Annotated in this window: 51 protein-coding genes, 2 pseudogenes and 1 riboswitch (2 of these 54 only partly in view); of the genes and pseudogenes, 14 read left to right on the top strand and 39 right to left on the bottom strand. The window is 45.6% G+C overall.

The features are described from left to right. The 9 genes and pseudogenes from NST34_RS02320 to NST34_RS02280 all read right to left on the bottom strand — a co-directional run. Window positions 1–608: the beginning of a response regulator gene (locus NST34_RS02320; RefSeq protein ID WP_341127050.1), read on the bottom strand. 955 nt of this gene lie to the left of the window's left edge; only the first 608 of its 1,563 coding nucleotides appear in the window; the start codon lies at window positions 606–608; the stop codon falls past the left edge of the window. Beyond that, window positions 605–2,506 carry a cache domain-containing sensor histidine kinase gene (locus NST34_RS02315; protein ID WP_256716359.1) on the bottom strand — a complete coding sequence of 634 codons (1,902 nt, stop codon included), beginning with the start codon at window positions 2,504–2,506 and terminating at the stop codon, window positions 605–607. Before NST34_RS02315 ends, NST34_RS02320 begins: the two co-directional genes overlap by 4 nt. A 127-nt stretch (window positions 2,507–2,633) precedes the next feature. Beyond that, a pseudogene (locus NST34_RS02310) lies at window positions 2,634–4,334 on the bottom strand (extracellular solute-binding protein). Window positions 4,335–4,444: 110 nt separating this feature from the next. Further along, window positions 4,445–5,335: a carbohydrate ABC transporter permease gene (locus tag NST34_RS02305; RefSeq protein ID WP_076285202.1), complete on the bottom strand. Its 891-nt coding sequence runs from the start codon at window positions 5,333–5,335 to the stop codon at window positions 4,445–4,447. Between the two features lie 18 nt (window positions 5,336–5,353). Next, window positions 5,354–6,340 (bottom strand): ABC transporter permease, encoded by a 987-nt coding sequence (locus NST34_RS02300; RefSeq protein ID WP_081382970.1) that lies wholly within the window; start codon window positions 6,338–6,340, stop codon window positions 5,354–5,356. A 217-nt stretch (window positions 6,341–6,557) separates the two neighbouring features. Further along, complete coding sequence (locus tag NST34_RS02295; RefSeq protein WP_341127049.1) at window positions 6,558–9,785, bottom strand: cellobiose phosphorylase; 3,228 nt, start codon at window positions 9,783–9,785, stop codon at window positions 6,558–6,560. Window positions 9,786–9,813: 28 nt separating this feature from the next. Beyond that, window positions 9,814–11,151 (bottom strand): glycoside hydrolase family 30 protein, encoded by a 1,338-nt coding sequence (locus tag NST34_RS02290; RefSeq protein ID WP_339244500.1) that lies wholly within the window; start codon window positions 11,149–11,151, stop codon window positions 9,814–9,816. 305 nt (window positions 11,152–11,456) lie between these two features. Continuing rightward, a complete protein-coding gene (locus tag NST34_RS02285; RefSeq protein WP_076300118.1) occupies window positions 11,457–12,476 on the bottom strand; it encodes a LacI family DNA-binding transcriptional regulator in 1,020 nt (339 codons plus the stop codon). Window positions 12,477–12,528: 52 nt separating this feature from the next. Further along, window positions 12,529–13,011: a hypothetical protein gene (locus NST34_RS02280; protein WP_341127048.1), complete on the bottom strand. Its 483-nt coding sequence runs from the start codon at window positions 13,009–13,011 to the stop codon at window positions 12,529–12,531. A gap of 381 nt (window positions 13,012–13,392) precedes the next feature. Here NST34_RS02280 and NST34_RS02275 point away from each other — a divergent pair, with 381 nt between their 5' ends. Next, entirely contained in the window at window positions 13,393–14,118 is a 726-nt protein-coding gene (locus NST34_RS02275; RefSeq protein WP_341127047.1) for an HNH endonuclease, read from the top strand. A 103-nt stretch (window positions 14,119–14,221) separates the two neighbouring features. On the opposite strand, the gene NST34_RS02270 is transcribed toward NST34_RS02275, so the two are convergent. Further along, window positions 14,222–14,419 (bottom strand): YwbE family protein, encoded by a 198-nt coding sequence (locus NST34_RS02270; protein ID WP_042184438.1) that lies wholly within the window; start codon window positions 14,417–14,419, stop codon window positions 14,222–14,224. 61 nt (window positions 14,420–14,480) lie between these two features. Here NST34_RS02270 and NST34_RS02265 point away from each other — a divergent pair, with 61 nt between their 5' ends. Then, window positions 14,481–14,783 (top strand): hypothetical protein, encoded by a 303-nt coding sequence (locus NST34_RS02265; RefSeq protein WP_042184436.1) that lies wholly within the window; start codon window positions 14,481–14,483, stop codon window positions 14,781–14,783. 28 nt (window positions 14,784–14,811) lie between these two features. Here NST34_RS02265 and sdaAA read toward each other — a convergent pair whose 3' ends face one another. The 3 genes from sdaAA to NST34_RS02250 form a co-directional block, all read right to left on the bottom strand. Then, window positions 14,812–15,690 (bottom strand): L-serine ammonia-lyase, iron-sulfur-dependent, subunit alpha, encoded by an 879-nt coding sequence (sdaAA, locus tag NST34_RS02260; protein WP_042184434.1) that lies wholly within the window; start codon window positions 15,688–15,690, stop codon window positions 14,812–14,814. Next, window positions 15,687–16,397, bottom strand: coding sequence for an L-serine ammonia-lyase, iron-sulfur-dependent subunit beta (gene sdaAB, locus NST34_RS02255; RefSeq protein ID WP_076285196.1), 711 nt, complete (start codon window positions 16,395–16,397; stop codon window positions 15,687–15,689). The genes sdaAA and sdaAB overlap by 4 nt, the downstream gene beginning before the upstream one ends. A 299-nt stretch (window positions 16,398–16,696) precedes the next feature. Beyond that, window positions 16,697–17,278, bottom strand: coding sequence for a DUF4269 domain-containing protein (locus tag NST34_RS02250; protein ID WP_340973896.1), 582 nt, complete (start codon window positions 17,276–17,278; stop codon window positions 16,697–16,699). A gap of 129 nt (window positions 17,279–17,407) precedes the next feature. Here NST34_RS02250 and NST34_RS02245 point away from each other — a divergent pair. After that, window positions 17,408–18,307 (top strand): annotated as a pseudogene (locus NST34_RS02245) (SDR family oxidoreductase). Between the two features lie 32 nt (window positions 18,308–18,339). Then, entirely contained in the window at window positions 18,340–18,795 is a 456-nt protein-coding gene (locus tag NST34_RS02240; protein ID WP_076300113.1) for a hypothetical protein, read from the top strand. A gap of 7 nt (window positions 18,796–18,802) precedes the next feature. Here the strand turns inward: NST34_RS02240 and NST34_RS02235 are convergent, their stop codons facing one another. The 9 genes from NST34_RS02235 to NST34_RS02195 form a co-directional block, all read right to left on the bottom strand. Beyond that, window positions 18,803–20,443 carry an NAD(P)H-hydrate dehydratase gene (locus NST34_RS02235; protein WP_341127046.1) on the bottom strand — a complete coding sequence of 547 codons (1,641 nt, stop codon included), beginning with the start codon at window positions 20,441–20,443 and terminating at the stop codon, window positions 18,803–18,805. Window positions 20,444–20,489: 46 nt separating this feature from the next. After that, on the bottom strand, window positions 20,490–21,122 hold the full coding sequence (locus NST34_RS02230) for an NAD(P)-dependent oxidoreductase (protein WP_340973890.1): 633 nt from the start codon (window positions 21,120–21,122) through the stop codon (window positions 20,490–20,492). Window positions 21,123–21,339: 217 nt separating this feature from the next. Then, window positions 21,340–21,753, bottom strand: a complete 414-nt coding sequence (locus tag NST34_RS02225) for a GNAT family N-acetyltransferase (protein WP_341127045.1) — start codon at window positions 21,751–21,753, stop codon at window positions 21,340–21,342. Window positions 21,754–21,997: 244 nt separating this feature from the next. Then, window positions 21,998–23,137, bottom strand: a complete 1,140-nt coding sequence (locus NST34_RS02220) for a glycoside hydrolase family 88 protein (RefSeq protein ID WP_405175483.1) — start codon at window positions 23,135–23,137, stop codon at window positions 21,998–22,000. Window positions 23,138–23,179: 42 nt separating this feature from the next. Then, a complete protein-coding gene (locus NST34_RS02215; protein ID WP_341127044.1) occupies window positions 23,180–25,135 on the bottom strand; it encodes an alginate lyase family protein in 1,956 nt (651 codons plus the stop codon). Between the two features lie 79 nt (window positions 25,136–25,214). Further along, window positions 25,215–26,837 (bottom strand): extracellular solute-binding protein, encoded by a 1,623-nt coding sequence (locus NST34_RS02210; RefSeq protein ID WP_341127043.1) that lies wholly within the window; start codon window positions 26,835–26,837, stop codon window positions 25,215–25,217. Window positions 26,838–26,895: 58 nt separating this feature from the next. Continuing rightward, complete coding sequence (locus NST34_RS02205; RefSeq protein ID WP_076285188.1) at window positions 26,896–27,756, bottom strand: carbohydrate ABC transporter permease; 861 nt, start codon at window positions 27,754–27,756, stop codon at window positions 26,896–26,898. A gap of 10 nt (window positions 27,757–27,766) precedes the next feature. Next, window positions 27,767–28,687, bottom strand: a complete 921-nt coding sequence (locus tag NST34_RS02200) for an ABC transporter permease (RefSeq protein WP_256716358.1) — start codon at window positions 28,685–28,687, stop codon at window positions 27,767–27,769. A gap of 281 nt (window positions 28,688–28,968) precedes the next feature. Continuing rightward, the gene (locus NST34_RS02195; RefSeq protein WP_341127042.1) at window positions 28,969–31,233 is read right to left on the bottom strand and encodes a helix-turn-helix domain-containing protein; all 2,265 of its coding nucleotides are present in this window, start codon (window positions 31,231–31,233) and stop codon (window positions 28,969–28,971) included. A 254-nt stretch (window positions 31,234–31,487) separates the two neighbouring features. On the opposite strand from NST34_RS02195, the gene NST34_RS02190 reads away from it, so the two are divergent. Then, window positions 31,488–31,796: a hypothetical protein gene (locus NST34_RS02190; RefSeq protein WP_076285185.1), complete on the top strand. Its 309-nt coding sequence runs from the start codon at window positions 31,488–31,490 to the stop codon at window positions 31,794–31,796. Window positions 31,797–31,903: 107 nt separating this feature from the next. Here the strand turns inward: NST34_RS02190 and NST34_RS02185 are convergent, their stop codons facing one another. From NST34_RS02185 to NST34_RS02165, 5 genes are all read right to left on the bottom strand, one after another. Further along, window positions 31,904–32,128: a YezD family protein gene (locus tag NST34_RS02185; protein ID WP_042184406.1), complete on the bottom strand. Its 225-nt coding sequence runs from the start codon at window positions 32,126–32,128 to the stop codon at window positions 31,904–31,906. Window positions 32,129–32,239: 111 nt separating this feature from the next. Next, window positions 32,240–33,103 (bottom strand): sulfate ABC transporter permease subunit CysW, encoded by an 864-nt coding sequence (gene cysW / locus NST34_RS02180; RefSeq protein ID WP_042184404.1) that lies wholly within the window; start codon window positions 33,101–33,103, stop codon window positions 32,240–32,242. 129 nt (window positions 33,104–33,232) lie between these two features. Continuing rightward, window positions 33,233–33,394, bottom strand: coding sequence for a hypothetical protein (locus NST34_RS02175; protein WP_341127041.1), 162 nt, complete (start codon window positions 33,392–33,394; stop codon window positions 33,233–33,235). A 221-nt stretch (window positions 33,395–33,615) separates the two neighbouring features. Beyond that, window positions 33,616–34,470: a sulfate ABC transporter permease subunit CysT gene (gene cysT / locus NST34_RS02170; protein WP_341127040.1), complete on the bottom strand. Its 855-nt coding sequence runs from the start codon at window positions 34,468–34,470 to the stop codon at window positions 33,616–33,618. A gap of 100 nt (window positions 34,471–34,570) precedes the next feature. Next, window positions 34,571–35,698 carry a sulfate ABC transporter substrate-binding protein gene (locus NST34_RS02165; protein WP_042184400.1) on the bottom strand — a complete coding sequence of 376 codons (1,128 nt, stop codon included), beginning with the start codon at window positions 35,696–35,698 and terminating at the stop codon, window positions 34,571–34,573. Window positions 35,699–36,087: 389 nt separating this feature from the next. On the opposite strand from NST34_RS02165, the gene NST34_RS02160 reads away from it, so the two are divergent. Continuing rightward, window positions 36,088–38,355 (top strand): poly(ethylene terephthalate) hydrolase family protein, encoded by a 2,268-nt coding sequence (locus NST34_RS02160; protein WP_341127039.1) that lies wholly within the window; start codon window positions 36,088–36,090, stop codon window positions 38,353–38,355. 129 nt (window positions 38,356–38,484) lie between these two features. On the opposite strand, the gene NST34_RS02155 is transcribed toward NST34_RS02160, so the two are convergent. Then, window positions 38,485–39,534, bottom strand: coding sequence for a lactonase family protein (locus NST34_RS02155; RefSeq protein WP_076300104.1), 1,050 nt, complete (start codon window positions 39,532–39,534; stop codon window positions 38,485–38,487). A 249-nt stretch (window positions 39,535–39,783) separates the two neighbouring features. Here NST34_RS02155 and NST34_RS02150 point away from each other — a divergent pair, with 249 nt between their 5' ends. From NST34_RS02150 to NST34_RS02140, 3 genes are all read left to right on the top strand, one after another. Next, window positions 39,784–40,044, top strand: coding sequence for a GlsB/YeaQ/YmgE family stress response membrane protein (locus tag NST34_RS02150; protein WP_042184394.1), 261 nt, complete (start codon window positions 39,784–39,786; stop codon window positions 40,042–40,044). Between the two features lie 235 nt (window positions 40,045–40,279). Next, on the top strand, window positions 40,280–40,780 hold the full coding sequence (locus NST34_RS02145; RefSeq protein WP_341127038.1) for a CcdC family protein: 501 nt from the start codon (window positions 40,280–40,282) through the stop codon (window positions 40,778–40,780). A 170-nt stretch (window positions 40,781–40,950) separates the two neighbouring features. Then, window positions 40,951–41,913, top strand: coding sequence for an L-lactate dehydrogenase (locus tag NST34_RS02140; RefSeq protein ID WP_341127037.1), 963 nt, complete (start codon window positions 40,951–40,953; stop codon window positions 41,911–41,913). Window positions 41,914–41,984: 71 nt separating this feature from the next. Here NST34_RS02140 and NST34_RS02135 read toward each other — a convergent pair whose 3' ends face one another. Then, window positions 41,985–44,231 carry a heavy metal translocating P-type ATPase gene (locus NST34_RS02135; RefSeq protein ID WP_341127036.1) on the bottom strand — a complete coding sequence of 749 codons (2,247 nt, stop codon included), beginning with the start codon at window positions 44,229–44,231 and terminating at the stop codon, window positions 41,985–41,987. 232 nt (window positions 44,232–44,463) lie between these two features. Here NST34_RS02135 and NST34_RS02130 point away from each other — a divergent pair, with 232 nt between their 5' ends. Continuing rightward, a complete protein-coding gene (locus NST34_RS02130) occupies window positions 44,464–45,225 on the top strand; it encodes a CPBP family intramembrane glutamic endopeptidase (protein ID WP_341127035.1) in 762 nt (253 codons plus the stop codon). Between the two features lie 55 nt (window positions 45,226–45,280). Here the strand turns inward: NST34_RS02130 and NST34_RS02125 are convergent, their stop codons facing one another. The 4 genes from NST34_RS02125 to NST34_RS02110 all read right to left on the bottom strand — a co-directional run bounded on the left by NST34_RS02125 (window position 45,281) and on the right by NST34_RS02110 (window position 48,117). Beyond that, window positions 45,281–45,646 (bottom strand): ArsR/SmtB family transcription factor, encoded by a 366-nt coding sequence (locus NST34_RS02125; RefSeq protein ID WP_042184384.1) that lies wholly within the window; start codon window positions 45,644–45,646, stop codon window positions 45,281–45,283. Between the two features lie 109 nt (window positions 45,647–45,755). Beyond that, complete coding sequence (locus tag NST34_RS02120) at window positions 45,756–46,490, bottom strand: ABC transporter permease (RefSeq protein WP_076285177.1); 735 nt, start codon at window positions 46,488–46,490, stop codon at window positions 45,756–45,758. A gap of 2 nt (window positions 46,491–46,492) precedes the next feature. Continuing rightward, complete coding sequence (locus tag NST34_RS02115) at window positions 46,493–47,209, bottom strand: ABC transporter permease (protein ID WP_076285176.1); 717 nt, start codon at window positions 47,207–47,209, stop codon at window positions 46,493–46,495. Continuing rightward, window positions 47,206–48,117 carry an ABC transporter ATP-binding protein gene (locus NST34_RS02110; RefSeq protein ID WP_042184378.1) on the bottom strand — a complete coding sequence of 304 codons (912 nt, stop codon included), beginning with the start codon at window positions 48,115–48,117 and terminating at the stop codon, window positions 47,206–47,208. Before NST34_RS02110 ends, NST34_RS02115 begins: the two co-directional genes overlap by 4 nt. A gap of 332 nt (window positions 48,118–48,449) precedes the next feature. Between NST34_RS02110 and NST34_RS32070 the strand changes: the two genes are divergently transcribed. Next, entirely contained in the window at window positions 48,450–48,638 is a 189-nt protein-coding gene (locus NST34_RS32070) for a hypothetical protein (protein ID WP_445667649.1), read from the top strand. Here the strand turns inward: NST34_RS32070 and NST34_RS32065 are convergent. The 6 genes from NST34_RS32065 to NST34_RS02075 all read right to left on the bottom strand — a co-directional run bounded on the left by NST34_RS32065 (window position 48,635) and on the right by NST34_RS02075 (window position 54,170). Beyond that, window positions 48,635–48,763 (bottom strand): hypothetical protein, encoded by a 129-nt coding sequence (locus tag NST34_RS32065; RefSeq protein ID WP_445667648.1) that lies wholly within the window; start codon window positions 48,761–48,763, stop codon window positions 48,635–48,637. The genes NST34_RS32070 and NST34_RS32065 overlap by 4 nt on opposite strands. Window positions 48,764–49,092: 329 nt before the next feature. Continuing rightward, window positions 49,093–50,148 carry a hypothetical protein gene (locus NST34_RS02100; protein WP_341127034.1) on the bottom strand — a complete coding sequence of 352 codons (1,056 nt, stop codon included), beginning with the start codon at window positions 50,146–50,148 and terminating at the stop codon, window positions 49,093–49,095. Beyond that, on the bottom strand, window positions 50,138–50,713 hold the full coding sequence (locus NST34_RS02095; RefSeq protein ID WP_076285175.1) for a sigma-70 family RNA polymerase sigma factor: 576 nt from the start codon (window positions 50,711–50,713) through the stop codon (window positions 50,138–50,140). The genes NST34_RS02100 and NST34_RS02095 overlap by 11 nt, the downstream gene beginning before the upstream one ends. Before the next feature lie 802 nt (window positions 50,714–51,515). After that, window positions 51,516–52,931, bottom strand: a complete 1,416-nt coding sequence (locus NST34_RS02085; RefSeq protein ID WP_076300097.1) for a HAMP domain-containing sensor histidine kinase — start codon at window positions 52,929–52,931, stop codon at window positions 51,516–51,518. Beyond that, on the bottom strand, window positions 52,928–53,602 hold the full coding sequence (locus NST34_RS02080) for a response regulator transcription factor (RefSeq protein ID WP_341127033.1): 675 nt from the start codon (window positions 53,600–53,602) through the stop codon (window positions 52,928–52,930). The genes NST34_RS02085 and NST34_RS02080 overlap by 4 nt, the downstream gene beginning before the upstream one ends. 148 nt (window positions 53,603–53,750) lie before the next feature. Beyond that, entirely contained in the window at window positions 53,751–54,170 is a 420-nt protein-coding gene (locus NST34_RS02075) for a pyridoxamine 5'-phosphate oxidase family protein (protein ID WP_076300096.1), read from the bottom strand. A gap of 161 nt (window positions 54,171–54,331) precedes the next feature. On the opposite strand from NST34_RS02075, the gene NST34_RS02070 reads away from it, so the two are divergent. The 3 genes from NST34_RS02070 to NST34_RS02060 all read left to right on the top strand — a co-directional run. Beyond that, complete coding sequence (locus tag NST34_RS02070) at window positions 54,332–55,546, top strand: MFS transporter (RefSeq protein ID WP_076300095.1); 1,215 nt, start codon at window positions 54,332–54,334, stop codon at window positions 55,544–55,546. A gap of 80 nt (window positions 55,547–55,626) precedes the next feature. After that, a complete protein-coding gene (locus tag NST34_RS02065; protein ID WP_341127032.1) occupies window positions 55,627–57,078 on the top strand; it encodes a hypothetical protein in 1,452 nt (483 codons plus the stop codon). Between the two features lie 149 nt (window positions 57,079–57,227). After that, window positions 57,228–57,338: riboswitch (TPP riboswitch) on the top strand. A 160-nt stretch (window positions 57,339–57,498) separates the two neighbouring features. Beyond that, window positions 57,499–57,671: the 5' end (the start) of an ABC transporter substrate-binding protein gene (locus tag NST34_RS02060; RefSeq protein WP_076300093.1), read on the top strand. The gene runs 877 nt beyond the window's last position; the window shows 173 of its 1,050 coding nt (coding positions 1–173); the start codon lies at window positions 57,499–57,501; its stop codon lies off the right edge, out of view.

The following is a 57,671-nucleotide window of genomic DNA, read 5'->3' as shown; positions in this document are numbered from 1 at the left end:
TCAACCAGCGCCTGAACATCCCCCGGCTTCATTCTTGTTCCATCATTACAATAGTAATTCAACACACCTACTGTAAAAGGAACCTCCAAGTCATCTAGGCTCTCCTGCTGCCCTCGCTCCAACTGAACTTCCTGCTGCATAAGCAACTCGCGTAAACGGCTAGAACGCAGCTCTCGGCGAAAACGTTCTGCTTCCTGTTCCTGCTGCCTTGCGCTGAGATTCTGCTCCTCCTGCTCCTTGTCTATACACTTCAAGATTTCGAATAATTCATCTCTACGAATCGGTTTAAGTAAATAATCCTTCACGCGATAACGGATCGCGCTTTTGGCATATTCAAAATCGTCATACCCACTTAAAATTAACACTGCCGGACTTTTCTCGCCCCCTGTCGCCGAAGACAACCGCTCCAACAACGTAATTCCATCCATTACTGGCATACGAATATCTGTAATAATAATATCTGCACCGTCGGCCTTAAAGATATCTAACCCCTCTGCGCCATTACTCGCCATTGTGATGGTATACATGGACGGAAATTCTCTTTCAATCATAGTTTTGAGACCGTAACGGATATTCTTCTCATCATCAATGATCAGTAGCTTCTTCATAGTTGTTTATCTCCCGTCAAAAGAACTTTCGGCAAGGTCAGACGTACCATTGTCCAACTTCCTGCTTCACTCTGTACTACAAGCCCATATTCATCGCCATAAAAAATTTGCAGACGCTGATGCACATTTCTCAGTCCGATGCCACCTGTTCGGCGGTCAGCCTCCCTCAGTTCAGCAGTGCTCTCACAGCGTTCATCTTTTGCATAAATCGCCTCGTTTAAAGCATGCAGACGCTCTGGTGTCAGCCCCATGCCATTATCACGAAGCTCTATGAAAATATCGCCTTCCGTTTCCGAAATATGAATATGAATGCTCGGGTCCTGTAAATTTTCTTTCTCACCACACCAAGCATGCTTAACACTGTTCTCCACAATAGGCTGCAGTGACATTTTAAGCACCTCCAGCTCCAAATATCGAGGCTCAATATGAAGCACCAGCTTAACCGGATATTCAAAACGAATATTCATCACTTCAATGTAGTTCTCAATATGACGAATTTCATCTCGCAGCTTCACATACTCTCCGGACCATTTGAAATTATAACGCATCATCCCCCCCAGTGAGGTTAATGCATCCGAGATCGTTCGTTGGTTCTCAATTTCAGCCAGCATTTTAATATTTTCCAGCGTATTATACAAAAAATGTGCGTCAATCTGGTTATGCAGCGTACGTAACTCAGCCTCTTTTGACAATGCCTGCTTACTCACTGCTTGAGCCACCAATGTATTGATCGTGTTCATCAGTTTTGAGAAATGATGGGCAAGCTCACCGACTTCCCCTCCACCCCGAATCATAATTCCACTGTAGGCTTCACCTCTGCGCACTTTTTTCATTGTTTCGGTCAATCTACGTAGATTTTTTAGAATAAAGGCATTTGTCACATAAGCAATCAGCGTTAGCAAGGTAATAAACCCGACATTGGCGCCAATGATTAAGTTGCGCGTTCGGGAGATATCCTTCATAACTCCCTCCATGGACACTACATTTAACAAATAAGCATCAATACGTTCTAGCGGAGTGTTAATCAACAAAAACGATCGACCATTCTCCGAGTATTCACTGTCCCATGCTCCAGTTTCCCGAAAATGCTTATACCGTTCTGCAATCATATCGGACATCTTCAGATTATCCTGCAAAAAAGAATGGTCCGGTCTGGTGAAAACCTGCAGCTCACTATCCACAAGGAACATCTGGGTCTGATTATCCCGGACGTCTGTATACGTCTTGGGTGTAAAACGACTCAGCAGCATATCCACCTGCACCATACCGATATGATTGTCTGCTGGACGACTCTTCTCACGCAACAACGAAACCTTTGGCAGACTTTCCGCCGGTGCTTCCAAGTATCTCTGCATCAGATCAGGATCACTTTTCTGAAAAGACCAGTATTCCTGTCCCTTCAATTGAAGCGCTTTCTGAAACCATGGCTTGGAAGAAACCCGCTCTTCCCGAAAGATAATCGGCCAAATTTCATGCACTTTATTGCTTTTCGAATACAGCCTCAAATGCTCAATATTCGGATTATTAAATTGAATACGAGTCATATTCACATAGGCATTTGTATTGAAATTAATCAAATCTACTAGCTGGGGTTCAGTTTCATTCGCAAGGAATTCTTCTACATCGGTATCAGAATAAGCCATCTGCGCCGCACGTTCCATCGCCTCAATTTGATTATAGATATGTAATTTTTCCATTTGCAGCAAATAATTATTTTTCTCGACGGCATCTCTGAGATAGGTGTTATTGATAGACTCATAGAAGTAGACGGATACCAGCAAGCACGGGCCTAAAATAATAAAAACATAGGCTGCAATTAAACGACTCTGGAGAGATCTTCTTCCCCACCAATAACTAAAAGAATGCCATAATGCTCTAGCTCGCTCACGCCTGTTCACACTATACACTTCTGTTCTGTCCACCTCGCTAAATAGTGAATATTTAACCTATTTAATATCTATACCATATTATAGATTGAAAATAACCCAATCGCCCGCATTAGCGGGCGATTGGGTCTTGTTTATTTTATTTTTTTGCGAGTTTTTGCTTATTCTCTTCATATTTTGTTTGTTGGAAGGCTTGCACTTTAGCCAGCCCCAGATCCTCTTGCTTCTTGATGTAATCTGTCCAGATGGAATCAAATTCAGCATCGGATGGAGCCATCAAAAGCTTCGGTAGCGTTTTGCTGCGCAAATCTTTGATTTTAGATAAGATGACGCCCTCAGGGGAGCTTGCCAACGGATCGATTTGATCAAACTCGGAAATACTCTTTGTTTTTCCGCGAGTCCAGTCTTCAAGCTGTTTGAAAGGCTCTACAGCTTTTGGTGTCCATTGAGCTGTAATATTGGTATTCATCAGCATCCAGAACGTAAAGGAAGAACCATATTGCTTGTCGAATGCCGCACGGTCTTTATTCATCAGATCAAAGACTTCTGGTTTAAATTGGTCTTTGCCGTCAATGGTATCATAGCTGACGCCTTTTTCGCCAAGATAGAGGTCTTTATTACCTTCTTCACTGTTCAGGTAACTGAGGAATTTAATGGCGCGTGCTTTATCTTTAACATCTTTGGAGATCAGCGTTACTGTCCAGCCAGAAATAGCAGGGCCGTTCAGAGTAGGCGTATCCAGGTTGGTATTAGCCGGACCATCAACTGCGATATAAATTTAGTTCGGTTCTTGCTGGTACAGAGTTCCCAGTTGGGTTCCAAAGTCAGTACGTTGGTACAGCATCGCGAAGTAACGGCCTTGAGCGATTTTTTCTTCCATTTGAGGACGTTTGTCAATAAAGATATCTTTAGAAAGCAAGCCGTCTTGGTTCGCTTGACGCAAAGTTTTCATCCAGCGGATATATTCAGGGTCAGTCTCACGATTATATAACTTGCCGTCTTTTTCTCTTGGAATAGCTAAGAAGTTCTGAATGTATTGTTCCAGAGAATCGTTACCGGTTGCGGTAAATTCGTGCAGACCGAGCGGAATTATCGGTTGACCATCGATTGCAGGGAATTTCTCTTTAGCGGCCTTCAGCGCTGCCACGAATCCTTCCGGTGTGCGCATATCAGGACTGCCAATCGCTTCATAAATATCTTTGCGGACTACGAAGGTTTGGTTGGATACATAAGTGTCGCCATATTTCTCGTAATCTTTAGGAGAGGAAGAAGCATTCGGATAACCGTATACATTGCCGTCAGCTTGTGTGTACCAGCCCAGTTTGTCAGGGTCGGATACTTTGAAGAAGTAAGGATCATATTCTTCGGCCAGTTTGTTAAGAGGAAGCACGAGATTGCCTTCAATCATTTTCTTAACGGCATCTTCATACCATCCCAGTGTAATGAAGTCCGGCAGTTTACCGGAAGCAATCAGTGTGTTCAGCTTTTCATTTTCATTACCGGCTGGAACGATAAAGTTAATGTCAACACCGGTTTTCTTAGTGATATATTGGGAAGTTGGATCCACACCCCATTTATTAGGGAACCAGGCAAAGTTCAGGTACCAGTCAAACGTAATTGGTGATGTGTCGGATTTCCAACCCGGCTCATCAGCGGACAGTGCTGTAGCTTCTGGCGCTGTTGTAGCTGTTGCCTCTGCTGTGTTACCTTCAGTCTTCGTTGCGGTATTACCTTTGTTTGCGGCGTTCCCATTATTGCCGGAACAGCCCGCTACGGACAGAACCATGATTGTTGCCATAAGCAGCAGCATTATTTTCTTTGGCTTTCTTTTCATGTCCATGCTTGTTTACCCCTTTTCTGAGATTGATTAATAATTATAATTTGCAACTCCAAGACTGCGGGAGCAGTCTGGAGGAGATACCACTAGTTCGGATGAACTGCGACCGGCACTTAGCCCTTGATGGAGCCAATCATCATCCCTTTGACGAAATAACGTTGCAGGAACGGGTAAGCAAAGACAATCGGAAGTGTTGTAACCACCATGGTAGCCAGCTTGATGGACTGCGAGGTCACCGTCCTAGTCACGGCGCTTCCCTGTACGGCAGTCATCATCAAATTGGAACTAGACTGAGCAACAACCCGGTACAGGAATGTTTGAATCGGTTGCATGCTTTCATTGTTCATATAAATCATTCCGGTAAAATAATCATTCCATTGGTAAACGCCATGGAATAGCGCAATGGTAGCCAGTACGGGCAAGGATACCGGTAGGACAACCCGCAGGAAGATGGACCAGTCATTAGCTCCGTCAATACGCGCCGCTTCCTCGAGACCATCAGGAATATCCCGGAAGAAGGTCATGAAGATGATTAGATCGAAGAAGCTGAACATGACCGGAATAATATAGACCAGGAAATTTTCTAGCAGATGAAGATCTCTGATGAGTAGGTACGTCGGAATAAGTCCTCCTGCGAAGATCATGGTTATCGTGCCTAACAGGATGTAGAATTTGCCCCCAATCAGTTCCCTGCGGGAAAACGCATAAGCAACCATCGCTGTAAAGAACACATGCAGACCTACGCCGAGAAGTGTTTTGGCTACGGTAAGCCACATCGCCCTCATAATACCCGGGCTATTGAATACAGCACTAAAGTTCTCCAATGAAAACTTGCGCGGAAACCAGTAAATCCCACCCAGCATAGCATCTTTTCCGTCATTAAAAGCATTAATCAGCACGTACCAGATCGGATACAGCGTAACGAAGCAAATACAAAGCATTCCAATATTGTTGACTATATCAAAGACGACTTCGCCCTTGGTTCTGCGATTCAGTGTAATCATATACAGGTCCTCCTTGGCCTAAAACAACGAGGTATCGTTGAGTTTTTTGGATACTTGGTTGGCAATCAGCAACAGAATGAGCGAGATAACCGATTTGAACATCCCAATTGCTGTTGAATACGAGAAGCGGGCTGAAAGCAGACCGGTATAGTAAACATAATAGTCAATCACATTGCTCGCGCTGTCATTCAGCGAATTGCGCAGTACCAGAATCTGGTCAAAATTGGAGTTCAGTACACCGCTGACTGCCAGAATAAACAAGATGCTGATCGTTCCTTTAATGGTCGGTACGGTAACATACCACATTTTCTGGAATCTTCCGGCACCATCGATGGTGGCCGCTTCATACATTTCGGGAGATATGCTGGTAATGGCAGCCAGATAGATGATCGCTGACCAGCCCAGCTCCTTCCATAAATCCGAGGTAATAATAATAGTCCAAAAATATTTTGGTTCAGCCAGGAACGAAATTGGCTGGTCGATCACATGCAGCGCCATCAGAATATTGTTGATGATGCCTATATCTGCCAGCCAAGTGGCAAGAATCCCGCCAAGGACGACCCAGGACAAAAAGTGGGGCAGATACGATATCGTCTGAATACTCTTCTTAAAGCGAACGGATCGGATTTCATTCAGAAAGAGAGCGAATATGATTGGCAGCGGAAAGATCAATAGTTTGATTAAGCTGATGCCCAGCGTATTCTTCATTACATACACAAAATTATCGTCCGCCAGGAACTCTTTGAAATTCGCGAGACCGACCCAAGGAGCTTCTGAGATTGGCTTGACGATGTTGTACTCCTTGAAGGCGATAATAATGCCATACATCGGAATGTAGTTAAAAATAATCATCCATACTACACCGAGCAGTGCCATTGTCTGCAAATGACGTTGGGTAATGAACTTCTTCCAAAGCGGGGTACGATTTACTTTACCGGTTTCGAAATTGCCCGAAAATTGAGGCTTCATCGCTGGGCTTAATTCCCCATTTGTTTTTTTCTCCATCATATGGACCTCCAGAATCTCTATATCCGCTCTTGTATAAAGCGCTTACAAATATTATATATTCATTGTATTTGCTTTTGCCTGTCTCCGTAAGGTATTGAATTTCGGATTATAGGTTCCATTTTTCGGGTTCAAGCTAAAACGCCTTCGGTATCCTGTAAGGACTTTCTTATATTTGGAGAAAAAATAAGGGAGGGCCTAGGCCCTCCCTTATTTTCTATGCCATTATTGCTTGGATTTGCTTGATCTCTCCACGCCGCAGAGCCTCTGCCTCTTCCCCACGAACGAGCGCTCCGGAAATTTCCGTCACCGTTCCATTCTGGTAGACTAGCGTCATGCTCTGAATAACAACCTTCTTCTCACCAAATGTATTCTCACATTGTGGGTTCGAATAAGTTACTTCCGTGCCACCTAGAAATGTGAAAGAGAGATTGCCTTGTTCATCAAATAGCCAGCCTGGTAGAACCGGATCCAAAGATAATGTAAGCTGTCCATCTTCTACTCTGAAAACATGGCTTCCGGCCATCATCGTTCTCCACATACTCAAGAACTCAGCAGTCGACCCACTTAATCTTGCAACGAACCCTCTACCATGATTGTTCGGATCAGGATTACCTCCGGTAGCGATAAAGGATGAATTTTCAAGCGTGCTGCGTCCATAGACAGCCGGATCTAGGAACGGAACTAGCGAGGTCTTCAGTTCTCCGTAGAACTCCTCATAAAGCCCGCCCTTCAACAGCTCAAGCAAATATTTGTAGGACATATGCAGGAAGTTGGACTCCCGCTCTAGCCAGCCTGGCGTAAAGGCTCTCATTCGTCCGATCTCATGAGACTCACCCTCTAGACTAACCGAAGTTTGATACATCGACGTAGTCGGATCATATAGCTCTGTTTGCTTAATCAAATTATAGATTTCTTTGGCTTGCACCGGATCTTTCAGCGTCTTCAACAGGCGAGTAGGCCCCTCAAGGAAGTATGGCAATGCATAGACCTCAAACTCCTCTACCACAGCTTTTGGCAGGCCGTATCCGCTAAGTACTGGTTGACCTTCAGCATCTGTTACCTGCTGGAATTTCTTCGCCTCAAAGCGGAAATAGGTTGGGGTAAGTCCGTTACCAAGTTCTACTGCCTTGTTAATTCCCTCGTCGATTTTGACCAAGAACTTGGAGAGGGCCTCACGAATGTATTCTAAGGTTACTTCAGACTCAGTTCCAGTAATACCGAAACGGATACGTGCTCTATAAGCCTCACGCGCCGAAGCTACAGTATCCCAATAATTAAATTGTTCCAAATCTCCCGACAGAACCGCCGTGACCGCATGATATACCTCTTCAAGCAACTGTGCAATTTCTTCTGGCAGGTCTACAGCTCCTTGGACGCTTTCTTTGCTGTTCAGAGCATCTAACAAAAAGACTACGGTACGTTTCAGCTCAAAAGTCTCACTCATTCCGGAGCCGAACAATCCAGGCAGTCCATTCATAGCATCGTTCCAGCCCGGCTTATTGCCTTCCATTTCTACACCCATACCATAAGGATCAAGCGTAGCAAATTTATTCAAGGCAAGAGACAACATCTTCACGAACAGATTGGTGTGGTAAATGGCGCCGTGACCGCCTTCAGTACGCAGCCAATGGGTATCTCCAGCTTTCCATTTCAGCTTGTGCAGCTTCTCCTCATCCTCAAGGAGTGCACCATATTGCCGGGCCTTTCCGTCACTGATTACATATTTCTCACTGCGTGGCAGCACATACGCTGGGCTGTCATAGAACGCATAGGTGTTATCCCCAAATAGAAGCTCCTGCTTTTTGTCAGGGAAGATATCCAAGTAACCTACTACCAGATCCATATTATATGTCCAGTGATCCGACCAGAAGCCTTCGCCAAAAGCTGCCTCAATGTTTTGTTGTGACAGGGCAAGTAATCCCGACAAAAATTGTTGCTCGCTTACCTTTAAGGTAACATTATGATCCGCAATATAGTTTACTAAGCTACCTGGTGTGAACCGAGTGCTACACAGCTTTACAAGCTCAGCTTGATGATCTGCCGCAGCTTCTCCAATCCACTCCGCAGCTTGTGCCTTACTATCCGGTTTCACTTCAAAGGTTGTTCCTTGCACGCTCAGTGGATTGTAACCATCCGCCTGAATCAAGCTATAGAACATTTTGATGTTAAAGCTACCCACCTTCGGATTAAAAAACACATCATTCCGACGATTCTGATTCATATCACGGAAGTTTCCGTTCCCCTGTGAATAATATTCTGGGGCGAGTGAGAAGAAATTGTAGTCACGCTCCAAGTCACCGTGCTTACGCGAGTATAAGTGAACTACAAAGCCATCACCACCATTGTCAAAGACAAAAGGATAGCCTCCACGCAGGAAGTTATCGAGATAGGATTGACGGCAATACGCATCAAACACAGCCGATGAAGTGTGAGTAGCAATGTCTTCCGTTAATTCCTCCGTCAGACCTGCGGCCTCTTGAGATTTAGACAGGATATATTCATCGCGGCATAACTGCTCCGCCTTCTTATTGATTTTGTCGATGTCATTTACATGTCCAACCAGTGTATTCAGGATCAGATTGCTACCTGGCGCTAAACGTCTTGCCACTCCGCTAAAACCGCACGGAACCTTGTTGACCGGGTATTGCGGAAGCTCGCCCAGTTCGGCAAGGGTTAATCCCGCAAAGCGGTCTGGATACGTAAGCGAGGTATTGCCACCAAAGACTAGCTCGAAATCGACGATTGGCGAGACTTTTTCTCCTTCTCCAGTGAACGACAGGTAGAAATGGCCATTGGTAATTTCGCTAACCTGTGCATCATCATTGGTGCTGGAACGCAGCTTGTAGAAAGGAATACCATTCTCTAAGTTGTATACGTCCATCCAGCTGCGCAGCAGATTCCCTATTTCCTTGTATCCACTGTTTTCTACGCCGTAAGGCAATATTTCAGGCAAACCGTCCATCAGCTCTAGCTCGATCTCTTTACCGCCGATGTTCTCAATCTCTACCCGACGTACCAATGCTGCATAATCGTCATTAGGCAAATTAAAATAGTGTACGGTCGTCTTCAGACCATGTGCGGCATGGCTTTCTTCAATGGTAAGCCCATTAGGCAAAATGGTCATGAGGCGCTTTGCAGCAGGATCTGGACGCGCAGATTGAAACGGTTCATAAATCTCTTGCTCGCCTTTAATTTTGATAAAGGTTCTGAAACCGGTCGTCCCTACGTTCTTATAAGAGATATTTGCAGGAGAGAATTCCATGATTGGCGAATTCTTATCGCGTACCCCGAAGCTGCAAATGGCCTGCCCCCGATTCACATAAAAAGTCCACATCGGAATTCCCTTCAGTCCGGCAAGACCCGGTAAGAAACTGGAAAAAGGCTTTCCTTCATCAAATTGCTCCATTACAAATGTACCTGATTCGAAATAATAGTTGCTCATACTTATGTCCTCCTAGGTTGTAGATTATTTATGAAATCAAATGCGTTACGATGGAATGAGGCGATAGCTCGCAGCTTGCAATCTCTTCGCCTAGACCTAGCGTTACACTGTGCACTTCTTCACTTTCATTCATCAGTACGACAGCAATACTACCGTCGGGATTGCGGAATGCTGTGGTTAAGATACCTTCCGCTTCAGAGGTAAATCCGATCCGTACCGCACCTGGCACAATGAATTTACTGAAATGCCCAATGTAATAATAGGAGCTGTTATAGTGCACTTCATCCGTTGTAGTATCTGCAATAATCGGCGCATCGCAGAGATTGCCTACATGGTTAGGACCTCCAGTCTCATCCAGTACCAGGTTCCAATCCAGGTATCCTTCTGTCCACGCATTGAGATCTCCAATCATGTTTCTGCCGTAACGTTCGCCTGTAAACCATTCTCCCAGCTTAACGCCGCCCTCTTGGCAGCCCTCTGTGAACAACAAATGCTTGTCAGGAAATAAATCATGTACCTTTTCTACTTTGTCGAACTCCTCGCCTCCGTACCAGTGAATACCTGTACCCCACACATACTTTGCAGCTTCAGGATCAGATAATACTGCCGAAGCACGCTCGACCATAATATCGCGGTTATGATCCCAGATTACAATGTTCACATCTGAATGGCCGGTCTGATGCATCACCGGTCCAAGATAATTTTTAACAAAATCCCGTTCCTCTTCCGCACTATAAATACATGAATCCCAGATCTGAACGGCAGCCGGCTCATTTTGCACGGAAACTGCCCAAATCGGTACTCCCTCTTTTCCATAAGCTTCAATGAATTTCGTATAGTAGCGTGCCCAAACTTCTGCGTATTCCGGCTTCAGTGATCCACCGTTATTCATTTCCCCATTTGTTTTCATCCATGCCGGAGGGCTCCAAGGAGAAGCTAGCATCGTGAATGCACCGCCTCTTACTTCCATGGCGTCTTTTATCAGCGGAAGTACCCACTTATGGTCATGTGAGATATCAAAAGTAGCTAGCTCTGTGTCATGATCAGCAACATAAGTATAATTGCCGAGGGCAAAATCACAGCTGTGAATATGAACACGCCCCATGCTATAACCTAATCCCTCTACTGGATGGAAGTACCGATGAATAACCTCTGCTCGTTTCTCGGAGCTCAGACGTGACAACGTATAAGCAGCAGCTTCAGTGAAAGCGCCGCCAAATCCAATCATCTTTTGAAACTCCTGCTCTGGCTTAATCTCCACATCGGCAGACCCAGATCCTACTCTTGCGCTAAAAACAATTGCATCTTTTGGAGTTAAGCGTTCCCCTGTATCTTTTGCAGTTACCACAGTTTGAACTTTTGCCATTTCATCCATCTCCTCTGAATTGTTTTCTTACCAAAGCACTAGTCTTTACTGGATCATCTTCCGATGTTATAGATTCGGAACAATGAGCCATCAAATCGAAACAATCGAAACCGGTTTCGATTGTTTCGAAAAAAAATGATCTTCCAAATCAATTGAAAGAGCATTTATAACAATGGGTCTATTATAGCTCCATCTCACTAAATAAGATGTGCCAAATACCACTATCTCATCTCATAAGAACAATTGAAAGCTATACTGTCTTTTACTTTAGCAGGACTCTTTTCAGTTCGTCAAGATTTATCAGACTACTTTCCGCTAATCGGAGGTGCACAGGATTCCCGTTCAACCACTTCCACCGGAACTAAAATCGCTTCCTTATCTAATACTTTACCTTCAATTGAGGTTAAAAGAATGTCCGCCGCTTGGCTTCCAAGAAGCTCCGTATCCTGACGCACCGTTGTCAATGCAGGTGTAACGTACTCGGCAAGATCAATGTCATCGTAACCCATAACTGAAATATCCATCGGTACGGAAAGTCCACTATCTTTAGCGGCCATAATAGCCCCTAAGGCTAGTAAGTCACCGGAAGCAAAGACGGCGGTTGGACGTTCAGGGAGCTTAAGAAGCTCCAGCATCGCGTTATAGCCGCTTTCTCGAGAATAAAAGGCTCCGTTTACAACATAGGACTTAGGTACTTTAAACCCTCGCTGCATCATAGCGGTCTTGTAACCCAACTCCCGCATTTTACCTGGAAATGTATTCATGCCTCCGGAAATATGGGCAATCTTGCGATGCCCCAAAGAGGCTAGATACTCCACTGCCAGCTGGGCTCCAGAAGTATTATCTGAGCATACCGTATGCGTCTCAGAAGTCTCAAAATCCATAATAACGGTAGGAATATCACTCTCAAGCAGTTCACGGAAATACGGATCCTCATAATCGGACAAGAAGACAACAACGCCGTCTACGCCACGAATCCTGCAATTCTCTAAATAACCGCTTTGCTTACCACCGACATCTTTGGAGATAAACATGAGGGCATAACCCTTTTCAACAGCAACCTTCTTAAAGCTTTCGATCACAGCGCTGAAAAAAGGATGGCGAATACCAAATCCCGTATTCTCTACGAACAGCACGCCGATGGTCCACGATTTCTTAGTGGTCAATGTACGGGCATGTGAATTTGGCAAATACCCCATTTCTTGGGCAACCCGGAATATTTCCTGACGAGTTTTCTCACGTACATCGGAATAATTATTAAACGCCTTAGAAACCGTTGTTGGAGAGTAACCGGTTCTTTTGGCAATATCGTATATCGTTGTCAAATCGGCTCGCTCCTTGCCCTGACAAATGAAATGCCTTTTGTTCACTGCAATTTTAACGTCTTTCCGTACCGCCGTCCAGCGAAAAGTAACTTTGTACAGAGGGGAGTAGTGTAACGGTCTGAATCAACAGCCCTAGACTCATATAGATCAGATGTATCATTGCAACACTATTCAGCATGTACGTCTGCACCGTTATCCAAATGATTTGCCCAAACCCGATATACAGAGACAAAGCCCAGAAGCTATATAATTTCTTGAACGGATTTAATCGTTCCACCAAGTGCCATTGAGGTCTCTTAATCAGACCATAAACAATGAGCAGAGGCAGTAAACCAAATACGATAAATAACAGAATACCCGGGAATAAAAAATCTGAGAATGGCGATCTTTCCAGCATAGAAGTCGGCATTTTCATTAGATCGCCGCTAGGATCTATTACAAGAGCACCGCCCCCTCCTAACGCTCCAACCCCCAAAAAAATAAGAAGAATATAAAGCCATGTTACTGTACCCGGCCTTCCCTTCGTTAATTCCATTTCACTACCCCATTTCAATATAAGAATTAGAGCAACCTTATTTTGATAACGATTTTACTCTCCTTCTATTTTACAAGTTTTCCCTGTTTACCGCCGAGATGCATATCACAAACTTAGCAGTGATTTCGCTTTTTTTACGTACGATGTGAACAGCAGCGCTTTACGTTATACTAAGTTTAGAAGCTAACCTTTCACCTGACGGATCTCATAAATAGAAACCATTGAATCACAAGTACAAACGCTTTCGTCGTCCCTATAAGGGCGGTAAGCGTTTAGCGAGAAATTTAAGACATAAAGTATGGTGTGAAACCTATAGTTTCTTATATTTAAAAAAACAAGGAGACAGGACATGCGTACACATGCGCTGCACCTAACATACTTATGAATGATACCGACCTTCTATCTACCAAACAGTGTGCTTATTGCCACAAACAGAAGCCGCTCTCTGAGTTTCGCAGACGTACAGGCAAACGTTCCAAGGGGCAGTCACGCCGTGGTGCCTGCCGTGAATGTAGGAAACAACGGGAAACACTAAATATAAAACTCACAGCAAACCCCTTACTGGTGAAGCTTGATACGATCCAAACCCATCAGCACACTCTATTGGAGCGTCCCAAAGAGGGAAAGCCGTCTTCCGCTGCTGCTTCTTCAGGACAATCTAATCCGAACCGACGCGTACGAGGTTTGGAACAGCGAAGAAAAAGGCCGCATGCTCAAGGCACAAAGCTAAATCCCGAAGATCCAACCCAATTGATTCCTTCTACCAAAGGGATGATTCTAATGCGCGGTCATAGCGACAAGGGACGGCGCTGGCATCAGGAGATTGATCTAGAGCTTGCAATTACCCTGGTCAGGGAACATGCCGCTATCGTTGTAAACCGTCGAACGATTCGACGATTGTATAGTAATAAGGATTTTCGCGCTTATATACTAGCCAGAGACAATTACACCTGCTACTTCTGCGGCGCTTATGGGGACACCATTGATCATTTACTACCTCGTGCTAAAGGTGGTCATACAACCCCAGATAATTGCGTCTGCGCTTGCACGTTATGTAATCAGACTAAAGCTGATAAATCTGTTGAGGATTTTATGGGCCGAATATAACAACTTAAACCAAAAAGCCCTAATTCGTAGGTTGTTCTGTTTCCGTGAACAGAACAGCCTCCGAGATTAGGGTCGCTTTTTAATATGGAGAAGTGTAGTTTATTTAGTTGCCTGTAATATTCTTAACTCGTCCTACCTGTCCGCTAGTCAATCTGACCTTAATGCCATGCGGATGCCGAGGCGAGTTCGTGAGAATATCTTTCACCGTACCGTGTGTTAGCTTGCCTGTAGGCTGATCCTGTTTAAGTACAATATCCACTTCAAGCCCAGGACGAATATCCGCTCTTACTTGTCCGTTCATAATGTAATCCCCTTTCATGGGTTATAATGTTGTCAACTACAATAGATAAGGATGAGACGTTATGGCCTTCGGCATCAATAGAGAAGAATTATCCCGGTGGAAAAAAGCGGTCTCCGCAGGAGAGATCGCCTTCTTGACTCATTATTGGCTGGATCCACGCTTTCCCGGCATCACTACCGTCACCAAGGTGGGCTGTAGTGATCTTACCACACTGAAACACTGGTGCGAGGAGAATGGATTGCCTGCCCAATATATTCATAATCGTTCATCGTTTCCCCACTTTGACCTCATTGGACCTAGGCAGGCAGAAATCCTTCGACAAGAAGGTCAATGGGATCAACTGGAACGTTTCAAACTGCTCTAAATACAAATTGTGATTTGAGACGTATTAATTACTTCTTTTTGCGTAAATCCTGCATGATTTTACGGCCGGTAGGTGTCTGTGCTAAACCGCCCCCTGCAGTCTCGCGGTGTTTCTCTGGCATAGCTGATCCTACCTCGAGCATGACCTTGATAACTTCATCTGAAGGAATCACACTACGAACACCAGCCAGTGCCATATCTGCGGCGGCAAGTGCGGTAACTGCACCGAATCCGTTTCTAACAATACAAGGAATCTCTACAAGTCCGCCAACCGGATCACAAATCAGGCCTAAAGTGTTCTTAAGTGCTAACCCGACAGCATGCACTGCTTGCGCAGGCGTTCCGCCGCGTAGCTCGGTTAACGCGCCTGCTGCCATCCCAATGGCAGAACCTACCTCAGCTTGACAGCCACCTTCCGCACCCGATACAAAGGAGTTATTGGCGATGACATAACCGATGGCCCCGGCTGCGAACAATCCGGATACCATGTAGTCATCATCCCAGCCAAACCGTTCCTGACAGCTGAGAAATACACCCGGAATAATCCCGCATGAACCAGCAGTAGGCGTCGCAATGATCCGGCCCATAGAAGCATTCACTTCGGATACAGCCAGCGCGTAAGCCATAGCTTGACCTGCAGGTCCACCTAGGCATGGCTCATCAGCCGCGTTGTATGCTCCTACCCGCTGGGCATCCATGCCTGTAAGGCCGCTGCGCGAAGTTGTATCTTCATGCATCCCGCGATGAACAGCCTCTTTCATCACGCCATAATATTCACGCATCGTGGAAAATTCATGATCACTGGAACGTCCAGATTCCGCGCTTTGCTCTTCGAGCATAAGTGCTCCAATCGTGAGACCACGTTCCTCACACAATACAGCCAGCTCGCTAAGTGTTTGAAAATTCATGTTAAACTTTCCTTCCCCTTCTCATCTTGCTTACCTTCGTTTAAATTAACCAACTTCACGGATTTCACAGCAGTGAGCGCTTTAAGCGCTTCAATAAGCTCCGGTGTAGCCGCTTCATCCAGCTCCAGCACCGTTAAGGCTGCACCACTACGATTCTTGCGATCCAGAGACATATGCCCTATATTAAACTGTCCGTTACGCATCACTTCCGTAACACTCGCCAGAACACCTAAATAATCCATATGATTAATCAGAACCGTCGGATAGATCCCCGTAAGCTTCACTCCAAAACCGTCGATATCAACAATCTCGATGTTTCCGCCACCAATAGATGTCCCTGTTAGTGTCAGTTCGCTTCCTGTTTCTTGTCCGATGAGATGCAGCTTAACGGTGTTCGGATGTGGGAACAGACCTGTTCCTTGCTTAAAAGAAACTTCCATCCCGGCTTCGACCGCCAGTTCTAGGGAATCTGGAAGCCGATGATCGTCGGTAGTGAAATCAAGTAACCCTCCAACAATCGCTCGATCTGTGCCATGTCCCTGATAAGTTGCTGCAAAAGAACCAAAAAACGTTACTTCAGCCACACGCGGTACTTCACCCAACACCTGCCTTGCAGCCCTCCCGATCCGTGCCGCCCCAGCGGTATGTGAGCTTGAAGGACCGACCATCGCCGGACCAATAATTGAAAATACATCCTTAAAACGCATAAAAGACCTCCTGCCTGCAAGAATAGGCAATTATCGTACTCCTATATAGTATACTGCACTAGCAGTCGGAGTTCACCGTGACATTTGCTGTGATATCCAAATGCCTGACTTTGCGTATTCAAAGGCTAGTATTTCTATTTCATGTCCTGAGTATCACAAGATATCCTGGGAGCACAGCATAATTCCACCTCTATACTGCCAGCCCATCCCTTCCCAGAACCTCTTCCATGTTCATTGGTTTCAATAACTATCAGGTGGCACTTGGTAATACCGGCTGCGCGGAGATTCTCAAGACAAGATCATACTTGTTCCCTCGCTTGAACAGAATGGCATAAAGCATGAAGAGCGCTCCGAGGAAGCTTTTCCAGCTCCAGCAGCGCTTCGTAAGGATCGCCCTCTAATCCCATAGCTTTCGCAAAGGCAGGCTCTGTCTTCCATCCGCTTGATTTTAAAAGAATGATCCGTTCGCGAAAATCATCATCCATCTGAGCTAAAATTTCAGCTTCAACGATCATATGCAAATAACCATTCTGGAGCTCCGTTCGCCTCGGCTGTCCAAACAGTTCGATAGGCCAGCCCTTTACCATAAAGTTAATTTTCGTTCGAGGAATCCCTTGAACCACTCGTGATTCGCTAACAAACCCCTCCATGGCTCCAAAATATCGAACAACTAGCGCCTTAAAATCCGCAGGATCATGAACCTCACATATGATATCCAAATCGCTGCCCTCCACTTGAATTCCAAGCGGTATTGTCCCAACCAACAAAGGGTTATAGTCCTTTAGCAAATTCATAATATCGAGCTCTAAAAGAAGGTTATAGACCTCTTTCTGAACCGCGGTTCCATGAATCAAATCATCGATATTTCGCCAATCATTCATTTTGGACAAGCGCCTCCTCCGACTCGGGTTTATAAACGCATATGTATGTATTGATGACAGCGCACGCTTTTCTGGGCGCATGCATAGAAATATACGGAAGGTAGAACGCAAGGAGGTTATTTCAAAAAAATGAATCCCATCTACACCTATTATGGGGAGCGGACAGTATGTAAAGAGCAGCCTATTGCTTTTCCTCCACAGCATCAAGATCGTCAGCCGGGCCTGGAGAGTCTGATGAATCCTCGTCCCATCAGTGAAAACCCGCAAATTATCGGCAGTGGAAAACTGAAGGGAAAGGTTGCACTCATTACCGGAGGCGACAGCGGGATTGGTAAAGCCGCAGCCATTGCTTTTGCAAAAGAAGGTGCAGACATTGCTATAGCTTATTTATACGAAGCCTCAGATGCGGAAGTCACTCAAAAGCGGATCGAAGAATTAGGGTAACGCTGTCTAAGGATTGAAGTTGATTTACGCCATAAGGAGAATTGCTTCAGGGCTGTGGAGCATACGATCCGCACCTTAGGCAAGCTGGACATTCTGGTCAATAATCACGGGGTCCAATATCCACAAAAAAGTATTTTGGATATAACAGAAGAGCAATTGTACCAGACGTTCCAGACGAATATCTTTCCATTCTTTTACCTCACTCAGGCCGCACTTCCACATCTTAAAAAAGGTGCATCCATCATTAATACCGCTTCCATTACTGCCTATCAAGGAAATAAAGAGCTCATAGATTATTCCTCCACCAAAGGGGCGGTAGTCTCTTTTACCCGCTCTTTAGCCTTATCTCTCGTCGACGCTGGCGTCCGAGTCAACAGTGTAGCTCCCGGTCCGGTATGGACCCCACTGATTCCCTCAAGCTACTCTGCAGAGGAAGTTAGTATCTTTGGTACAGATACACCCTTTAAACGTGCTGCACAGCCTTATGAGCTAGCAGGAGCATGTCTCTTTTTAGCGGGCCCTGATTCTTCATATGTTACCGGGACATGTATACATGTCAACGGTGGAGATATGGTCACCAGCTGATACACAACTCACCACGAGAGGAATGTATACCTATGAATAAGATGCCCGATTATGATATTCCTTCTGTCCGTTTAACAAGCGGCATGTATGCCTTAACAAAATTAGCCTGCGCAGGGCTAACGTACGTCCTTATCTCCTTACTTATGCTTGGGTTTCCACAACATAACGGCATACCAGAGGGTTGGCCACTTTCGATCCCCTATGCGATTTACGCTTATGGACTGCCAGCCGCACTAGTAGCCGATGTTCTGCTGCGCCTCCTGCGTACCACATCCCACATCGTTTCCCTTGTTGTATACGTAGCCGCAGGTTTCGGTGCAGGTCTATGGCTGGCAGCAGAACAAGGTGCAGAGCTACTGCTGTGGGGCCTGGCTGGAATTTTGGGACTGCTGCTGCTACGAGTGACGCAACTGGGTGTAGAGCGTTCCCCTCTGTTACTGCCTGTGTTTGCACTATTTCTACCGCTGCTCTGCTTGCTGCTGTTATAAGCTGCACTCAGAGTGCTTCTATGATATCACCGGCAATAATAGCCGCTGGATTATTCCGCTGACGGGCGGCTCTCTCCCCTGCTAATCCGTGTAGATATACACCAAAAGCTGCTGCCTGCGCCTCATTCAGTCCCTGAGCCAGCAGGCTGGAAATGATGCCCGTTAGCACATCACCGGCTCCACCAGTACCCATGCCGGGATGGCCTGTGGTGTTTACATAAGCTTGCCCTTCAGGCGTTGCTATAACCGTATGTGCTCCTTTTAATACAAGCGTAACCTCATGCTCTTTCGCATATCCCATAGCCAGACTGATGCGGTCCCGTTGTACCTCAGCTGTTGTTATACTAGCAAGACGGGCCATCTCACCTGGATGAGGCGTCAGAATCACCGGATGGCGTCTACTTGCCCAGCTCTTGTAATCAGCGTCAGCTAATATATTTAAAGCATCCGCATCGATCACCAGCGGACAATCCGTCCCTTCCCAGAGATTGCGAAGCCATTCTGTATCAGCCTCGAATCGACCAAGACCGGGACCAATGGCAAGAACATCTCGTTCTTTACTTAGCTTCAGTAGCTCTGAAACGCTCCCTGCTTGCCAGGTTCCATCTTCATTGCCCCCAACATCGGCTAACATGAGTTCAGGGGCAGAACCGATGATACAGGGCAGCAGCTTCTGAGGAAGCGCCCATGTCACTAATCCGCAGCCTGCCCGGAGCGCAGCACGGGCAGAGAGCAGTCCGGCGCCGCTCATTCTTAAGGTGCCGGCAGCAAGAAGGACATGCCCATAAGTACCCTTATGGCCTTCAGGCGAACGCCGGCGGGCCATATCTACGCCCAGATGGGCATGCAGCACTTCCGGTGTCAGCAGGTGAACCTGCACACCGCTTTCAGGGGCCAAAGAAGACGGAATGCCGATGGCCCGGACCTTCACATGCCCCGCGGCGCCTGCACCGGGGTATTGCAGGAGGCCTCGCTTGAGAAACGCGAGGCAAACCGTCACTGACGCATGAATGCAAGGCTCATGCGTCTCACCGGTGTCCGCGTTCAGACCACTCGGGATGTCCGCGGACACGATCACTTTGCCGCTGCTATTCGCTGCGGCAATCAGCTCCGCATAGGCACCGCGAGGGGCTCCCGCGGCGCCGGTGCCGAGCAGCGCATCCAAGATGCCGCTGCACTCGGCAAGGTCCAGCCGATCCCTGCCGTATACCACGGCAGGAAGGCCCATAGCTGCAGCCGCATCGCGCTGCAGGGCGTCCTCGCCGGAGAGCGACTCCGGCGGCACCGCATAAACGAGCGTGACGGCGATGCCGATCTCGCGAAGATACCGTGCGGCGGCGAGGCCATCGCCGCCGTTGTTGCCTTTGCCGACGAGGATGAACCATCGCTCGGTGGCGGCATTGTCCAAGGTCAGCGCATGATCTGCGCTGACCTGAAATGCCACGCCAGCCAGCGCGGCATCCTTCCCGACGTCTTCCCATCCAGCTGCATTTCTGCAGCCCTCTCCACCTCTCCGCCGGCACAGCGCAACGATCTCCTCTGCGATCACTCTTCCCGCATTCTCCATCAGCGCAATAGCTGGAATCCCCAGCCGCTGGATTGTTTCTCCGTCCAGCCGCCGCATTTGCTCAGCAGTTACCAGATACATGGTTCGGCCCCTTTCCGCTACACTTCAATCCACAACTAGCTTGATATCAATAAGCTACAGTAAATCTCGTCCGGCTAAAATTCCCTTCCTCCAGCTCGTCCACCATAGCTACAGCAAAATCCTCTACACTGATTATACTTTCGCCATTCTCATCAAAAACGAGACGGTCGAGTCCAATGCGGAATTGGCCTGTACGTCGACCTGAATGAACTACCGCAGCAGGACTGGCATACGTATAGTCCAGTTCTGTGTTTTTGTAAATTTCATAAGCTTCCGCATGTGCCTCTGCCAGTGGTCTAATCTGAGCAGGGAAATCTGCCGTATCCATCAACAGCTCTCCTGATTCAGTCTTCAAACTCCCTGCACCACCCACAACTAACAGTCGATTTAGCCCAGCTTCTTGCATTCCCTCTACAATTGCCTTAGCTGCTGTTAGCAAATCCTTCTCTTGGCCGAGTGCTGGACCGTATGCACTGATTACCTCTTCATGTCCACGGACCGCAGCTGCAACTGAAGCAGGATCTAGAACATCTACAGTCGTGATATGCAAACGTTCATGTTCAAGAGTTACTGATTCTGGATTCCGTACCGCAGCTGTTACCTCATGTTTTCTTTTTAAAGCCTCCTGTACAATCGCCTTTCCAATCGTTCCTGATGCACCCAATACTACAACATCCATCTGTTTTTTCCTCACTTTTTCCGGGTAAGGCCAGCGTGCGGCCTTCCTGCTTATTTATATTTTTCAATACTCGTCTCAATAGCCTTTCCCTTACAACCTTTAATCATTATTTATCCCCTGAGGTCCATTTGAAATCAAAACGCATCCGTTAACTTCCAAACGAAAAACCCCTTCACCAATACAAGGGGCACTCTCTACTAAGTAGCATGTCCTCACATTAAGGGCGCAAAAACATTCCCTGAGAACGTGGCATGACCGATTCAAAGCCATATTGTGCATATAATTTAGAGGCTTCCCCATCTGCAATCAAACTTACATAAGCCTTCTCCGGTACAGTATGAAGGAACTCTCTGATTTCTCGCATAATCAATTTCCCTAAACCCCGTCCTTGATGTGAAGGCTTAACCGCGATATCCGCAACCTGAAAAAAGCATCCCCCATCGCCAATCACCCTGCCCATCCCGACCAAGGAATCCTCCTCATACAAAGTTACCGCAAAAATAGAACGAGGTAACCCTATTGCAGCACCTTCCGCGCTCATTGCACTCAATCCAGCCTCTTTTCTCAGCGCTAAATACTGTTCCACTGAAGGACATTCATGACGTATATCCAGCTTTCCTGTTGTCCCCATACCGTTCCCCTCCTAGCATCTTACAATAAAATAGAATTAGCGCCGTTCAGCATTGCTGTTCCAACTATATACGACTCAATGGTGCACAGGCAAGACTCGCCTCCGTCGAATATACAAAAGCCGCCTGGCACATAGGCTAGGCGGCTTTTTTTATCAACGATTTTCATTATTATGAAGTATTATCTTCTTATTAAATAGGCGATTACTCCCAATAATCTGGTTAACTGATCTGGTATATCGTTTACTACCACAAGAACAAGTCGTTCCCCTTTAACTTAAAAATAGCTTCCATAAAGTAATAATCGCCATAAATGATTGAAACATGAATGTCTTTATGATGATACGCTGCTGAACCGCCCATTAAAAGATGATCAAAATCTTTCGTCCAGTCGCAGCGAGTAGCGTCCACTGTTTTCAGGAGCTTCAGCGCAGCGTTCAGATAGACCTCCTTTTCGAGCTCGCCAACAACTTGGGCGATCTCGATCAGTCCGCAAGCTGCGATCACCGCTGCCGTGGAGTCTTCGTAAGCGGGCTCCTTCGGTTGCCGGAAATCGATTGGAATAACCCCGTTATCCGGAATATTAGCCATAAAATAATGCGCCACCCGTTTGGCCGCCTGCAAATACTCCGGCTTTCCCGTATGCGTATAACTGATCATAAAGCCGTATAAAGCCCAGGTCTGCCCACGTGTCCAGGACGAGCCATCCTCGTAGCCTTGGCCGCCGTAAGTTCGGACCACGCCTCCATGGAACGGATCGAACTCCACGATATGATTCACGGAACCGTCCGGCCTGATAAAAGCTTCTAGAGCAGTGTCCGCATGCCTCATTGCGATTTGCGCATATCGCGGATCTTTAGTCTCTTCGCTCGCCCAATAGAGAAGCGGGAGATTCATCATGCAGTCCACGATCGCCCACCCTCTTGTATCTTCGCTGGCCGTATCATCGTTCCAAGCGCGGATAAATCCGCCTGCCAGATTAAATCGTCCAGCAAGTAAGTTGGCGGCATGCATTGCCCTCTTACGAGATTCCGGATTTCCGGTAACTTTATAATTGGCCAAGCTCGTAGGCAACCACATAAATCCGACATCATGATGCAGACCGTAGAATTGATGGAAGCAGGCATCCAATGCATCCTCCGTGAAATTGGCGATTTCCTTGTACTTCTGAGCACCGGTTTCATGGTGCATGAGCCACATCATACCTCCCCAAAATCCATTCGTCCACCAGTTGATATCTTTTTCGATCTGATTGTCGTGCGTGCCATTTCTTGTCGTGTATGGAATTTTGTTTCTTGATCGTTCACATACGGCGTCCATTTTGTCCGTTAGTTTAGAAATGACATTATCTACCCAAATTTGATCATCAGCCTGAAGGTTCAACAATCTGCTCACTCCTATTTTTAACTTTCTAAGGGTCCCCCCTTTTCAAGCCCGTTTGCTTATGTGCATATCTCTTTCGTTTATCGAAACCAAGTACTGATCTCCAAGCTCGAAGCTAAATACACCTTCCTCTTCTTCAATAATCTGAACGTCAGGCTGTTGCCCCCCTTGAAAAGGAATAAGCACGGTCAAGAAAGTCATAGTACCGCTGTATCTATCCTGAAAGCGGACCCTTGTCGAAGGCCTTGAGAGATCGGTCTCATCGGATAATCTTCCCTCCAAGAGATTCAATTCTCCCGTATGGCTTGTCGCTATCGCCAGATTCGCAATATCACTTGTCGCGACCACACCGTTCTTGTTCTCCTCCACCTCGACAAAATCTAGATGGAAATAGCGCTGAACGCTATGGTCATTCAGCCCTTCTACCCGATCGGCAATAAGCACGAATCGATTATCCACTAGCGAAATATGCCGGTAATGAACAACCGGATCGTAGTTGGTATGACAAGCACTGGCGAGCCGGTAGAAGCCTCTATCTTCTACATTGTAGATTCCACCGGGCTTTTGCGGCCCGAATTTAAACGGAGAAATATACTCGAAATGATCTCGCTCATCGATCAGCAGTGTGGAGTGATAATTTGAGCTCTTAAACTGTTTGCGGTCTTCATCATCCCGATAACAAAAAAATCCGGGATCGCAAATCATGTCTTTTCCAAGCGCCGTAAAATCAAAGCTCATCAAATCGATATGGGCATGGGCATTCTGTATTGGGCTTTTACATGTAAATAAAAAGCTAAGAGCCTTCGAATCCCAGCCGCTGCGGATAATCGCTTGATCTAGCGTACGATTCCAGAATGTCGTCTGCTTATCTAATACAAATTGTCTGCCCTGCAGAGAATGCAGCTCTTCCACGAATTGGCGAACATCGAGTGCTCTCCATACATGCTTGCTTGCTTCCCGTACCACCTCAGTCACATCGATCAAGTTCGTTGCTAGCCCCAGCCAGGAAACATCATCCAACGCAAAATACCCATAAACACCGGACATTACAGCAAGCGGGTTCGCATAGGAATCACCTACAGGTACACATTTCCCGGTTGGTCTTAACGAGTAAATGGAGTAATCCAGATTTTTTCTAAACCGTTCCATGTACGCTGGGGAGAACTGAAACTGGAAACGCTTAGCCAGAACCACAGCCAGCCCAAACCAGAACATACAGCCATTATGATACGATGGGCAGCCCTCGATTTGACCGCCGTCCTCTGTCAGTTGCGCCATGCTGCACTTTTCGATGCCCTCGATCGCAAAAGCCTTCCATTCCTCAGCTTCTTTCAGCTCGGGAAAGTAAAGGGCAGTCGTCAGAAGGCCCAAACATTCCATTAAATAATGGTTATGATCTGCTTTAGGCCACAGCTGAGGCGACACGTTACGCAAAGCTTTTACTTGCTTGTAAATGACCGTTAAATACTGCTCTAATACTACCTCCGTAAACAGCTCCGAGCGGCCTAGATGCTCCAAGACAAGCGGCCAAATTTTGTAGCCCCGGATACCAATCTCCAAAACCCTCAGCGGATGGCATTCCGTAAAATAGCCAATCGGCTTATCCAGTAAGTCCTCAGGAATAGTGACCGTTTCGATCCAGTCCAGCATTTCGTCGATGACCTTTAGTCCATATTTCGCGTCCTTGGTGAGCGAGTAGGCTTCCAGTAAATCCTGCCAATGAGTCATGCGGTTCAGCTGCCATAAATATTCATTGTCATTATGTCTGCGCTCTAGCCAGCTAGGCGGATTCCCGACAAACTCCCTGACTCCCCCTGTGCCAGGAAGCATGATCATTCCTTGATAGGCGAATTCAGCATTCGCGATCGTCTCACGCACGTGATCAGGCATATGTGCTGCGATATAGGCGGCCTTCTCATCCATCGGCTCCAGCCGCGAACGCAAGTTAGCTAATAGCTCCGTCGTAGTCATCTGCTCTTTCAGCAATGATTGCAGATTCATTTATCCATCTCCGTTATGTTATTTTCGATTATGAATGCTCCCTCCGAAATCATCTAGACTCCGGAAGGAGCGATTCCAACTATTTCATGTAACGGTCGTATGCAACTTGCTCTAACGCAAGCAAATCCTTGATGCCTAAGTCTTCCAATTCCTTGATATACTTACTGAATGTCTCATCGTTGACCGGTTCCACACCTAGCACCCATCTCTGCAGCTTTTCCTCAACATAAGTCAGTACGCCAGCATTTAACTCTTCAAATTCGCTCCGTTCCTCATCCGTATACGAAATCGGCGGATAAGCCTCCATAATATAGCCATTATCAATGTATTCCTTGATGCCTTTCAATGCAGTCGCGTTTGTCCATTGTTCTTCGTAAGCATAGTCTTGATGGAAGGCGAGCTCAATTTGTCCTCCCTCTTCCTGAAGCTGTTGAATCACTGTCTTTTCTTTATTTTCCAATATGGATTCTTTAAACTTCGGCTTGCCGTCCACGAGATCGTAGTGTTTTCCTTCGATACCAAAGTTCATCAATCTCCGGCCCTCCTCTGAGAACCAGAAATCCATATATTTGATCGCTTCGACGGGATGCTTAGTTGCCGCCGAGATTCCCCACCCGCTCGCATGCGTCTGCTTACGGGAGCTCTCTTCGACGACTTTGCCCTCGGTATTCGCTGGAGGCGTCATCGGACCAAAGGAGAAGCCAGAAATCTTAGTCGCAAGAATGTCATTGAAGTTAGCCGTGCTGGCGAACCAGTCGTGCGTTATGCCACCTATATTGTCTCCGAGCAAAATGTCACGCGCTTTCGCTCCGCGGGTGAAGATTTCTTTATCGATTAGGCCTTCCTTGTACCACTTCGCAATATTCTCGATTGCTGTCTTATAGCCCGGCTCATACATGCCGTACTTGACGACACCGTTGTCCGCGTAAAATCCGCGTTTTGCCGCATCGGCCCCGCCCCGCACGCCCCACTGGATCAACAAATCGTAAATCCCATCCAGCTTGGTTCGGCTAAAGTATGGAATTTCATCGTTTACTCCGTTACCGTTCGGATCTTTTTCTTTGAATTCTTTTAATAGTGCATGCAGCTCATCTACCGTTTTCGGCTGCTCAAGTCCCAACTTATCCAGCCAATCCTGGCGTACAAACCAGCCCTTGGCAGCCGGTCCATCTGGAGTAAAGTTTAGAAAATACGTCTTGCCGTTATAAGCCTTCATAAATTTGGCTGCATCTGGATGTTCGGACAAGAACTTTTTAATGTTCGGTGCATGTTCTTCGATCAATCCATCTAGCTCGAGAAAGGCTCCTTCAATCCCAAGGCTGTCGTACTGCTCTTTAATTTGATGATGAACCAGATCCGGAATTTTCCCTGAAGCCATCATTGTATTGAACAGTTCTTTACTATTCGTTGAGGCCTTAGATGCGGTTCCCTTCAGCTTAATATTGGTCATAGCTTCCGCTTCTTTAAAGATAGGCCAGTTATCATCGTATATAAACGTATCTGTGTAGTGCATGTGGATCGTCAGTTCAAGCGGGTCTTTGACGATCAGGTGCCCAGACAACTGGGTTGTGTCTGACTCTTTTGAATCATTCGCCGCACTTCCGCTATTTTGCGGAGCGTTATTATTACTACAGCCTGCCAGCAGCATACCGACTGTCATCATGATTATTGCAGATGATTTCATCCATTTTTTGTTACCCACATTCATGACCTCCCAATATTGGTTTCTTGCTTTCATAATAAAAAGTTGGAAACAGCCACTAGCCTTTGACGGAGCCGATCATGGTTCCTTTGACGAAATATTTCTGAATGAAGGGATAAGCTGCAACAATCGGAATAATGGAAATGATGATAGTCGCATAGATGATCGTTTCCTTTGAATATACCGCCATATTGCCCATCTCGTCATTCACGTTCATCTCAACAATCAGCTTCTTTAGCAGGACTTGTAGCGGCACCTTGCTCTCGTCGCTCAGTAGGATCATCGTCCAGAAATATCCATTCCAGCGGTGCACCGCATAGAACAATCCGATCGTCACAAGAGCGGCTTTGGACAGCGGCAGATACACCTTCCATAAGATCGTCAGATCATTTGCTCCGTCAACCTTCGCCGCTTCCTCGAGTTCCTCCGGAATGCCCTGGAAGAACGTTCTCATGAGGAACACATAGAAGGTCGTAATCGCGAATCCGATAACAATTGTGAACCTGCTATCGAGCATGTTCAAATCTCGGAAATTAAGATACATCGGAATCATGCCCGGTTGGAACCACATCGTCAGCGCGATAAAGAAGCTGATGGCCGTGCGCCCCATAATCCGTTTCTTAGACAAGGCATACGCACCGCAAATGGTGAGAATCAAGTTGGCCATTACGCCGAATATGGTGTAATAGAACGTGTTTAAGTAGGCAATCCAAATTCCCTTTTCCGATAATACCTTTGCATAGGAGTCAAAGTTAATATCTTTCGGCAACAAGATCACTTTGCCGGTAACGACCGCGTCGGAGGAGCTGATGGATGCGGATAAGACATACACAAAAGGGTACAACGCAAGCAAAGCAATAATCCCAAGAAATACGCAGTTAAAGATATAAAACAGCTTTTCGCCTCTGGTTTTTTTCATCTTCCATCACCTACCATAATCCAGTATCCGTTAACTTCTTGCTCATCTTATTGGCAAATACGACGAGAATAAATCCAACGACGGCATTAAACAGTCCCACCGCTGTAGCCAGATCGTAACGTGCATCCTGCAGACCAGCCCGATATACGTAGGTGTTAATAACGTCGGCCGCCTCATAGGTGGCTGGTTGATACAGAAGAATGATCGCCTCATAGCCAACTTCCAGCATGGAACCCACCTTCATGACAAGCATGATTGCGATCGTTGGAATGATGGCGGGAAGTGTGATATGCCACATTTGCTTCCATTTGTTAGCTCCATCGATAACCGCCGCTTCGTACAAGGCCGGATTGACGCCGGACAAAGCGGCTATATAGATGATGGTACCAAATCCCGCTTCCTTCCAAATATCCATGGACCCGATAAAAATAGTTCGGAAATAATCGGGATTGGTCAGAAAGTATTGCTTCTCGCCACCCATCATCTCAATCAGGATATTGATAATACCGTTACTAGGAGCCAAGAAGTTGGTAACAATCCCAGCTACGACAACGACCGAAATAAAATGGGGCAAATACGTAAAGGTCTGCACCGTTGTCTTGAAAATTCCATTCTTCAATTCGTTAAATAACAAAGCGAGGATAATCGGCACAGGAAACGCGAACAGCAATTGATACAAACTGAGTAATACTGTATTTTTTAATAGCCGCCAGAAATATGGACTTTTAAAAAAGCTTTCGAAGTGTTCAAACCCCACCCAGGGACTCGCTTCAATTCCTTTATATACACTGAAATCCTTAAAGGCGATCTGCAGGCCGTACATCGGCTTATACGCAAAGATGATATACCAAGCCAGAAACGGTATCAGGAGCAGGTAAAGATAACGGTCCCTGATCAGGTTGGTTTTTATTTCTTTAAAGTTAAGCAGCACCCTCTTCTCCTCTCGCAACGATGTTTAGCTGATCCCTTCAGGAGCGCTCCTATTTGAAAGGTCAGCGTTGCAATTTAAACTATAGAAACGAATGTAAGCGCTGTCTATCGCCATTATTTCATCTAGCAGCAACTCTTTATGTCTGGGTTCATAATGTGCATTATTTTATGTATCAACAATTTCTCGTTATATAGAGAAATGCCCGTCGAACATACAATAGCCGCCTGGCAATTAAGCTAGGCGGCTTTGTTTTGAATCAACGGTTCTCATTACTTGAAGCCTCATTCCTTCTCGTTAAGCTTCTTTGCGTATTGGCCAGGAGCTAATCCTTCATACTTGCGGAACATGCGAATAAACGTATTCGCATTGTTGCACCCAACCATTAGTGCTAAATCTCCAATTTTGATATCTTTCTGCTGGCGCATAATTTCTTTAGCTTGCTGCACACGATAAAAATTCAAGTAATCTTTAAAGTTTTCTCCGGAATGATTTTTGAACGCGATGCTGACATAACCGGGAGAGAAGTTAAACTCCTCCGCTATCATGCTAAGCGATAAATCCCTATTGTAGTTGTCATGAATATATTCAATCATCCGCTTTACCGTACTGTTATCCATCATTTCATTCTGCTGATCAATCGTATCCATCATGGCGCCAAACAAGGAAGTAATGGCGGAAACCATTAGCTCCTTTGATTCGCCGTGCTGTACGATGTCCAGAGATTCCTTATGAGCTTGAACGAACTCTTCGAAAGGCATATTCAACTGCTGGATAATTCGACTCAGCGTAGCCAACACAAGCAGGCTGAACTGGTCGAGCTGCTGCCTGGTTAACTGCCTTTGCTCCAGATTTTCCGATAGCAGGCGATTTAGCGTATTTAAAGCATTCTCCCGCTTGCCGCGAATCACATAGCTGATCAGCTCTCGTTCCGTATCGATAGGATAATAATAGCTCACCATCTGAACTTGACTGAGTTGTTTATACGTAATGACGGAAGTCTTGTCCACTGCCGATCTCCTCTTCAGAATATCAAGGGCCTGGATAAAGGAGCGGTCAATTTCGCCAGCAGAGGCTACGGGCTGGCCTACTGCTGCAGTCAATCCGTATGCATGTGCGTCCTCGATTTGAGCCATCGCTTTCATGAGCTTCTTCTGAATGGATTCCGTATCGGATTCACTGATTATGAAGACAAATTTGGTGAAATCGTGATCAAGCAACTCACAAGGAAAATGAACTTTCAACTGCTCATGAATAATCAAGGAAGTCTTTAATTTTATCGTAAGAATCGCATCTTTCGAATATTGCTCCTCCAATTCCTTAGCGTTCGAGAATGAAATCACACAAACGCTCAAGTTGCTAGAAAGGCTTTGCAGTTGATGTGCATTTAGCAGGTCATCCACCTTCTCAGGTGGAACGAGTCCATGGAGCAAATCCCGAAGGAACTTGTCTCTCATCGAAAGCTTGTGCTCATGTAGCGCGGATTTCATCTGTTCATTGGCTTTACTTATACTCGTCGCTGTCTCGTTCAAGAAAGCGAATTCGTCTGCTCCCACAGGCTCACCGTAGCTCTTGAACAATCCTACGAGATGACCCACAGGCCGGTACATGCGCCTGGAAACTGTATAGGCGAACGCAAGTCCCACAAAGATAAGAATGGCTAATAAAAGTACAGCCCCTTTTAAATTGGGGGAAAAGGAGTCCACCAAAGAGTAGTTCTGTGTAACATACATATACGACCATTGCGGCATTGTATTCGAGCGGATTAAATGGAAATCGAATTCATCATTGGATAGCTTCTTATAATCCACGGTTGCCTGTTCATCCAGTTGTGCCAGTGGATAGGCAAGCAATTGCTTTTCCCGTTTATCGTCAAAGCTTGATTTAAGCGTCACGTATCTACCATTCTCGATAATGGCAAAAGCTTCTTGCGTATCAGGGGATAGGGGCGGTAGCAGCAATTGTTCAAAGAAGGAGACCACAAAAAATAATGAATTCCCTATTCCTACCCGTTCCGGATTAACGATAATTATGGATGCGCTTTCATTATCTGTCGAAGTTGTCTTTTGGCGGCTCGATAGCGTTATGGTTGGACTCGTGCTGTCTGTGCCTAATTGTGCCAAATCCTCATTCGTCATTCCCATATCTTCCATATAGCGTCTTCTATCCGACGAAATTTGCGGCGTTATGACCAGATCGTCGTTAGTCTTCATTAAATCAATGCTATATCCGAATTCAGAGAATGCGTCTATATGATTTTGCAGTGCATAAGAGGTTTGTGTAATCTCATAGTAATTGCGTTCTTTTTCAGCGAATTTAACAACATGATCATTACGTCTCAATTGCGCAATTAAATTGAAAGAAACGCCGAGTTTCGTGTCAATTTTGTCGCGCGATTGCATGAGAAAATTCTGCTGGTTTTGACTCAATTCCGATCGCACTCTTTGACCGTCTTTAAAAAAAGAAAGGCAGACCGCAATCATCGTGTAAGCGAATACAATAATAAGATAAGCTATAAGTAGTTTTGTGAAAAAGGACTTTCTAAGCACTGTGATCTCCCCTTGATGATTCCTTTATAAATTGAAATTCACCCAATAGTAAAATTTGTATCCTTATTGGGTGAGCGTATATCTTTACACTCTTTTGGAAATATCTAACTCACACTATATATGAATATGAAAATGCCGTCCATTCCCAAAATTCATACACATCCACCAAAGTGGTAAGTATTATATTCTTGAATCCTATTACTCACTGTGTGGAATAGTATTTATAACAATATTCTAAAAAGGTTGGTGGCATAATGTCTCCTGTAGCAAAGCTGTTTAAATGGGGAACGTGTGTGTATGAGGCTTTTCTGGCTCTGCCTGTCCTCGGCGGTCTCTTTATTATAGCGAATGGTTGGGTCCCTCTTGCCGTTGCCTTTTTGCTCCACGCTGTAGCCATTGTAATCCTGCAAAGAGAGCGGAAACCCATCGTAGGGAATGTTCTAGGCATTATCACCTCGATTTTAGCGTTTATCCCACTCTTAGGTTGGATTATGCATGGCATCACTGCGCTCGTACTGTTGGTTGAAGGGATTTCCTCTTCACGTCAGGCAAATCGTTATTAATAAGAGCACCTAAATCGTCAGAAAAATAACCCGCCCCTATTCAGGAGTGGGTTATTAGCGTTTATTCTTAAATATGATATATACCTTTATGATTGCCCGAGATTGTATCAACGTCCTGCCGATTGGGAATCGGCCCGCCGGGTTCCACTCTCATTAATGTAACGCCCGTTTGCGTTGCCATTGCCATTCTCAAAACGTTTGCGTTCCGTACGCTCCATCTGAACAATCTGACCTTCATGCACTACGATGTGCAAGGAGCCAAATTCCATATCATCCAGAAGCCCTGCAATCCGCGTAAGCCATAAATCATCCACTTTCAGCGGTTTAGCCATTCTCTAGCCTCCCTTTCCCCATCCAAAGGATTATATCCGCCTAAATTCCATAATTCCGTTATTACCAACCCGTATACTATGAATTAACTTAGCACGGAACCAAAAGTACTGTCAATGGGCATTTTTTCGTGATAACCAGCTTTTAATAATCATCGTCACCAAAGCCAACAACAGGAGCAGTGAAGCTACTGCAAAAGAGGCTGAAAATTGATATTCATTGTACAAAATCTCAACATGCAGCGGCAGTGTATTCGTCTCCCCACGTATATGCCCGGACACCACAGAAACTGCGCCGAACTCGCCCATGGCCCGCGCATTACACAAAATAATACCGTACAATAAACCCCATTTAATATTAGGAAGCGTGACTCTGAAAAAGATTTGCCACCCATGTGCTCCGAGGGTAATCGCTGCCTCTTCCTCCTGTGTCCCTTGATCCTCCATCAGTGGGATCAACTCACGCGCCACAAAGGGAAAGGTCACAAACAGCGTGGCCAACACGATGCCTGGAAGCGCAAATACGATCTTGATATCATGGGCGCTCAGCCAAGGGCCAAACCAACCGTTGGCGCCGAAGACGAGCACAAAGATCAGACCGCCGATGACAGGCGATACTGCAAAGGGGAGATCAATCAAGGTAATGAGAAACCCTTTGCCGCGAAAACGAAACTTGGTTACTGCCCATGCAGCCGCTACGCCAAAAAAGGTATTCAGTGGTACAGTGATCGCTGCAACAAGCAACGTCAGCCGTAAAGCGGAACGGGCATCTGGATCGGTCAGAGCAGCTATATATACGTCCCAGCCCTTTTTCAGCGCCTCTGTCAGCACAACAATCAAAGGCAAGGCAATCAGCCAAAAAAGGACTAGTCCAGCAGCTCCGATCAACACCCATTTTACAGCCTTGGTTTCCGTTGTCGCTGGCGAGGACGTATTCTTCTGTAGCCGGGGGGCTTGGAGTGGGATGGTGCCTGCCACAGTTATTCCTCCTTTAAAGGGTTTTACGAAAGCATGATTAGCTTCTGAAAAATGCCGAACAACGGGAAATATGAAGTGTCTTCGAGTGAACTTGGGAGTTATCGGGCGGCTGGAATCGTTCAAACAAGATTACTGGTAATGGATCACTCCAAGGAATATTGGACTTCCGATCGCTGTTATCCTCAGATTTCCTGATTTGAACCGCTCCTCGCGGTAGAAATCCGAGGATAAAGGCGAACGCTGGCGCTTCTCCAGTTCCAAAATTCCTCTCCGCTCCTTTTTACCAGTCATCTGGTTTCAAAACTCGAGATCGCTATCGCTCCTCCAACTACAAAGCGAATTTACTCTGCAACTCCTCAATTCGCCTAAAGATTCTACATTTTACGGAAGCAAGTATGCTTCGTAAAATAAAGTCGTCATTTACCTGTTCGGTTATAGCTTCGCTAAGAATCGCGCAGCAAACAAAACTTCCAAATTAAATACTTGCAATATAGAGAGTCAAAACCTAAAACCTACCGAGAAGTCTTACGCACCCAACGCTGGAGCGTATTAATGACTAACAGCATTAAGAAGGAAATGAGCAGCAGGAGCAACGCAACGGCGGTAGCACCAGCGTAATCATACTGCTCCAGTTTCGACATAATAAGCAAAGGAGCAATCTCCGTTCTCATCGGCATATTACCGGAGATGAACACGACAGAGCCGAATTCACCAATACCACGGGCAAATGCCAAAGCAAAGCCGGTTAACAACGGCGGGAACAACTCAGGCAGTACTACTGAACGAAAGGTTCTCCAGCGGCCTGCACCGAGGGTTGCCGAGGCTTCCTCCATATCTCGGTCCAAATCCTCCAGCACCGGCTGTACCGTTCGCACGACGAACGGTATCCCGATGAACATTAAGGCAAGGGTAATGCCAAGCGGAGTAAATGCCACCTTTAATCCTAGTGGCTCAAGCCACGCCCCGATCCAGCCATTTGTGGCATAAAGAGCCGTCAAGGAGACACCAGCTACAGCTGTCGGTAAAGCAAACGGAAGATCGATCAGCGCATCAAATATTCTTTTGCCCGTAAATTCGTAACGCACTAGTACCCACGCCAGCAAGAGACCTAGAATAGCATCCACAAAAGCAGCAGCCGCTGCCGTAGACAGGCTGACACGATACGAAGCCAATACACGCGGATCGGTAGCTACATCCCAGAATTTCGCCCAGCTCAGCCCAGTAGAATTGAACAACAATGCTGAAAGTGGCAAGAGTACCACGAGACTCAGGTAAAGTACGCTGTACCCCATCGTTATCCCAAAACCGGGTAGTATCTTTCGCCGCGTTGTCGCCGATACAGCTGTAGTCGTTGCGGTGACATTCATCCCCTATTCATCCTTTCTCGCCTTCGGCAGGTTAGCCGATCAGCCCCTTACTAGGGACAAATCTCTTAAAGAAAAATATAATTTTCGTTTTATTAATCTGTTATTTAGCACCCGGCACATAGATCTTGTCAAAGATCCCGCCATCGTTAAAATGCTTCTCTTGCGTTTCTTTCCAGGTTCCGAATTTATCAGCCAATGTGAAGAGCTTTATTTCCGGAAACTTATCTTTATATTGTTCTTTCACGCTTTCTAGCGTTGGACGGTAGTAGTTCTCAGCCGCGATTTTTTGTCCTTCCTCCGTATAGAGATACTTCAAGTAAGCCTCGGACACTTCACGTGTATTTCTTTTATCCACAACCTTATCTACTATTGCTACCGGCGGTTCAGCCAGAATGCTCTCAGATGGATTTACGATATCGAATTTATCTGGACCAAGCTCTTCTACAGAAAGGTAAGCTTCATTCTCCCATGCAATCAGCACATCGCCAATTCCACGCTCTACAAAAGTGGTCGTAGAACCGCGCGCACCCGTATCTAGCACCGGAACATGTTTGAACAATTCTTTTACAAATTCCTCAGCCTTAGCTTCATCGTTATTGTTGTGGTCTAGCGCGTAACCCCACGCCGCCAAGTAGTTCCAACGTGCGCCACCTGATGTTTTCGGATTTGGTGTAATCACTTCTACCCCTTCCTTAAGCAAATCCGGCCAATCTTTGATTCCTTTTGGATTTCCTTTGCGTACTAAGAATACGATCGTCGAGGTGTACGGTGAACTGTTATGATCAAATTTACTTTGCCAGCCTTCATTAATAAGTCCCTTTTCCTGCAAGGCATCAATATCATAACCAAGTGCTAAGGTCACAACATCCGCTTCCAGACCATCAAGTACAGCACGGCTTTGTTTCCCCGATCCACCGTGGGATTGTTTAATGGTGACCTTCTGTCCTGTTTCTTTCTCCCAATAGGCAGCAAAAGCTTTATTATAATTCTCGTACAATTCGCGAGTAGGGTCATAAGATACGTTCAGTAGTTCTACTGGATCTTTAGATGGAGTTTTTGTTGCTTCAGCCGCATTTGTAGCCTCCGCTGAATTGGTTGTTGCTGGTGCGTCTGTTGCCGAACTAGCACTATTGCCGTTGTTGTTATTGCTGCCGCAAGCAGCAGTAAGCCCTGCCGTCAGCAACAAGCTAAACCCTACAAGAAGCCCTTTATTCATCTTTTTCTTCATCTTTTCCACTCCCCCATGTTTTTCTTGCCTTCATTTCTTTCCTGTGGATAACAAAAAGAACGGAGGAAAGCCCACGTATGGCAGGTCAAACCGGTCCTATGACACGTGTCTGCGAGCCTAATGCAGGCGTTCCTCCGTCTGTACGGTAAGAACTTTCTTCAATTATTCCTATCTACTTAGTTGGTTTATATGGATATAATACTGAAACCCTTTAACCGTGTCAAACCTTTTTTTTCCAACCAATGACAAAGGAATCTTTCAAATCCCACGCTATACAGGCAATGGTGTGGGTTCCTGTAAGATCCACTTGTTATTGATGCTATAAAGTAATATTATTGCTACAGCTTATGGTCTAGAGAAATTACCGCTTAATGTCGGGAGTGAGAATCATGGGTATGGATTTAGAGTACGTCCCTGCGCCGATAAGACCACGGCTTCATAGGAGAATGACTCAAGAAATTAGTCGAAGAATTAGGGGAACTTACCGTTATGATACAACGGTCTGGAGGACAGCAATCGCTGGTCTTTGGATCGTTTGCTTTTTAGCCTTCACCACTGCCGTATTAGGTATACCCACTGGATTAGGGGTGCCAACAGATATTGCACTTGCTGCAGGTACGAGTACCATTCTGCTGGCCATTGCCAGCAATATCATTGCTGTACTGATCGCGTTGACCGGACTGCGCATCCCACGATTATTCGCAGGTTGTGTATTGAGCGATGTTGGAGCGATTCTACTAATCTTATATTACGCAGATTTTGAGATTGAAGCTGCGGTTCTCATTGCTGTTCTACTATCAGTATTAGGTGCATTGGGCGGATTAGCCATCGGTCTGCTGCGCAGCAAAAGAATAACCATGGGACTTCTGCTTACCATTACGGTAACTTTTTCCCAACTTGCTCTGGCAAACGGAGTGCAGGAAATACCTACTTTGGAACCCATTGATATCAGTGATTCCGATGTGATTCCGTTGACAGCCGCAAGTCCGTCACAACGTGGCAATCAAGCCTATCAGACCTTCACTTATGCCAGCGGTAAGGATCTGCATCGGACCGAATACGGCAAGGATACCAATGTGATCTCTTCTACAGTAGATGCTTCTGCTTATATTAAGGATTGGTCAAAACTCCGCACTTTATTCTGGGGTTTCGATTATAATGCACTTCCACTGAACGGCCGAGTATGGATGCCTGAGGGCGAAGGTCCCTATCCGGTAGTTCTGATGGTGCACGGAAATCATATGATGGAAGATTACTCTGACGGAGGGTACGCTTATCTCGGTGAACTCTTGGCCAGCCGGGGGTTTATCGCAATTTCCCTGGATGAGAATTTCCTGAACTATTCTGCTTGGTCCGGTATTCCGGACAATGATTTCAAAGTACGGACCTGGATCATTCTGAAACACCTGGAACAGCTAGCAGCTTTCTCGGATGAACCAGACAATCCTTTTTATCAAAAAATAGATTTCACAAAAACCGCCCTGCTCGGCCATAGCCGTGGAGGACAAGCTGTTGCTATGGCAGCAGACGCCGAACGTTGGTTCAAAAATGATCCCGTTATGAAGGCAGTAGATCGTTTTAATATAGCCTCTGTGGTCGCCCTTGCCCCTACGGACAAAACGATAGACGATCAGCAAGCCCGTCTCAAGGATGTCAATTATTTGACTCTGCAAGGGGCTCGTGATGGGGATGTACATGATTTCTATGGTGATCGGCAGTATATACGTACTTCCTATTCTCCAGGATCCTCCGCTTTCAAAAGCTCGCTGTATATTGCGGACGCCAATCACAGTCAATTCAACAGCGATTGGGGCGCGTATGATCAGACATTACCTGCTGGCCTCTTTTTAAATCGAGCGCAAATTATGGATGCAGACAAGCAGCGGCAAATCGCTAAAGTGTATGTGTCAGCTTTTCTGGAGACCACTTTGCATGGAAAAGACGAATACCAGAGCTTGTTCCGGGATTACCGCAGCGGACTGAAATGGCTACCGGAGACCACTTACTACAATCGATTCCAGGATGGGGGATATCGGCCAGTAGCCACATTTGACGAGGACCGCAACAAGAATACCGTTAATCTCGGAACAGCAGAAGCATCCGGATTATCCTGGTCGGAAGAGCTCGCGAAGGATCGTGAATCGAAGAGCAAAGCCACATATGGTGTCGTTCTTGAACGCACAGCCAAAAAAGACGAGGAAGCTTATTACAACATTAAGCTTAAAGACAGTATTGTTACTGAAATGGCCCTTTCAGACGCAGATGGCCTTACATTTTCCTTAGCAAACCTCAATGGTGATATCAAAGATGAACTAAGTATTCCGCTACCTCCCAATGTAGAGGTTGAGTTAACCGACAAAAATGATACCTCAGCACGCTTGCCGTTAAGTGAGGTAATGGATATTCTTCCACTTCCGCAAACTCAGTTCACGTTATTCCCATGGCTTGAAGAACGGATTAATGATGGGAAGTACGGTGATCTGTCCGAAGCTATATTTCAGACCTATGAGATGCCGTTTGAACAGTTTCAGGAGGAAGAACCTGAGCTAGAGCCTGAGAACCTGACGGAAATCACCTTCTACCTTGAAGCCGAGGGAGATAAAATCATGCTAGATGACATAGGCTTTTACGATCTAGGAATTCGAAATATGTTTTAAGGTAACTTGCCATTATACCATTTAAGGCCTTCCCCTCAGCACATGTACAGCTGATTGGAAGGCCTTTTATTTTGATGAATTTCGGGGAATAGCCCCTAATATTGAAACATACAATAACCTATTCCCAGCCTACACGGCTTGAATACAGACCGGTGTCTTTATCTTCAGCTCGTTCCCTGTAGGAATTAATCTGCCACTGTCACTATCGATGGAGAACGAAGTAATAATATCACTATTTTGATTCGCAGCGAGCAGCTTGCCACCAATAATGGCGAAATTACGCGGAGTACGTCCGCCTGTAACCTGCCAATCTACCGCTTCAAGATGACCTGTTGAACCCTCAATATGGAACAAGGCGATACTATCTTGTCCCCGGTTTGAGACATACAAGAATTTACCACATGGCGATACATGAATATCGGAAGCTGTATCATCACTACCCGCATTATATTGCTCTGGAAGCGTGCTGACATGCTGTAAAATGCTGAGGTTTCCATTCTGCTCATCATTAGCAAATACCGTTACGGTACAGTTTAGTTCATTCGCCAGATAAATCCATTGTCCTGAAGGGTGTACCGCCAGATGGCGTGGGCCTGAACCTGGTGGAAGATTAATCTCCCGATGCTTAGACAACTTACCTTCTTCAAGGCGATAAATCAGGATTTGATCCAGTCCCAAGTCGCAAACCAGTATATGCTTGCCGCTTCCATCCGGAATGACGGAGTGTGGATGCGGAGCTTCCTGACGGTCTTCACGAATTCCTGAACCTACATGTTTCACTTGATCAGACATGACCTGAAGCGAACCATCCTCATTTACAGGAAATACGTTGGCATTGCCACCGGAATAATTAGAGACGAATATGTAATCTTGCTTAGGACTGATCGAGACATAACAAGGAGCGCCACCTTCCGTAGGACGACTTCCAAGTGGACTCAACGCTTTAGTAACAGGATCAATAGCAAAAGCATAGACCTCGCCCTCATCCTTCTCACTAACCGCATAGAGCACGCTGCCTGTGCTGTTTACTGCTAAAAACGATGGATTCTCAATGCCCTTAGTACCCTCAAGAATCTTCATTTCCCCTGATGAAGGACTAAGTGAGCAGAGTAGAATAGCTTCCTCACCTTCAGGGTTGTACGTTCCCACATAAAACAATACCTCATTAAGCCGTTCCATAGTAGCGACTCCTTTGTTTGTATAAATTGTATTCACTTCTTAATTACCCTTTACTGATAGCAACTCACTCAGTATTTTATAATATTTTTTCACTATAGCATGTTTATAGTTGTAATACATTATCGAGTTCAATTTTGAAGCCATTTCCTAACTCTCCCGGCAGTAGTAAGTTTTTACAAGTGGTTTAAACATGATTGGCAAGGTTAATAGTAGACATCGAAAACAACAAAACGAAGGAGTTGAAGTAACATGAGTTTTTTATGGATGTTAATTGTTGGTGGGATCATTGGTTGGTTAGCGGGTCTGATTATGGGCAGAGATATTCCAGGCGGGGTAATTGGTAACATTATCGCAGGTATTATCGGTTCATGGCTCGGTGGTGTGCTTCTGGGAAGCTGGGGACCTAAAGTAAGTGATTTCTATTTCTTCCCTTCTTTGATCGGGGCCGTTGTTCTGATCTTTATCGTCAGCCTTATTCTTCGCTCAACAAATGGACGTAGCCGTTCATAAGCTCAGGCTGAACCAATAATTATTGGACTACTTATATTATTAAACAAATAGCAGGTCAAGGTTAACTACCTTGACCTGCTATTTGGTGTTTTCGGCCTCTTTCTACTTAATGTAGTATGCAGTGCTTTTCACGGAGCTACTACCTCTATACAGCCGCTACACTTCAATGTTCTGCCATCGTTTTTCTGTTATAATGAAGATACAAGTGACTCAAATCATAGAGAGGTCGTGAATCATGGGTAGCATTAACCCCTCACTCCTACATATCGGCTCCACTATAGGGACCTTGCTCATGGCGCTAATGGTTATTTTCATTCGTCTAAAAGCTAGCGCACGTCCGGTTACCATTCGAAAAATATGGATTCCACCTCTCGGGATGTCGACTGGCTTTGCCATGTTCGTTGTACCTGAAGTTAGGTTTCCTTTATGGTGGGCAGCACTCGCCTTTTTGATTGGCTGGTTCATCTTCGCGTATCCTCTAATGCGCAGCACAAACTTCGAACAACGGGATGGACAAATTTATGCTCAGCGTTCTAAGAGCTTTGCTTTCATTCTGCTCGGACTCCTTTTAGTTCGCACCTTACTTCATGAATTTATTAATAGTTATGTCAGTATCCCTCAGTCCGGTGGGTTATTCTTCATCTTAGCCTTCGGAATGATTCTTCACTGGAGATTCTTTATGTACAAACGTTATAAAGCTATGACCTCCTCGGAGGCACAGTCCTTACAGTCATAAGTATATATTGTTATTCTAAGAAGCCATTTCAATTCATACGATTGAGATGGCTTCTTACGTGGATGAATACCTTGTAGGAAAAAACATTTTTGTGTCCGATGTTAGGTAACTTGTGGAGGGATACGTTAAAATATATGCATACCTAACAATAGAAAGCGAGGTCAAGGCAATTGAAAAGTAAATCAAGAAAAGTTGCCATCGTCGGTGCCGGGATGGTCGGTTCCAGCTGCGCCTACTCCATGGTCAATCAGGCAATTTGCGACGAGATCATGATGATCGACCGCACCTATGACCGCGCTATGGCACAAGCACTTGATCTCTCACACTGCATGGATTTCACAAACACACGCACCAAGGTGTACGCCGGAACCCATAGCGACTGCGCAGGAATGGATGTAGTTATCTTAACCGCCGGCGCTAATCCAAAGGCAGGGCAGACAAGACTTGACGTCCTGGAAGCTTCTGCAGTCATTACTAGAGAAATTATTACCAACATTATGGCTGGGGGATTCGATGGAATATTCGTAGTCGCCGCTAATCCAGTCGATATTGTCACTTATATGGTATGGAAAATATCAGGGCTGCCTCGCCACAGAATTATTGGTACAGGAACCTCCATTGACTCCTCGCGCCTAAAGACACTACTGTCTGATGTTTTCTCCATCGATCCACGCAGCGTAAACGGCTACGCACTTGGAGAACATGGTGAATCCCAGTTTGTAGCTTGGTCACATGTGACGATTGGCGGCAAGCCCATCCTGCAAATTATGGATCAGCATCGCGAGCGGTTCCAGCATCTGGATCTGGAGGATATCTCCCGCAAGACCAAAGATGCGGGCTGGGAGATATTTACCAAAAAAGGCTCCACACATTTCGGTATTGGCAGCGCACTGGCTTACATTACTCGTTCCATTCTGAATGATGAGCATAAGATCATTGCCGTATCCGCAATTCTGGATGGAGAGTACGGGCAAAGTGGTATATGTACCGGCGTACCTGCCATTATTGGCAACACTGGAATTCAAGAACTACTGGAGCTTAACCTAAACACAGATGAAGCGGAGAAATTCAACGCCTCCTGCAGCATTGTTCGCTCAGGCATTGAGAGCCTACACTTGGAAGACAGCATTTAATCTCCTGCAAACGGAAAAAATCGCTCTTTGGGGATCGGTAGATAACACCAATACCCTAAAGAGCGATTTTTTTATCCTTGATCTTTAACCTTTAATGCTCGGATACTGTTCAGTACAGCCAGCACGGTTACCCCAACATCTGAGAATACAGCCTCCCACATCGTGGCAATCCCAAATGCGCCGAGAATAAGAAATATAGCTTTAACACCTAAAGCGAAAATAATATTTTGCCATACGATCATCCGTGTACGCTTGGCAATGCCGATAGCAACAGGAATCTTCGAAGGTTCATCGGTCATAATTACAATATCTGCCGCTTCAATCGCAGCATCGGAGCCCAGTCCGCCCATTGCGATCCCAACATCTGCTCTAGCTAGTACTGGGGTATCGTTAATTCCATCACCGACAAAAATAATTTTCTCGCGATGTGACTTTTCACGATCCAGCTTCTCGATGGCCTCTACCTTATGCTGCGGCAAAAGCTCCGCGTGAACCTCATCTACACCTAACTGCTTCCCAACATCTTCAGCTACAGAAGAAGCATCGCCAGTTAACATCACCGTTTTACGGATGCCAAGCTTCTTGAGGCTCTGAATAGCCTGCTGCGAGTCCTCCTTCACTTCATCAGCAATCACCAGATAACCCCCATACTGATGATCCACCGCGATGTGAACAACTGTACCGCTTTGCGCTGGCACGTCATAAGTTATGCCCTCTCGCTCCATCAGACGCGCGTTACCTGCAAGTACGGTCTTGCCTTCAATCGAAACCTCGATTCCATGACCGGAGATTTCGTTGTAATTCGAGATCGTTTCCTTAGAAATCTGTTCTCCATAAGCCGCCCTAATCGATTCGGCAATCGGATGGTTCGAATGGCTCTCCGCATAAGCAGCTGTCTGCAGCAATTCATCCTTAGACTTGCCACCTGACGGATAAATTCCTGTAACCTTAAATTGCCCCTTAGTCAACGTTCCGGTCTTATCAAAGACAACTACTTTCACATCATTTAACGCTTCAAGATAGTTGCTTCCTTTAATCAGAATACCACTGCGTGAAGCTGCTCCAATCCCTCCGAAGAAACCAAGTGGAATCGAGACCACAAGCGCACATGGACAGGAGATTACGAGGAATACAAGCGCCCGGTAAATCCAATCTGAGAAGGTTGCCCCGCTAATCACTAACGGAGGAACGACAGCTAGCAGCACAGCTGTGATCACTACTATAGGTGTGTAAGCCCGTGCAAACTTAGTAATAAAGTTCTCTGTTTTGGCTTTGTTGCTTGAAGCATTCTGTACCAACTCCAGAATTTTGGATACGGCTGATTCACCAAAGGTCTGTGTGACTTGCATCGTAATAACGCCGTTTCGATTAATAAATCCACTTAATACTGTGCTTCCCGGTCCAGCCGAACGCGGTACAGACTCCCCGGTAAGTGCTGATGTATCCATCATGGCGCTTCCCTCAAGGATCGTTCCGTCCAGAGGTACCTTCTCACCCGGTTTCACAACAATCACATCACCGATCGACACTTCCTCAGGAGAGACTCGTTTTAGATCATTTCCAAGCTTAAGGTAAGCAAATTCGGGACGGATATCCATAAGTGCCGTGATAGATCGACGTGAACGGTTTACTGCTAGACCTTGGAACAACTCTCCGATTTGGTAAAAGAGCATAACCGCTACGCCCTCTGGATACTCACCAATCGCAAAAGCACCGATGGTTGCAAGAGCCATCAAGAAATTCTCATCAAATACCTGACCCCGGATAATGTTCTTAACCGCCTGCCAGACAACTTCACTACCCACGATGAGATAGGCTGCTAAGAAAATCAGCAGTTCTACTACACCCTCCACCGGTAAGAATATTCCGGCAAGCGCGAGTATCCCACCGCCACCTAACCGCAGTAGAATCTTACGGGTATCGCCTTCTCCATGCTCGTGGCTGTGGCCATGGCTGTGACCATCCGCATCATCATGCTTATGTCCGTCTGCAGCCTGATGATCGTGTTCATGGCCATGTTTGTGATCCTCTCCATGCTTATGACTACCGTTATTCTGCAGCTTGCGACTGCCCTGAGTCTTCTCTCTTACATTTACATGGGGCTCAAGCGCCTTCACCGTTTTCTTTGCTTCAACAATCGCCGATTCCTCATAACCTGCGGCGGTTTCCATCGTCATTGTCTTCGTAACAAAATTAACGGAACAAGACGATACGCCCTCGATTTTCTTCACTTTATCTTCGATTTTCCTTGCGCAATTGGCGCAATCTAAGCCTTCTAATTCCCACTGACGTTTTACTTTTCCTTGCATCGTATCCATACGGCACATCTCCTCAAATAAAAACCATATATGAGCACTTGTTCATATGTTTTCTTATTGCTATTATATTCCCTTTATTTTTGAAGGTCAATACGTCATATACACCATTTTTCTCCGCTCTCATAAAAATTAAATAAATTGATTTTTTCGTGAAAATATGGTAAATCATGTATGATTGCACCCGAGATGAATTGGCAACTAAATTACACAGAAGGAAGGATGAATGTAGACCATGTCAAAGCTAGCCAAGACGTCTTCTTTTTCACAGAAATACCCAGTTTGGACCGTTGTTATTATTGAGGTGCTGTTACTTTTAGCTGTATCTGCCGCCGGGACTTACGCTACAATTAAAGAGCTTTCGTATACCGCCCCTGTACTGATCTCCTTTATTCCAATCGCGCTTGTACTGATCATCTACTTCACGGTTAAGAACAAATGGAGTGATCTTGGCTTCCGTCCTCTGAATACCATTTCCTCTGGGAAGTGGATTTATTACGCACCTCTAGCTGTCGTCCTGATCACCATATCCTTTAAAGGTTTTCGTGAGATCAGTAGGTCTGAGGTGTTGTTCTTTATCTTCTTCACCCTGCTTGTAGCCTTTGTGGAAGAAAGTATTTACCGCGGATTGATTTTCAAGACTTTACTCACTAAGGGCGCTAAAACGGCTGTGATTACTTCAAGCATACTCTTCTCTATTACCCACTTGCTTAATGCTTTATCCGGTACAGACATGACGCAAATCCTCCTACAGCTCGTATATTCTCTTCTGATCGGTTTTGTGCTTACCTTGTTGATGCTGAAAAATAATAATATTCTACCGCTGATATTGTTTCATTTTGTACATAATCTAATTCAGTTTGTTGGTAACGATAATACAAGCGAATATATGGGGATCGATCTATTCATCCTTCTCGTACTCGCTGTGCATTGTCTCTGGCTGGCTCTATCCTTTAGAAAACCAACCCTATCGAGCAACCTAAATCAATCTAGTTAACGCAAAAGAGCGGTTCTCCAATAATCGGAGAACCGCTCTTTTTTGAAAAGTACAGCTATTCATGACGGACATGTTCATGCGTCTGCAGAAAAATCTGCTCTACATGCGCATCGTTGAGCGAATAGAATACCGTCTTTCCTTCTTTACGACGCTTCACAATTCGTAAATTCCGTAAATAACGGAGCTGATGGGATATCGCAGATTGTCCCATATCAAGGATCACGGACAAATCGTGTACACATAATTCTTTCTGGGACAAAGCGTAAATGAGCCGCACTCGTGTGGGATCACCCAACGCTTTGAACATCTCTGCCATTTTATCCGTTATTTCTCGGTCAGGCAGAATCAATGCAATGGATTCCGGTTCAAGCTCCGAACCCTTGCATGTGTTATCGCAATCTTCTAATGCCGTTGGCTCCATGCTATCGCCTCCTCCACCAGCTAGTCAGCTTTGCTGATTGTTTTCCTCAATTATATGAAAACCAGCTCTGGATGTCCATGGAGAAGGCGTTTATAAGAATCGCTGTAAATCAGACCGCTTTACGATAAAAGGAGAATAGTCCTGCCGCAAAAAACACAATAAAACTACCGCCCACTACCATCATCAGCGTTTCGAACGGTAAATTAAAAGCCCCAAACGTGTCATCACCATACGGCATCATAGCCAACATCGGTTGTACCCAAGGATAATAGGGGCCATAGGTTGAAGAATTGGCGATCAGCATATTAGGAATGGTCAGACTCACATTCAGCGCCAGCGGTGCGCCAAAACTGCTCCAGCCTTGAGAGATAGCCAGTTGCAGTGCAGCGAGTGGCAGACAGGCAATAAAGCCGCCAAATACCGAGCTAAGCAGCAGCGACCAAGGGATCGAATCCGGAATATTTCGGAAAAAACCCATTCCCAGCACCATCACCAGGAACGTTAGTTGAACCGCAGCCAGCAATCCGATAATCATCACATATTTTGAGAGGTACACTGATAACCGAGTCACAGGCAGAGACAGCAACATCTTCCAGCCTCCGTCATGATGCTCATAACGACAGATCAGCGCTGCGAAAATACCCGAAAGCACAGGTAGAAACAGCAAGGCATGCATCATGGACATCACATTTAACAACAGTTCCCAACTCATCTTCTCCCCTTGATTATCCGCCAATGCCCCGGGAAGTAATGCTAAAATCGGACTGCCTATAACTAAAAGCCAGACATATGATTTAGACATTTTTAATCGTTCTGCCGACAACACTCTCCAAAATGAATTCATCGTTAATCCACATCCTTTCGTGCGAAGTGCAGTGCACCCGGCAAAAGAATCAGCAGCCCCAGCAGCAACCCTGCACCGCTAAATAAGAGACGATGCGAAGATTCCCAAGCCATATATGGCCATGTTAAAGGAACCCACTCCGAAAGTAACATGGAGAAGATAGACACCAGAGATAAGGTTATTCCAAGAGCAACTGGCAATGTCTGATTACGGTTAGCCAGAGAAAGCCACAGCTGCAAAGCAATAACCGGCAATGCTGCAATATAGGACATAAAGCCAATTCGTAACACATCCAAATACGGAATCAGTTCGACCTTGAAGCCCAAAACAAGCCCTAAACCAACTGTACCCACCGAGAGCAACAAACAAGAAACCGCCACTAGCACCAAACATAACACCAGCTTAGCCATAAATACTGAAGTACGTGAGATAGGTAGTGCCAAGAGCTGCTTCCACGAGCTCATCTGATGTTCTACATTTGCAATCAACGAGCATACTAAGGTCCCTCCAAGAAAGAGAGCAATGGGCACAAATGCAGCCACATTGTTCAGAAGCCCACCCCATAAATCTGCACTATACTGCTCGCGAAGATAATCATAACGAAGGCCGAAGTTCAAGCCTTGCATGGCTACAAGTCCAAGCGGTCCAAGAAACACTAGAAACCAGAGTCCCTTGCCACGGATTTTGAGCCAATCCGCCGACAGTGCCCGCCACATCATGATTCCTCTCCTCCTACAACCTGCAGGAAGAAGTCCTCAAGTGATTGTCTCCGCTCCTCTACACGATAAATAGCATGCCCATTCTCTACCAAGGCTTTGACTAACAAGGCAACTCTTGCATCGATCATCCGGGAGAAGACTAGCTTTTGGTCTTGAAGTATCCCTGTGTACCCCCGTTCTTCAGCAAGACGCAGCGCGGCCTCCGGGTCCGAGACTGCTAACCGCATTTCTCCCCCGGCTTGCCGCTGCAGATTCGTTATACTATCTTGGTACACCATTTGCCCTTGACGAATAATCCCTACGGTATCCGCCATTTGCTCAATTTCACTAAGCAAGTGACTGGATACTACGACGGTAATCCCTTGCTCCTGCGGCAATCGTTTAATCAGTCCGCGAATTTCCTGAATCCCTGACGGGTCAAGTCCGTTCGTCGGCTCATCCAGAATAAGCAGCTCCGGTTCCCCGAGCAAGGCAGCAGCAATACCTAGTCTCTGCTTCATCCCAAGGGAGAACCCTTTAACTGGACGCTTCTCTTCCCCTGTTAAGGAAACAATATCTAGCACCTCAGCAATCCGTGACTTCGGAGCACCAAGGATACGCCGGATGGCTTCAAGATTATCCACAGCGCTTAAGTGCCCGTAATAGGATGGAGACTCGACAAGCGACCCTACCTTCCGCAAAATTTGCAGTTTATGCTTGCGAAGATCCTGGCCGAAGACTTCAATCCTTCCTGATGTTGGAGTGATCAGTCCAAGCAGCATACGAATTGTTGTTGTTTTCCCTGCCCCGTTCGGGCCAAGAAAGCCATAGATCTCTCCCTTGCGGATGTTCAAATTTAAATTTTCCACCGCAGCCCGGCCACGGTATTTTTTTAATAAATCCTTCGTTTCAATCACTGTTTCTTTCATGTTCCTCACCTCGGTAATTAGCATAACGTCCCAAGGTTAAGAACAAGGCGGCACGAAGTTTAAGTTTTGTTTAAATTTGACGATATGGATGTTCAATGAAAATAAAGTCCTAGACCGCCGCTGTTTAATCAGCAAGATTTCTTAGAACAACGGCATAAGGGTAAGGCTTGGACTTGGTAGCCACTCCGTCCTTCTGTAGTCTGCGGCTTCTCACAAAGGCAACAGTATGGGCGGCGATCGACGAGCGCTGTGCGAATCAGGCATTCAACATTACGAACGGCGACCTGTTTCGTTGGAATGAGTTATAGCCGAAAATCGCTCAATACTTTGGCATGGAAACAGCGCCTCCGTTGCAGATGTCTCTAGACGTTGTCATGGCGGACAAGGAGCAGCTTTGGAACAAAATGATTGAGAAGCATAGGCTTGCTCGGCATTCCTATAAAGACGTATCCTCTTGGCTATTCGGCGATTTGCATGGGACTACGATTTTTTTGCCGACGGAACTACGGCTCGACGTTTAGGCTTTCACGAATTCGTCGATACCGAAGAAATGTTTATGAACATCTTTGACGACTTCCGCAAGCGTAAAGTCATCCCGTAAATTACCGTATAAATTAAGAATGCCTACCTTATACGTGCTCAACATTTGGTTTTGTTTTATGTGGTTTTAAGCTTTGCAGCGTTTCTAATTTTACGCCTAAGAATCTCCGTTCTGTCCATTCGTGCTTTTGATTAAACACAAATGACCCGCAGGAGGGGACACTTTTTAAAAGTGTTCCATCTTACGGGTCACCATTCAGAATCGAGGTTTTTGTACTCCTATTCTCCGACCAACCCAACACTGATTGTATTGCCTCGAACAAATACCTGGAAGAACAGTTTAGTTCAGTCCTTGTCCTTTTTAGTGTAATTCAACATGATCGTTTTTGGCTCTGGATTATCCATTGGGTTCTATACCTCATGCGCCTTGACTTGTTATTTCTTCGATGGTGTTTCATTTTTGTGTTCAATAATTTGTAATACTTTTGGTTCAATAGCTTTTAACTGTTGTTCATTTGAACGATTACTTTTAGGAACTTCACCATTAATTTCACCTTGAATTTGTCCATCAACCTGTGTTTTTGCAATGACATCAATTACTTGTTGTTTAGAGACATTTTTAGATGCTGCAATCTCCACAACAGATTTACCTTTTGCTAATTCTTGTTTTAATTCTTCTGGGCTAATTTTTAGTAAAGAAAACAGTTTTGCATCATTTAGATAGGCATCAGCAGAATAATCAGGCTTACCATTTCTAGAGAAAAAACCTTCTACTTTAATGTTTGAAGGTGTAGTCTCACCTCCGATCAGAGAAACACTGATTGTATTGCTCTGAACAAATACCTGATAGAACGGTGTTTTTGATCCCTTTTTGGTGTAATTCAACATAAACGTTTTTTGATCCGGGTTCTCCATTTTCTCCATAGCAAATTCGTACTCTTCGATGTTGCCATACATTTTATCAATTAGATAATCTACCTTCGACTTGATTTCCTGATCGGATAAAGTAGTGATTGGCTTCTCTTTAGGCTCCCAGTTCTCTTGAATCACGTGTTCAATCGCACCCGTAATACTGTTTGTATGAAGGGTAATCTTTTTACCGGTTCCTTCTTTTTCCTGCAGTATGATGCTTGTTTGGACACCTTGAACGCTGCTTGCATCGATTATCTCAAAAGATTTTGTTTCGGGAAATGTGCTATACAGCTTCTCAAGTGTTGCTTTGCCAACCTCATCCACCTTGACTTGTTCAGCAGTCATTGGTGTTCTAGTAAACATTTCAATCAGGGTAGGGGCCGCATATGCTGCGGTTGGAATTAAAATCGCAGCAGCAACTATTCCACCAATTAATCGTTTTTTCATGGTTATTCCGCTCCTTTTTGGTTGCAAATATTGAGAATAGGATTGTTCTATTCGTTTGGAAATAGCCGGAGGGCACTCCATAGTTTCTGCCTCTTTGTGCAGATGTTCACGGATTTTGCGTTCAGTTAGCATTGATCTTTTCCATCCTTTCTGGGGGGAGATTCCATAAGTTTTTTCGAAGCGCCTGAAGGCCAGCATGATATCTGGACTTGACTGTACCCAGCGGAATATCAAGCAATGTCGCGATTTCCTCAAGAGTATAGTCGTGAAAAAAGCGGAGGATAATCACCGTTCGCTGTTTGTCGGTCAGTTTTTGGATTGCCTTCGATATCATTTGGTTCGTCCCATCCATCAACACAGCAGGTTGATCCCAATGAGACTCTTCCCGAGAGAAGGCACGAATGCGTTCAAAAATTCGGAATCTCCGCCAGCTCTTGACCCGAAATCTCTGCACTTGACGGATTACCAAGCCGTGTAGCCAGAAGTGGAAAGGTCGGTTCGAATCGTAGTTAGCTAGTGATGTCCACATTTGCATATAGATCTCATTCATGACATCTTCCCGATCCTGCTGATGATCCACCAGAAAGGAGACTGTCCGGTAGACGTCCTGATAGGTGGCATCATACATCGTATGAAACGCCTGTTGATCACCGTCTTTCATTTTTATGAGTAACTGGTACATGTATTCACTTTGCATTCAGAGGGCCCTCCTAAGTAAGCTGCTTACACACTATATTGTCTCTCTATCAAAAAAAAGTTCGGTTTCCTTTGTTTTTTTTTGCAAAAGGCTGATTGTCGGCGGCCATCGATCAGGAAGACTACCAGAAGTGCAACGCCCCATATGGCAGCCGTGGCCTGTCTAGTGCTTTATTTTTCAGTCTAATCACACTGATCACTTGCTGTCGTAAAGGGGTATCAAGTATTAAACATTACGTCCACTACGAGAATAAAACAAAAGCCGGATTCCTTAGAGTAGGAAAACCCGGCTTTTGTTTTATTGGATAGTCCTTAGCGTATATTTTCGTTAAAATGTTGGCGGGGCCCCTGTAAGCATTGAATTAGCCAGAACGGTAGCCTTTCCCTCGTACTTTCTCTCTATATGCGAATCCCCCCAACGGCACATCAGATGTAGGAGTTCCTTTAGACTCCAGCTCTTAAATTCATTATTACGTTTCTTACCGAATGTCAGATGAAAGAGAATAACAGGTTTCCATTTCCCACCATCACCTCTAAAGTTGCCTCTACTGCAGTATTGTATATTTTTTCAGTCTTTTTCACACAACTTGCCCCTTTTCGAAATATTTCAACACAGGTCATTGGTAACTCCTGAGAATTGGAACCATTAAATAGCCCTATTAAACATTATAACTACAACCAAATATATTACGCTATTCTGCTCGTTAGTTGTTAAAACAGGTGCCGTTGAGCTCGTTTTTATTGACTATTTTTTTCCCGTGAGAGCTTAATGACGATGGTAAGTCTAAGATTTTATTTTCTTTCTACAGCGGATTAAAGATTACTACGGAAGTTCCATCTCCTGTACTCTCCATATCCCACTCTAACTCCATATGCTTCATTAACAGATCCACGATGGACAGCCCTAATCCTGCCCCTTTGTAATCGGATGGACTCTGGATACCTCTGCCGTGATCCGTAATCAAAATAACACGTTGCCCATTACGGGACTCCGTAGAAATCCCTACATAAAGACCACTGCTGGCATGACGTACAATATTCTGAAACAGATTATCAAGAATACGGCGGAACCAGACCTCATCCACCATCCAGAACAGCGGATCAGCCTCCAAGTCAATATCGATCTCGAAGTTCTCTTTTTCCCATACGGGGTACCAAGCAGCAGCACTTTCCCGCAACAAGCGCAAGACATCTTTACGCTCCTTCTTCAAAGTGATTCGTCCGCTGTTGAGGAGATTGTAGGATAAAAGATTCTCGATCAAGACGCTAAGATCTGCTATACGCTTATCCATTAGCTCTAAGGACTGTTGTCCTTGCGGGGTTAAGCTCTCTTTAGTCATTACATGGATGTGGCTGCGAATAACCGTTAGTGGTGTACGCAAATCATGAGATAGGTTAGATACTAGACGTTTACGCAGCTCTTCCTCTTCGATTTCCCTCTTTCGACTTTCGTCAAGCTTCGCCACCATCGTGTTAAAAGCTTCCTCCAGTCTGCCAATCTCATCCAGCTTGCCCGTCATAATAGACTTAGGCATTCTATCCGGTCCCGTAATCGTCATCGCGGTTTGCAGCTGTAGTAGCCGTTTGCGTATTTTTCTAAAGAACAGCAAAGAAACCAGTGCGAACCCTCCAAAAAGTACAAAGAGCACAAAGTAATACAAAGCCCAAGCCCCGACTCCCCCATAAGCCCCTTTGTTGAGCAGCTTGTTTGGAATTTGCATTACCATAAACCCTTTACCCGCATCCACTCGGTCTCCCATGAAGGCGACGATGGCTAAAGGATCACGTTTTGTACTTTCTTTCATAAAAAAAATAGCCTCAGCCGCCGTCCACTGCTCCGGAACTCCGCTGCCATGATCCGGATTGCCTTCATCAGGTGTGAGAATCAACTGGGTCATTCCCTGCCCATCTACCCAAAACATAGTAGCCTCAGTGTATTTCCGGCTCATTTCATGTAGCCGCTCATTTATGCCTTCTGAAGAAGCATCTTCTAATTGAAGCGCCTCTTTATGCCACATGGTCTCCAGCGCTGCAACACTCGAATACAGAGAGGTGTCTACAGTTGGAGCCCCTTTAGTCACTTCATTAACCATATTGTAGAGAACAAAAGATAACGGCAGGACCACAGGGATAAAAAGCAGTGCAGAAACAATAATAAGCAAATATCCCGATAGCAAAGAGGAGTTACGCTGCTTGCGAATGCGCCCTAACCCCCTCATGCTCTTACCCGATATCCGATCCCCCGGACAGTTTCTATAATTTCGGGATTGCCCGGATCAAGTTCTAACTTTTCGCGCAAATATCGTATATGTACCATTAAAGTTTTATCCCCTTCGAGATAGGCTTCTCCCCAGACGGCTTCATAAATCTGCTCCTTCGTCATAATCTGGCCGAGATGACGCAGCAAATAAGAAAAAATCTGAAATTGCTTACCCGTAAGCATGACTTCTTCCTGTGTCTGAGCATTTATTACTCGGTTATCCCCTTCATATACGACTAGGTGTTTAAGCGTGAGCGAATCCTGAACAGATGCCCCATTCCGCCTGAGCAACACTTCAATTCTGGCAGCCAATTCATCCGGATGAAAAGGCTTCGTCAAATAATCATCGGCGAATTCAAGCCCCTGCAGTTTATCATCAATAGAGGTTCGCGCAGAGAGCATCAAGATCGGAATCTTAGGGTACGCCCGCTTCAATCGTTGTCCGACAGTAAAGCCATCCAGGCCCGGAAGCATTACATCCAGAATGGCCAATTGACAAGGCGCCGCTTCCTCCGTCGCTCCCTCCCCGCTCCGCAGCCAACGCACACTATAACCACGCTCACTTAAATCCGCAGACACGACGCTGCCGATTTCATGATCATCTTCAATATATAACAGAGTAACGGTCATGTATTTTAAGTCCTCCCCTGAGAAATTACGTAAAAAGTTGAAGTCATTATAACATGTTTTAACAGGTCACTCAGGGACTTATCTTTTAAAAAAGCCCTCCTAAACCCGTGGGGGATAGGAAGGCTTTCGGAATCGATTTTAAATTGGTTTAGGGAGTCCACACGCCGTGCTCTTTATCACTGCCAACATACTCAATACGCGTTGGAGTAAGTTCAAGAATCACATAATTAGGGTCATCAGGCCCTGTAAACCATGGCTCCAGCTCTTTGTTCCACACCTTTGTGCGCAGCCCTTCATCCTTAGAAACGGTAGCGGTGGCTTCAATCTCCAGCACGTCTTTGCTTCCGCCTGACTCATATCCAAGCAGCAAAAAAGCATTCGGATTATTCGATAATTCCTCCACCTTATGAGTTTTGCGATTCGTAGCTAAATAAATCTTCAAATCCTCATGGAAAATGGCCATGTAACGTACTTTCGGCTTATTTCCTTCTTCGATCGTACCAAAGGAACCAAACTTGTTGTCATCCAATGCTCTAATAATGAGTTGCTCCAGTTGTTTGTTATCCATTACGTAAATCTCTCCCTTCAAGCATGTAAACAAAAGTTTATATATCCAAGCTCACCGTTTGGATTTATCATAACAATGGTGCTTATTATAATGTACCCTTCAGGTTCACATTGAATCCGACCTTACTCCATAAACTACTTTCAATATAAGGGGCTTACTTCGTGAAAAAACTGATCTGGATCGGCTGTCTTTCCTACTTTGTCATTGGCCTTGCTCATGTAGTGCTGGGATCTATTCTTCCCGTTCTGCTACAGCATTATGACCAAAATTATAGTGCCGGCGGGCAATTAATCTTTAGTCAATTTGCTGGTTTTCTGGCTGGTGTGCTTGTCTCTCCCCTACTCAATCGCCGTTTTGGGAAACGAGGAGGCATCATTATCGCCACCGCTCTTCTCCTGACTGCTGAGATTGCGTATGCTTTTCTACCCCCTTGGGAGTGGATGTATGTCATTGCTGTTGCGGCTGGCTTTGGTTTCGGTATGATCGAAGCCGTCATCGGCACCATCATTATCGGAGCTGTGACAGAAGGAACCGCGATTGCGATGAGCCGACTTGAAGTCCTATTTGGGATAGGAGCACTTGTAATGCCTCTTATCGCCAGTCCGCTCATTGCTAACGGAGCATGGAGATTGGCATTCCTAATTGTCGCTGGCTTCTCATTACTTTCCCTCATTCTCTGGGGAAGAGGCCATTTTGGGAATCTGCAGCGCATACTGGACGAGCGAGCACCTCGCAAAGTCTCAGCATCCGCACATTCCTCGCAGTCCAGCACACAGCTTCCGTATAAAGGGAAACAATGGATTCTGCTGGGCATCTTCATCCTTTTCTTCTTTCTTTATGTAGGTACGGAGATGAGTCTGGTCAACTTTATGCCCGCCATCTTTATCGCCAAGCTAGGGATGACAGAATCTGCGGCGGCGCTGACAGTCACTTTCTTTTGGCTAGCTATGTCTACGGGAAGATTGTTTGCTGGAGTGATTGCAGAGAAAATTTCTTACCGTGTATATATTTTAAGTAGCTGTTTACTGACCTTGTTACTGCTGGCTCTTTTTCCGTTCACAGATAATCTATTAGCTGCATTCATCGTAATTATGCTACTTGGGCTATTTATGTCCGGTATTTTCTCCATAGCTCTAGTCTTCTCCAGCAAGATGCTGCCAGGAGCCGAAGAATCAACACCCAGCATAATGATCGCTGCTGGAGGTGTCGGCGGAGCTCTGCTGCCCCTATTTATGGGCTGGTCTATGGACCATCTAAAAGTGGCACAAACTGCTGGGTTACTTGCCGGTTTTGCCGCCTTCTTGTTCTTGCTGAGCATTGCCGCATGGAGGTTCCAATCCAGGCAAGCAGTGCAAAGAAAGAGTTCCAGTATTTAGAATGTTAATATGGTATCAACCTAATCCTTTTAGGGTAATGTCATCTATAAGCATATTCTGAGCACAAGGATGGACGATGAATGGATAAGCTTTCAACTGAGCCTTTATTACATACTGCGCTTATGCAGTTTATTTTTCCCTTTTCAATAAAAAAGGGCGATTCTAAGAAGCTTATCCAACAATTGCAGGATGATGGCTTCACACGTTTTTTTCTGGATAATAAAGAGTTAGAAAATGCCTATTACGGAGAAGGCCACTGTGTTTCCCATGAACGGATGGAGCGCACCTATTTACCGTTTGCTGCACACATTCTTTTTCCACGCAAGAAGGACGTAGACTCTTTCTGCCGCTTTTCCAGAGTCAATAATCTGGACTGTATTCTAGAGATTCCTCAGCAGTCTATATTTTTTAAAATTCTTTCGACGGATATATTCATATGTCCTTTTCAGCTTGGATTTGTGACGATACGTGTCCAGCTTGAGGGGGATTCGATTCCCTTTAGTATTGCACTGGAATTCGCGGACCGCTTCCGGACGCTTGAGAATACCTTCGTACAGGATGACTACACCTATATCCATTGCGGGGAACAGACCTATGAGATGGTAGAGGATTTTGTCTTCCGAAATCTGGTGGATGGACTGGAGCCTTTTCTGGATCACTCGGATATCAATGGGGCTTATTTCGAGACCCTTCCCTTTTTCGTAGATGAAAGAATGCAGGTGCAAGCCTTTTATGGCTTTCAAAGTGAAGGAGATTCTGATGAGATTAGTATAAATATGCGCTATCGCGCCTCTCAGCTTGATGGAATTGATCTGAACGGGAAGCCCTATGCCAGTGCCAGCGATCCAGCGTATATTGCGAACTACTGTCATGAGCATTCCTATAATCGATGGGGCCCAGACTCGTATTATATGATGAATGAGCAGACCTTTTGCTGTCTAACCCGAGCTGAACCAAAGATCGCCGTTAGCCTCGCCAACCAGATGTACGGGCAATATTATTACGGATTTCTACTCAATATTTTCCACAAAATCGTTCTGCTAAAGCTGGCAAATATGCATTCCCGACTACGCATAAACCACGATTATGATGAGATCGATAATTTAATCTACTCGATTAATAAATTCTCGGCAAAGTTCTATTTCTTGGAGCTGATTTCACAGTCGCAAGGACGGGAGATTTTTCTTCAGCTGCGTAAAGTATACGGGAACGACGCTCTGTTCGAGGAAGTAAAAGAAACCTTGACTGACCTTTTTCAGTATCAAGATAAGTTCCAGTCGAAGCGCCGGGATAATCTGCTGATGATCCTCACTGTATTTACGGTGGTAAGTGGGATTTATGGCATGAATCAAGTCATTGACGATCTGGATGGAAAGATTCAATGGAGTAAGATGGTTAGCTATTCCCCCTTTGAGTTTCTTGCTCTTTTCGTGATTATGAGCGGGATAATGATCAGTGTTGTCCTTACGCTAGGTGCTCTGGTTACTGAGCTTAAGCGGCGTCATCGCAAGAAACATAAAGATCTGGATTAATGAAAACGGACGGAGAGATTTGAAAAATTTAGGAGCGTGCTACTAGACATTCCGAGAACAGCCGTCTATAATACACCGTATGCAAGCATAAACGCCTTCAGCGTCCTTATAAAGACGATTAGCGTTTAAGCGAGAAATACCCGTTAACTTCATAGAACCAGGGGTGCTGGAATTGGCCGGCTGAGATTGTATCCCACAAGATACTGACCCTTATACCTGATCTGGATAATGCCAGCGTAGGAATCGCCAATTGGTTTTGGTCCCTGTGACCTTTACTAACCTTGCGCCAAGCCAGCGTCCCGATCACTCGGGGCGCTTTTTTTGTGTAGATCACAAAAGATGTAGAAGAAATGTACATACTACACTTTATGGTTCATGTTGGATGACGGGATCTGGCAACCTTAAAGGAGAGAAGAAGACATGCAAGTCAAAAAAGTACTTATGCTTGGCCTCACCTGTATGCTCATTCTTGCGATTGCCGGATGCGGCAGCAACAATGGGAATACAGCCGGAAACAAAGGAAATGCTGCGGAATCGAATGCAGCGACCGGATCAAATGCTCCAAAAGAGCTTACCAAAGTTAAGGTTGCACT

The sequence above is a fragment of the Paenibacillus sp. FSL H7-0714 genome (assembly GCF_038003765.1).
Lineage (GTDB): Bacteria > Bacillota > Bacilli > Paenibacillales > Paenibacillaceae > Paenibacillus_AQ.
Note: the sequence above shows the minus strand (reverse complement) of the source record. Positions and strands in the feature narration are given on the sequence as shown.

Bases quoted from the DNA above. Each gene is read 5' to 3' on its own strand.
- NST34_RS02175 (WP_341127041.1), bottom strand. From the start codon at position 33,394: ATGACTGGTAAAAAGGAGCGGAGAGGAATTTTGGAACTGGAGAAGCGC.
- NST34_RS02275 (WP_341127047.1), top strand. From the start codon at position 13,393: ATGAATGATACCGACCTTCTATCTACCAAACAGTGTGCTTATTGCCAC.
- sdaAA (WP_042184434.1), bottom strand. From the start codon at position 15,690: ATGAATTTTCAAACACTTAGCGAGCTGGCTGTATTGTGTGAGGAACGT.
- sdaAB (WP_076285196.1), bottom strand. From the start codon at position 16,397: ATGCGTTTTAAGGATGTATTTTCAATTATTGGTCCGGCGATGGTCGGT.
- NST34_RS02075 (WP_076300096.1), bottom strand. From the start codon at position 54,170: ATGGATAACAAACAACTGGAGCAACTCATTATTAGAGCATTGGATGAC.
- NST34_RS02240 (WP_076300113.1), top strand. From the start codon at position 18,340: ATGAATAAGATGCCCGATTATGATATTCCTTCTGTCCGTTTAACAAGC.
- NST34_RS02155 (WP_076300104.1), bottom strand. From the start codon at position 39,534: ATGGAACGGCTTAATGAGGTATTGTTTTATGTGGGAACGTACAACCCT.
- NST34_RS32065 (WP_445667648.1), bottom strand. From the start codon at position 48,763: ATGTTGAGCACGTATAAGGTAGGCATTCTTAATTTATACGGTAATTTA.
- NST34_RS02120 (WP_076285177.1), bottom strand. From the start codon at position 46,490: ATGAATTCATTTTGGAGAGTGTTGTCGGCAGAACGATTAAAAATGTCT.
- NST34_RS02290 (WP_339244500.1), bottom strand. From the start codon at position 11,151: ATGGCAAAAGTTCAAACTGTGGTAACTGCAAAAGATACAGGGGAACGC.
- NST34_RS02095 (WP_076285175.1), bottom strand. From the start codon at position 50,713: ATGCAAAGTGAATACATGTACCAGTTACTCATAAAAATGAAAGACGGT.
- NST34_RS02100 (WP_341127034.1), bottom strand. From the start codon at position 50,148: ATGCTAACTGAACGCAAAATCCGTGAACATCTGCACAAAGAGGCAGAA.
- NST34_RS02130 (WP_341127035.1), top strand. From the start codon at position 44,464: ATGTCAAAGCTAGCCAAGACGTCTTCTTTTTCACAGAAATACCCAGTT.
- NST34_RS02190 (WP_076285185.1), top strand. From the start codon at position 31,488: ATGTCTCCTGTAGCAAAGCTGTTTAAATGGGGAACGTGTGTGTATGAG.
- NST34_RS02185 (WP_042184406.1), bottom strand. From the start codon at position 32,128: ATGGCTAAACCGCTGAAAGTGGATGATTTATGGCTTACGCGGATTGCA.
- NST34_RS02280 (WP_341127048.1), bottom strand. From the start codon at position 13,011: ATGGAATTAACGAAGGGAAGGCCGGGTACAGTAACATGGCTTTATATT.
- NST34_RS02065 (WP_341127032.1), top strand. From the start codon at position 55,627: ATGGATAAGCTTTCAACTGAGCCTTTATTACATACTGCGCTTATGCAG.
- NST34_RS02205 (WP_076285188.1), bottom strand. From the start codon at position 27,756: ATGAAAAAAACCAGAGGCGAAAAGCTGTTTTATATCTTTAACTGCGTA.
- cysT (WP_341127040.1), bottom strand. From the start codon at position 34,470: ATGAATGTCACCGCAACGACTACAGCTGTATCGGCGACAACGCGGCGA.
- NST34_RS02215 (WP_341127044.1), bottom strand. From the start codon at position 25,135: ATGAATCTGCAATCATTGCTGAAAGAGCAGATGACTACGACGGAGCTA.
- NST34_RS02225 (WP_341127045.1), bottom strand. From the start codon at position 21,753: ATGGGGACAACAGGAAAGCTGGATATACGTCATGAATGTCCTTCAGTG.
- NST34_RS02295 (WP_341127049.1), bottom strand. From the start codon at position 9,785: ATGAGCAACTATTATTTCGAATCAGGTACATTTGTAATGGAGCAATTT.
- NST34_RS02305 (WP_076285202.1), bottom strand. From the start codon at position 5,335: ATGATTACACTGAATCGCAGAACCAAGGGCGAAGTCGTCTTTGATATA.
- NST34_RS02125 (WP_042184384.1), bottom strand. From the start codon at position 45,646: ATGGAGCCAACGGCATTAGAAGATTGCGATAACACATGCAAGGGTTCG.
- NST34_RS02150 (WP_042184394.1), top strand. From the start codon at position 39,784: ATGAGTTTTTTATGGATGTTAATTGTTGGTGGGATCATTGGTTGGTTA.
- NST34_RS02145 (WP_341127038.1), top strand. From the start codon at position 40,280: ATGGGTAGCATTAACCCCTCACTCCTACATATCGGCTCCACTATAGGG.
- NST34_RS02300 (WP_081382970.1), bottom strand. From the start codon at position 6,340: ATGGAGAAAAAAACAAATGGGGAATTAAGCCCAGCGATGAAGCCTCAA.
- NST34_RS02110 (WP_042184378.1), bottom strand. From the start codon at position 48,117: ATGAAAGAAACAGTGATTGAAACGAAGGATTTATTAAAAAAATACCGT.
- NST34_RS02230 (WP_340973890.1), bottom strand. From the start codon at position 21,122: ATGGATGTTGTAGTATTGGGTGCATCAGGAACGATTGGAAAGGCGATT.
- NST34_RS02270 (WP_042184438.1), bottom strand. From the start codon at position 14,419: ATGAACGGACAAGTAAGAGCGGATATTCGTCCTGGGCTTGAAGTGGAT.
- NST34_RS02080 (WP_341127033.1), bottom strand. From the start codon at position 53,602: ATGACCGTTACTCTGTTATATATTGAAGATGATCATGAAATCGGCAGC.
- NST34_RS02265 (WP_042184436.1), top strand. From the start codon at position 14,481: ATGGCCTTCGGCATCAATAGAGAAGAATTATCCCGGTGGAAAAAAGCG.
- NST34_RS02085 (WP_076300097.1), bottom strand. From the start codon at position 52,931: ATGAGGGGGTTAGGGCGCATTCGCAAGCAGCGTAACTCCTCTTTGCTA.
- NST34_RS02160 (WP_341127039.1), top strand. From the start codon at position 36,088: ATGGGTATGGATTTAGAGTACGTCCCTGCGCCGATAAGACCACGGCTT.
- NST34_RS02115 (WP_076285176.1), bottom strand. From the start codon at position 47,209: ATGATGTGGCGGGCACTGTCGGCGGATTGGCTCAAAATCCGTGGCAAG.
- NST34_RS02165 (WP_042184400.1), bottom strand. From the start codon at position 35,698: ATGAAGAAAAAGATGAATAAAGGGCTTCTTGTAGGGTTTAGCTTGTTG.
- NST34_RS02135 (WP_341127036.1), bottom strand. From the start codon at position 44,231: ATGGATACGATGCAAGGAAAAGTAAAACGTCAGTGGGAATTAGAAGGC.
- NST34_RS02235 (WP_341127046.1), bottom strand. From the start codon at position 20,443: ATGTATCTGGTAACTGCTGAGCAAATGCGGCGGCTGGACGGAGAAACA.
- NST34_RS32070 (WP_445667649.1), top strand. From the start codon at position 48,450: ATGGAAACAGCGCCTCCGTTGCAGATGTCTCTAGACGTTGTCATGGCG.
- NST34_RS02250 (WP_340973896.1), bottom strand. From the start codon at position 17,278: ATGAATGATTGGCGAAATATCGATGATTTGATTCATGGAACCGCGGTT.